The following is a 43,629-nucleotide window of genomic DNA, read 5'->3' as shown; positions in this document are numbered from 1 at the left end:
AAAACCCTGCCGGCAACCGAGGCGGTCTGCAACGCAGATCACCCCAATCCCCGCGTGGCATCCGAGATTGCCGTCGAGGAACTGCCGGCCGTCTCCCTTTCACCGGGTGAGATGGACGATCATTTCGGCTGGTTCGCCCCATTTGCCGGCCAGCAGCGCCTGAACAAGGGCGCAACTGGGCTGGGAGCCGAAAGGCCCGGACCTGATCACGGATCTGAAGAACCTGGAGACCGCGATGTAGTGGCAAGTCTGACCCGGACTTTGTTACATCTTTGCCGGAAACACGGCCGGGTCCGGAGCGCGAACCATGCGCTTTCGTTGCCCGTGAAACCCGCCTTATCCGTCCCGTCCGGGTTCGTTTGGATCGCTGGAGAACAATGCGATCTTGTTGCCTTGAGGATCGCGAAGGTAGCCGACATAAAAATGCGGTCCATACGAGGCACGAAAGCCCGGCCGGCCCTCGTCAAAGCCGCCTGCGGCAAGCGCGGCGGCGTGAAGGTCACGAACCTGCTTTTGATTGCGCGCCTCGAACGCGATCATAGTTCCGTTACCCGCCGAGGCGGGACCTCCATCGAAGGGTGGCTTGACGTAAAGATCAGGCAGAGCGACGGACTGGCCCGGTTGCTGGGGCAGTGCGCAGCTCAGGCCCTCAGGACCCTCCTCGAGTTCGTAACCAAGAGCCGGCAGGAATGCGCAGTAAGACCGTTTCGCGCGAGCGATGTCATCGGCGCCGACGGTGACGTAGGCAATCATGCTGCGTGTTCCTTTCCGGAAGTCTGGTTATTGCAACGAGATAACCGCGCCACAGCAGGCTAACACACTGTCCGCCCGACAAACGACCTTTTGTTGAACGCTCCTCTAAAGCCGATATGGGCGCGGACGCCAGGCACGAGGTACGTGGAAGCCCTGTCTGGACACAATGCAGCGCAGATGCGACGTTCGAGCCATGGCTGAAGTGGAAGAAATTTCGGGTGGGTGCCAATGTGGAGCGGTGCGTTACAGCGTTGCATCGCTCGGACGTTCTTCCGTGTGCCACTGTCGCATGTGTCAGCGGGCTTTTGGAGCCTTCTATGCACCATTGGTTATCGCACACGGATTGAAGTGGACGCGTGGCACAAGACGTTTGTTCGCGAGCTCCAATATCAGTCAAAGAGGGTTTTGCGGCGATTGCGGCACCCCTTTGACACTGGAGAATTTCGATGACGACCAGATCGAGATTGCCACCGGCACTCTTGACGATCCCGAACGCGCACCGCCGACCTTGCAGATAAACCATCGCTACGCCTGCACCTTCGCCGATGATATCGGCAGGTTGCCCGAACCGGACAGCGATACGGTCGCGGAACATGATGCCTGGAATGCGAGGGTGGTCTCCAACCAGAAGCCGTGACACGGGAACAAGCGATCGCACGCGTCAGCTGACATTCGAACTGAACGCGCAAACGTCCGTTTTGCCTGCATTGAGTGCGTTCGTGATGGGGTCTGGATAGGGCCTGGGGTGGTAGACCTGCATGAGATGGCCCCCTTGCCGATCATCATCTGGGGTGAGGGAAGCGACCACGCCCGGACGATTCGGGGGGCGCTTTTTAGCACGCCGGTATCGAAATAGCGGCGGGTCTCGCCGAAAATGCGGAGGCCGGGCTGATGAGGGTGCTTGGCCGGGAGGCCGCAATGCCGCCGCTTCGCAGCTTGAGCGTGTCGCTGGTGCGCGGACCCGAGGCGCAATCAAAGGTGGTCCGCGACGTGGAACGCCTGATCGTCGGGTTTTTTGCGGATGTTGTATAAGATTGTTGACTTTTGCATCCTTCAGACTGCTTGAATATGGTTTTCAAACAGTGTCTTTACCCCCAGAATCGAGCGAGGCACCCCGAAGGGTGCCTCTAAATGGGAAGCCGGGGATCCGTTGTCCGAAACAACTGCCGATCTAGTCCCGACTTTTCATCTGTCAATATAAGGAATAGAGGGCTGCGCGTCAATGCCGATCAATCCGTCTCATGTGCCCAAGTTGACGGTTATCCTTTCCGCCGACCGTCTCGCATCCCTCACCGCGCTGACCGGCTCGCCGGAAACCGCCATCGAGCTGCACCAAGCAACTTTGCAACTTGGCTCCTCCCTTATGAACGTGACGGCGACAATCGAGATCGCCCTACGGAATACGGTCGCGGAGAATTTAAGCCGCCATTTCAGCGTGCCGAACTGGTTGCAGCAGCCACCCGTCGCTTTTCAATGGCGGGAGCCGGAACGCAATAAGATCAAAACGGCGGTTGATAGCGCGAAGCGGGCAGAGTACGCAAAATTGAGCCAAGCCGAGAAAGCGCGGTTGGACGTGCTCGCTTATCCGCATGGCCGCCCTGCCAACACCTCGCACCTACGCCGAGCAAAGGATCGTCGGCGGCACATTGTTGTTACCGAAGGCAAGGTCATCGCCGAGCTGACATTGTATTTTTGGAAGCGACTCTACGGTCCTGAATACGACCAGACCCTTTGGCGCACCACCCTGAAGCGAACCTTTCCCGACAAGAGCTTGTCGCGCGCCGCAGTCGCTACTCAACTTGAACAGCTCTATCAGTCGCGGAACCGACTGGCGCACCACGAACCAGTGCTGCATCGGCGCTTCACCGACACCATGACAGCGATTGAGTTCGTCACACAGCGCCTTGACGCTACTGATCCGAGTGCCGATACGCCGCTTGCCACCCTTCTGGCAGGCGATATCGCTGACGTGTGCGCCAAAGAGGAGGAACTGAGTGCCCGCCTCGATGCATTTCGTATCTGATCATGTTCCTTTGCTTCCGTGTCGATGCTTTTGTTACAGCGAAACAAACCGCATAGCGAGCCGACACTGTCGAGGCGTCAATCACGCAGATCCTTTGAGAAGGTGATCATCGCCAGTCCGCCGTGAGCCGGCACACACCCTAATCGTCCAGCAACGCGACAACCCTTGCAGGCGCGGCCGATGCGCCGACGAGTTTGAGGGGGAAGACGCAGACCTTGAAGCCGTGCGGGGGCAGGGCCGCCAGATTGGTGAGCTGCTCCATGTGCCAATAGGGGCGTTTCTGGCCGACCCGGTGGCCTTCCCAGAAGATGTCGCGCCGGCCCTCCGCCTTGGATCGGGCGATCTGGTAGTGGAACGGCACGTCCCAGCCCCATTGGTCGATGCCGGTGATGGTGACGCCCTTGTCGAGCAGCCAGTCGGTTGCCTTGGCGCTCATGCCGGTTCCGCGCTTCCAGTAGTCCTTCGTTCCGAGAAACTGATCGCGGCCGGTGCGGATGAGCACGATGGTGCCGGGACCGATCGTGCCGCCGGATTTTGCCAGCGCCTCTTCCATATCGGCCGCCGTGATCGGGTCGCCGTCCTGCTTGTGTGTCATGTCGAGCACGAGGCCCGGCCCGATGCACTCGTCGAGCGGGATTTCCTCGATGGTCTGCGCCGGCGCGCCGCCGCTGGTCTCCCCGTAATGCCAGGGCGCATTGATATGGGTGGTGCTGTGAACACTCATCTTGGTGATCGTGTCGTCAGCCCAGCCGACAAAATCGGTCGGCATCAGCTTGAAGGGCAGGCCGAGAGCCCGCACCAGCCAGCGCCCGATGCGATGCGGCTTGTGCTTGATCTTCACCTTCATGAAGGACGGATCGTCCGGATTGTACCGGATCGGTTTTGTCAGATCGACAACGGTCATCGGTCGGTTCCTCGTGCAATGGTATTGGTCAGAATGCCGATCTCCGCGATCTTGAGCGACAGCCGGTCGCCGGGCTTCAGCCAGTGGCCGTTTTCCATGCCGCTGCCGACCGGCGGCGTGCCCGATCCGAAGAGTTCGCCCGGATGCAACGCCTCGCCCTTCGATGCCTGGGCGATGGCGGCGCCCAGGGAATAATGCATGCCGGCGGAGGGGCAGGTCGCATCGCCCGCTGCCCCATGCCCGCGCGTCAGTTCCTCCAGCGAATGAAGGTCGCCAAGTCGGACCCATTGGCCGTCATGAAGCGCTTCGATGCGCGGTCCGTCGTCGGTGCTGACCCGTCTCAGTTTCAAAAGTGCCTCCCTGGTCCCGGCTTTAAAAAATGACCCGCATCAGCGCTGGATGGCTTCTGGATCCGGCCATGGGTCGAAGTCGTTATTGCGGACCTTGCCGCTCATGAAGTCTTCAAAGGAATCGCCGCTGATCCGGTTGCCGGTGACCTGGGTGAGGTTGGAGAATGCGCGCGCGTGGGACGCAAATTCATCCTGCGGCATGGCAAGGTCCGTGCCTTCGCCCGCCGCCAGCCTCAATTCATCCAGCCGGGCGTCGACGGCCGCGGTGACCTGCGGCAGGAAGCGGCCTTTCACATAGCCGTCGACCTGTGTCCAGTCGGCAAGGCCCTTAATGGTCCGCGGCAGAAGGTCCTCCAGATATCCGAAGCGGAGCGCGAGCTTGCGCTGAAGATAGAGATTACGCTGGGCGGTGAGCGCTTCGGCATTGGCCGGGATGTGTTTGGCCATCAGTTCGAAATCCCGCATGGACATCACATCGCTGCCCTCGGCGCTCGGCTCGGCGCCGTTTTCGCTGACCAGGCCGAAATTCGCCGCTTCAGGCTCGTCGACGCCGCCGAAGGAGTGAAACTGCTCCTCGTCCCGCAATATCCCTTCGATCGCCTCGAGTTCGAAGGCGATCTGGCGCAGATAGAGCGCCGCGTTGCGCGTCGCCGTGATCTGGTTGGTGTAGAAGGTCTCGGCGTTGAAGGCCGGCGTCTGAAGCCATTGGTCATGCGTGCCGCCATCGGTCAGGCGGCGGAACTCGGCAAGCCGTGTCTCCATGCACTCGGCCTGCCGTTCCAGCGCGTTGGACGCGTAGGCCTGATAGGGCGCGAAGGCGGATCGCAGCCTTTGAATGTAGTCGGCGGTAATTCCTTCTGACGTTTCCGGCAGGCTCCGGTCGATATCGAGCACTTTCAGCCCGGTATCGAGCGCATCGCCGCAGGGGCCCGCGCCGGTCGGCGCAAGCCCCTCCAGCACGATCGATGTTTCAACCGGTTCGCCGCCGCTGTGAAATTCGAGGACTTGTCCCAGCGCCACGACGCGCGAGCGGATCGCTTTGCCGGCAAACTCCAGCGCCGCGGGCAGGGCGATCTGCTGCGTCCGGCGGCTGGCGCCCCCGAAGAAAAGTCCGGTTCCGACATCCACGGTGCGGCTTGCGAAGCGCGGTCCGCTGAAGACCAGCGGAGCCTCGAACGCGACACGCCGGTTGCGTTCGCGCGCACCGTTGAAGGAAAGGGCCCGTGAGAGCCCGACGGCGCGTGTGCCGGGGCGGAGGCCATGTATCTGAAGAGACCGGGAAAGCGCGATCACTGTGGGCCGCCGTTCCGTCCCCGAAAACCGCAGGCCCTGTATTGGCGCGACCGAACGGGTCTCTACGGCATCGCCCGCAAAGACCAGTGTGTCGGTCAGTACGAGCGCAAGGCTGCGCAGTGGTTTGCCGACAAATATCAGCCTGTCCTCAAAGGTGATCGTCCGGATCCGGTGCGGTTTGCCGGAAAACCACAGGGTTTCCGTCAGATCGATTGTGCGGATGACATGCGGTTTGCCGCGAAAGGCGAGCGGTTGATCCAGCACCACGGTCCGCGCTGCCGCCAGCCTGCCCGAAAAGGACAGGGCCTGCGCCACCGGCACGGTTTGCGTGGACACCGGTTTGCCGCCAAAGGAAAGGCCTGTCGCAATTGCGATCCTGCGAACATGGTCGCTCTCGCCGTAAAAGGCCAGGCTCTCGGCAAACAGGATGTGTCGGCTCATAGGCGGCTCGCCGCGGAAGCTGAGCGCGCCCGGCAAGACAAGAGACCGCTTTGCCGGGCGCGCGCCGGAAAATGCCAGTCGCTCGGAAAGTTCGGTATTACGGGCGCGGTGATCCGGCCCGTGAAATTCCAGCCGTTGCCGAAGATCGACGAGAACCGCCTCCGGCAGGGCGCTCCGGCGATAATTCAGCCCCAGCCAGCCGTGAGCCTGCTGTGGATCGTCATCGGCATTGACAACGGTGATCGTGCCCGGCGCGATCGACGCGGTGAACGCGCCGGACATGAGCCGTGCACTGCCGCTCGGTGAAAACAGCGCGCGCCAGGTTCCGGAGATCGAGGTGCAGTCCTCACCGACCTGACCGAAGAGGAAAAAATGCGGTCCTTCGCCAAGCCGTTCGGTCGCCGGAAGATAGGTATGCTCGGCGGCAAAGGGGTCGCCGGGCTTGACCGCGCCTGTGCCGGCGCCGAACGTCCACTTCGCCTCGACGCCGCCGTCCGAGGTTCGGTAAACGCCCGACATCTCTCCAAGGCCCGCGCAGGCACCGCCATCCGCGACAATGTCGTCCTCGGCGCGAAGCGGGACCGTGATGCATAAGAGCAGCGCCAGCGCCAGGGCGGCGGCCGCCTTGTGAAAGAACGTCATTCCGTTTCGTTGAACTTGTGCCGGATCAGGCCGAGCGCCTCGGTGTCCTTCTCGGTGCAGGCCGCCCGCAGCCACTCCACCTCATGCCGGCAGGCGCTGCGGTCGCGCCCGAAGGCGGTTGTCGGTCCGTAGAGCTGCGAATCGATACGCTCCACGCCGCGATCGGTTTTGACGTTGAACGACATTTCGCAGACGATTTCGGTGGTATCGTCCGGGTCCCAGTAGTCGCGCACCGAAAGCTCCATTTCCACAACACTGTCGAAATCGTCGGTTCCGAGGTCGCCGGAGGACGCGCGCGCCGGTGTCGCCTGATTGCCGCCATACTGGTAATCCGGCGAATAGGCCTCGCAATGGACATAGGTGCCGGTGATGTCCTTGTGCAGATTGTCGAAGCGCACCGGAACCTTGATCACGAAATCGGGCTGCTCGGCAGACGATCCCGCGTCCTGGGCATGCGCGCCCGCACTACTCAAACCCATGACAATCACGGGTACAACCGTCAGGAAACGAAATCGCATTACAGCACTCCTCGGTCCGCGAAACGTTGATCGGCGAGGTGACTGCGGAACATGCCGCACCGGATTTCCGCATCCGGTTTGGTGCCGTGCCGCGCGTGCCCGCCCTTTACTGATTTTCAGTCCGCAAAAACTGTAGCGGCCCGCCAAACGCACTGTCAATTAACGGCGGCGCACGCGGTCCGCCTCGATGTGATGGCAACGCCATGGCGTTGCCGGCCGGACACAGCGTTTCGCTCTGTTCCGCGGACTGCGAATACAGTAAGAAACGCCCATGCCCGAGATTGCCGTCAACCCGGCGAGATTCCTGGAAGACCTGCACCGCCTGCGTTCGTTCGGCGCATGCGGGACGGGCGTTGTCAGGCCCGCCTTCTCGCTGGCCGATATCGAGTCGCGCCGGTGGCTTGCCGGGCGCATGGCCGATGCCGGGCTCAATCCGGTGTTCGACCCGGTGGGCAACCTCTTCGGTCTTCCCGCCGACGATGACGCCTGTCTGCTTCTTGGCTCGCACACCGATTCGCAGCCGCAGGGCGGCTGGCTCGACGGGGCTTTCGGCGTGATCGCCGGCCTTGAGGCGGCGAGGGCGTCGATCGAAGCCGGCGGACCGCCGCTGGCCGTGGTCTCCTTTCAGGACGAGGAAGGCCGCTTCGGCGGGCTGACCGGCAGCCGCGTCTGGTCCGGCGCGCTGGATCTGGCCGAAGCCGACCGGCTGACCGATGTGGAGGGCAACAGTTTCGCCGGCGCAAGGGGTGCGATGGCCGATCTGTGCGCCCGCGACTTTGTCCGCGCCGATCGTTTTCTGGGCTTTATCGAAGCCCATATCGAGCAGGGGCCGGTGCTTGACCGGAGCGATGAGACGGTCGGCGTCGTCGATCACATCGTCGGCATACGCGACCTGCGGTTCTCTTTCACCGGCGAGCAGAACCATGCCGGCACGACACCGATGGCGATGCGCAGGGACGCTTTCCAGGGGCTCGTCGCCTTCGCCGGCAGGATCAACGCGGAACTGGCGAAAATCGTCACACCGGACACCGTCTGGACCATCGGACATGTCGCGCTGCAACCCGGCGCAGCATCCATCGTCCCCGGTGTGGCGGAATTCAGCGTGCAATGGCGCGACGCCGAGGAGGCAAGGCTGGACCGTATGGAGGCCGTCATTCGTCAGGCCGCGGCCAGCGTTGCGGACGATGGCGGCCTGGAGTGCACGCATGCGGGCTATCTCTCGATCCCGCCGACGCCGATCGGCGGTCCTTTGCGCGAGCAACTGGAGGCGACGGCGCAAAGGCTCGCGCCGCAACGCTGGCGCCGCATGCCGTCCGGCGCGCTGCACGATGCCAACAATGTCGCGCGACTGATGCCGGTCGCCATGCTCTTCGTTCCCTCCATCGGCGGCGTCAGCCATGATTTTTCGGAGGACACCAGAGAGGAAGATCTGGTTCTGGGAGCCCGTATTCTGGCGCAGACGGCGGCCATGGCGCGTTAGGCCGCCGGCTTATCTGTCCGCAGGCCCGGCCCGTTGGCCAGTTCTCCAAACGTCTAGTAACCGAGGCTCTCATAAAGTGTGCGGGCGACCGGGTTGGACGTGTCGAGCCAGACACCGTGGCAGCCGAGGGCAACAGCCCGTTCCTCCGCCTCGCGCATCAGCGCGCGGGCAAGTCCGGCGCCGCGAAAACCATCCGCGACCCATAATGTCCTGACGACCGCCCAGCCATAGGATGTCGACACGCTCAGGCCCGCGACAAGGTCAGCGTCCCGCGTCCTCGCGCAAAGCACAAAACCGCTATTGACCGACTGGGGCAATGCGCGCCGCAATGCGTCCAGAAGCCGGGATTCGATGATTGCGGCGTCTTCGTGCGTGCCTTCGCCGATCGTGATGCTGTCGGCCATATCGACACCATAAGCCGCGACGCGGACTACTGCGCCGCGGCCTTCACGTCCCACATACGGATATTGATCGCATCGACACGCGTCCATTCCAGCTTCAGATTGTCGGCCAGCAGGTCCGTGACGAGACCGAGCGCGCTTTTGTCGTCGGCGATGAAGTGGATGCGATAGGGCACTTGAAGCACGCCGTTCATATAGGCGGGCGCGCGCAGCCCGATCAGCGTGACGGCCTGGTTCTCAATCAGGAGTTTTTCCGTTCCGATGGTCATCGCGGCCTGGCTGTCGCCCTCGGCAATGGCCTCGATAACCGCCCCGCCGGGCGGCGGGCTTGTCAGTTGATAGGCCAGCGCGTCGACGATGCCGGTGAGGCGGAACATGTAGGCATAGGTGCCGGTGTTGCCGAACGCGTCGTCGAGGATTGCCTGCAGCACCTGCAGATCGAGGCTCGCCTCGATATCCACGCTGTTGTCGGGAATGAAGGTCGCGACAAGGCCCGACGGCGTGATCTCCTCCGTCAGCGGCCGCGGCACGGGATCCGTCTCGTCCGCGACCCAGAATTCACGATCGATGCCGATCACCATGCCCGAGCCGTTTTCCAGCGCGCCAAGGCCGGTATTGCCATAGGGCGCAAGGTCGCTCCACCGGAAGTCCAGCCGCTGCCCCTTGATGTCGAACATGAACGGCAGTTGCGGCCCGAACAAAAAGAGCGTCGTGCGCGGGCCGACCGCGGAAATGTCGTCATCCTCGGCAAGTGCGTCGGTTGCCGGATGAAGCAAGACATGAAACGATGCCAGGCAGGCAAACGCGGCGGTCAAGAGCATTCGCGGGGCAACGGTGGGCATGGGAACGGTCGGCATGGGCTGGCGGTCTCCGGTGTCGCCGCCATCATGCACGCTGGCGTTGAAACGGGCAAGCAGAAGAGCGCCGATTATCCCCCGCAAAGGCGCGGGCGTCGTGCAGACCACCATTCTGACGGGCCATGTTCAGGGCCCGGTTCTGAAGGCGTCAAACATCTCGCTCTAACTCTTTTCGCTGTCCGCCGCCGGCTCGTGATGCATGATGAGGCGGACGCCGCGCTGCCAGGTGAGGTATTGCCACAGCCAGTGCAGCATGACGAAAAGCCGGTTGCGGAAGCCGATCAGGAAATAGACATGCGCCGTGCCCCACAAAAGCCAGCCGGCGAAGCCCTTCACCTTCAGCCCGAAAATATCGGCAACGGCCCGGTTGCGGCCGATCGTGGCGAGCGCCCCGGCATCCCTGTAGCGGAAGCCGGACGGCGGCTTCTGGCCCTTCGCCAGTCGTGACAGCCGGCGGCCGACATATTGCCCCATCTGCTTGGCGACCGGCGCGATACCGGGCAGGGCGGCCCCGCCGGCTTCGTGCCTGGCGGTATCGCCGATGACATAGATATTGTCGATGCCCTTCGGTCTCAGCGTCGCGTCCACCTCGACATGGCCGCTGCGGTCCACCGGCAGGCCGAGCCAGGCGCCGGCGGGCGATGCCTGCACGCCGGCCGCCCAGATGACGGTTTCGGTGCGGATGTCGCCCTGATCGGTCGCGACATGTCCGGCGGCAATGTCCGTGACCATCGTGTCGGTCCTGACCTCGACGCCGAGATCGCCAAGATCGCGTATGGCCCGCTCCGAGAGGTCCTCGGCAAAGGAGGGCAGGACACGCGGCCCGCCTTCAAGCAGGATGATCCTGTTGTCGGCGCCGTCGATATGGCGGAAATCCCGCATGACGGAGTTGGCGAGTTCGGCAATGGCGCCGGCCAGTTCGACCCCGGTCGGCCCGGCGCCGATGACGACGAAGGTCTGGAACCGCTCGGCCGCCCCGGGATCGTCCGCAACCGCCATCTCGGCCTGCTCGAATGCCAAAAGGATGCGCTCCCTGAGGCCAAGCGCATCGTTCAGCGTCTTCAGGCCCGGCGCGTGGCGGGCCCAGTCATCCTTGCCGAAATAGCTGTGCTGCGCGCCCGTCGCGACGACGAGGGCGTCATAGGGTACGGTGCGTCCGCTATCGGTGACGACGGCACCGGCCTCGACATCGATATTCTCGACCCGATCCATCAGCACTTCGGCATTGCGCTGCCGGCGCAGCACGTTGCGGATCGGCACGGCAATCTCGGCCGGCGTCAGCGCCGCCGTCGCGACCTGGTAAAGCAGCGGCTGAAACAGATGATGGTTCTGCTGGTCGATGAGGGTGACTTTGACGGGTGCTCCGGCAAGTTCCTTCGCTGCCGACAGGCCGCCGAAACCGGCGCCGACGATCACCACGTCCTTGATCGGCATGATATCACCCCTCTGTCGCTGGCACCGTGCGCGCCGCAACGGCGCATCTCCTTTACCATTTGAATGCGGTGCAGCATGGCGTCAAGGGCAGTTGCCGTGGAATGGTTCGCCGGCCGGTGACTTGACCTGTGGCCGCCGCCGTCCTTAATGTAAAAAATGAACTTTACGCGCGGAAAGGCCTTGTAAAATTTCCTGGACGCGCCGAAACCGGGAAGGCTTTGGGCAGCCGATCTCAAGCAAGGGAAGGACAGTCGGGACATGGGCGGCAGCAAGATCAGAAACATGGAAGAGTTTGCCGGTGTCAGCGGCATCTCCCGGCCAACCGTGTCGAAATACTTCAACGATCCGAACAGCGTGCGCCAGTCGACCCGCGAGCGGATCGAGGCGGCGATCGAAAAATACGATTATCGCCCGAATATCTTTGCGATGAACCAGAACAGGCAGTTGACGAAGAATGTCGGTATCGTCGTGCCTTACCTGGCCGACCCCTTCTTCGCAGAGATAGCCCGCAACCTCGAGCGTCGCTGCATCGATGCAGGGTTTTCCCCCATCCTTTTCAGTTCGCACGGTGTCCCGGACTATGAGACCGACATACTTGACGGCCTGCGGTCGCTGAAGCCGGCGGGGGTTCTGCTGGCGCCGCTGGGCAGAAGCTCAAACCGGCTCAAGATAGAAGAGTTTTGCGCTGCTGTTCCGACGGTCCTGTTCGACAGCAACATCCAGGGCATCGGTGAAGCCTTTGTCGGATCGGACAATTTCAGCTTCGTGTCCCAGACGGTGGACTATCTGGTGCGGACCGGCGAACCTCCCTGCTTTTTCGAGATGCGTACCCCGGCAAACCCCAATGCCAACAAGCGCCGCCTGGCTTACCTTGAGATCATGAAAAAGGCCGGCGCCGAGCCTCGGATCGTCAAGGTCGAAGGCAAGGACTGGAGTTTCGAGGAAATCGGCCGCCAGGGCGCCCTCCGGGTGCTGGAGGCGGAAGGTTTCCCGGGCAACACGGTATTGTGCAGCAACGATCGTCTGGCTATCGGACTGCTGTCGGCCTGTTACGAAAAAGGTATCAGGATCGGCAGGCAAGAGGGCTGCGACCTGCGGGTCGCGTCAATGGACGATCATCCCTTTTCGCGCTTTACCTGTCCGTCGCTGACCACCGCCGCGCATGATTACGACGCGGTGGCCAATAAAACCTTCAGCACGTTGATTGAACTGATCGAAGCCGGTGGCCGGTTCAGCAAACGGACGGAAACGCTTTATTCCGCGAGGCTTGTCCTCAGGTCTTCCGCTTGAGCCACACTTTAAAACTATACGCGCGTAAAGTTTTTCCTTGACCGGAGTTGCATTTTTCCCTAGCTTGCATCGATATATCCAATTCAAGGGAGGAAACGGATGTATTCCAAGACATCTTTTGCGACTGCCGCCGCGCTGCTGATGACGGGCACTGCGCTTGCCGAAACGCTGACCATTGCCACTGTCAACAACGGCGACATGATCCGCATGCAGGGTCTGACCGATGATTTCACGCAGAAAACCGGCCACGAAGTCGAGTGGGTCACACTTGAAGAGAACGTACTGCGCCAGCGCGTCACCACAGACATCACAACGAAGGGCGGTGCCTTCGACATCATGACGATCGGCATGTACGAGACGCCGATCTGGGGCAAGAACGGCTGGCTCGTTCCGCTGGACAATTTGAGCGCCGAGTACAATGTCGATGACCTGCTTCCCGCGATGCGCGCCGGTCTCAGCCATGACGGAACGCTCTATGCCGCGCCGTTTTACGGCGAAAGCTCGATGATCATGTACCGCACCGACCTGATGGAAAAAGCCGGCCTGGAAATGCCGGACGCGCCGACCTGGCAGTTTATCCGCGAGGCCGCGAAAGCCATGACGGATCGCGACAATGACATCAACGGGATCTGCCTGCGCGGCAAGGCAGGCTGGGGTGAAGGCGGTGCTCTCATCACGGTCACCGCCAACTCTTTCGGCGCGCGCTGGTTCGACGAGGACTGGAACGCACAGTTCGATCAGCCGGAATGGGCAAACGCCCTCAATTTCTTTGTCGACATGATGAACGAGTCCGGTCCCGCCGGCTATGCGACCAACGGCTTCAACGAGAACCTGTCGCTGTTTCAGCAGGGCAGGTGCGGCATGTGGATCGACGCCACCGTCGCTGCGTCCTTCGTGACCAACCCGGACGACTCCACCGTGGCCGACAAGGTCGGCTTCGCGCTGGCGCCGAACAGCGAAGGCGTCGACAAGAAGTCGAACTGGCTCTGGGCCTGGGCGCTGGCGATCCCTGCGGGCACCCAGAAAGCCGAGGCCGCCAAGGAGTTCATCGAATGGGCAACCTCGAACGACTACATCGAACTGGTTGCCGGCAAAGAAGGCTGGGCCAACGTGCCTCCGGGCGCACGCACGTCGCTGTATGAGAATGCGAACTACAAGGACATCCCGTTTGCCAGGATGACCCTTGAATCCATTCTGGCCGCCGATCCGAACAATCCGACGGTCAAGCCGGTTCCCTACGTCGGCATCCAGTTTGTCGCCATTCCTGAGTTTGCCGGAATTGCGACGGAAGTCAGCCAGGAGTTCTCCGCAGCCTATGCGGGTCAGCAATCCGTGGAAGAAGCGCTGGAAAAGGCGCAGGCGCTGACCAATGACGCGATGGAAGCGGCAGGCTACCGCTAACGCCTCCTCCTCCTGAGGCAAGTCCGGAGGGTGGCGCCTGCGCCGCCGCCCTCCGGCACACCGGAACTGACCGCGCTTCAGCTCAATAAAGCTGCGAAACCCTTTACCGATCGTCTGAACTGGCGCCACAGTGCGTCAACACAGGAGGTTTGTCATGGCGACCCAACATTCCCGTTCAGCAGCCCGCTTCATGATGGCACCGGCAGTAATCCTGCTTCTGGGCTGGATGTTGGTGCCCCTGACGATGACGCTGTTCTTTTCATTCAAGAAGTATCTCCCGCTTCGGGGCGACTCCATGGCCAACGGGCTGGAATGGGTGGGGTTTGCAAATTACGTCCGCTTCGTCGGCTCCAGTTCCTTCTGGCCCAGCATCCAGGCGACGCTGATCATCGTCGGCGGCGTGCTGGTCGTCACTGTGGTCCTCGGCGTCCTGCTGGCCATGTTGCTGGATCAGCCGATGTGGGGCCAGGGCATCGTCCGCATTCTCGTGATCGCACCGTTCTTTGTCATGCCCACGGTGTCGGCCCTGGTGTGGAAGAACATGTTCATGGATCCCAACAACGGTCTGCTGTCATATGTCTGGACGGCATTCGGCGCCACGCCCGTGGAATGGCTGAGTCAGGCGGCTCTTCCGTCGCTGATCATGATCGTCAGCTGGCAATGGCTGCCATTTGCGACGCTGATCCTGCTGACCGCGATCCAGTCGCTCGACCGCGAGCAGCTTGAAGCGGCCGAAATGGACGGCGCGCCGCCGCTGAAGCGCTTCAGGTTCATCATTCTGCCGCACCTGAGCCGCGCGATCACCATCGTCATCCTGATCCAGACAATTTTTCTGTTGTCGATCTTCGCTGAGATCTTCGTCACGACGGGCGGCGCGTTTGGCACCAAGACGTTGACCTACCTGATCTTCCAGCGGGTGCTGGAGAGCCAGAATGTCGGCCTGGGTTCGGCCGGTGGCATTTACGCCATCATACTCGCCAACATCGTTGCGCTCTTCCTGATGCGCATCGTCGGCAAGAACCTGGACGCATAAGGAGATAGATCATGGCCCGAGCTGTCACCACCAATCGTAAGGCGTTCAACACCGCGCTGGCCTGGCTGGTCGGCCTGCTGATCTTCTTTCCCATCCTGTGGACGGTCCTGACCAGCTTCAAGACGGAAGCCCAGGCAATCAGCGATCCGCCGGTCTTCCTGTTTTTTGACTGGACGCTCGAGAACTACGCCGTCGTGCAGGAACGCTCCGACTATCTCCGCTTCCTGTGGAACTCGGTCATTATCGCCGGCGGTTCGACGCTGCTGGGCATCGTCATCGCGGTGCCGGCGGCGTGGTCGATGGCCTTTGTGCCGTCGAAGCGGACCAAGGACATTCTGCTGTGGATGCTTTCAACGAAGATGCTGCCGGCCGTGGGTGTTCTTTATCCGATTTATCTGCTGTTCATCCAGTTGGGACTGCTTGATACCCGCGTCGGCCTGACACTCGTGTTGATGCTCATCAACCTGCCGATTATCGTCTGGATGCTCTACACCTACTTTCGGGAAATCCCCGGTGAAATCCTCGAGGCGGCCCGCATGGACGGGGCGAGCCTGAAGGAGGAGATTCTCTATATCCTGACGCCGATGGCGGTGCCCGGCATCGCGTCGACGATTCTCCTCAACATCATTCTGGCCTGGAACGAGGCGTTCTGGACGCTCAACCTGACGGCCGCCAACGCCGCGCCGCTGACCGCATTCATTGCCAGCTATTCCAGCCCCGAGGGCCTGTTCTACGCCAAGCTGTCGGCAGCCTCGACCATGGCCATCGCACCGATCCTGATCCTCGGCTGGTTCAGCCAGAAACAGCTCGTGCGCGGTCTCACCTTCGGCGCGGTCAAATAAGGAGCCACATCATGGGACAGATCAAACTTGAAAAGGTCACCAAGAGGTTCGGTGATGTCGAGGTGATCCCGCCGCTGGACCTGACGATTGAGGACGGCGAGTTCACCGTCTTCGTCGGCCCGTCGGGGTGCGGCAAGTCCACGCTATTGCGTCTGATTGCCGGGCTTGAGGACGTCACCTCCGGCACCATCAGGATCGATGGCACCGACGCCACGCAAATCCCGCCCGCCAAGCGCGGTCTGGCGATGGTGTTCCAGTCCTATGCGCTTTATCCGCATATGAGCGTGCGCAAGAACATCGCCTTCCCGATGCGCATGGCCAGGATCGACCAGGCCGAGCAGGACCGCCGCATCGAACAGGCCGCCGCAGCACTCAACCTGACCGACTATCTCGACCGTCGGCCCGGCCAACTGTCGGGCGGGCAGCGCCAGCGTGTCGCCATCGGCCGCGCCATCGTGCGCGAGCCGGCGGCCTTCCTGTTCGACGAGCCTTTGTCCAATCTGGATGCCGCGCTTCGCGTCGGGATGCGTCTGGAAATCAGCGAACTGCACAATCGTCTCGAAACCACGATGATCTATGTGACCCACGACCAGGTCGAGGCCATGACCATGGCCGACAAGATCGTCGTCCTGCGCGCCGGCCATATCGAGCAGGTCGGCTCGCCGCTGGAGCTTTACCGCAAACCGGCCAATCTCTTCGTTGCCGGCTTCATCGGTTCGCCGAAGATGAACCTCATCGATGGGCCGGAGGCGGCGAAACACGATGCGCGCACCATCGGTGTGCGGCCCGAACACATCGATGTCGCGCACGGGGAGGGCACCTGGCAGGGAACGATCGGCGTTGCCGAACATCTCGGATCCGACACCTTCTTTCATATCCATGAAACCGGCCTTGCCGAAACGGTGACCGTTCGCGCCCCCGGTGAAGTCAGCTTCAAGCACGGCGATCGTATTCACCTGACGCCGCGCCCCGACCAGATCCAGAAATTCGACTCCGAGGGTTTGCGCATCGGATGAAACGGCTCGACGGTAAAACGGCGCTGATCACCGGCGCGGCCCGGGGTATCGGGCTGGCGTTCGCAAAGGCCTATGCCGGCGAGGGTGCGCGTGTCGCCATCGCCGATATCGATATCGAGAGGGCGCGCCGCGAGGCCGCCGATATCGGTGATGCGGCCATCGCCGTGCATATGGACGTCACGCGCCAGGACAGTATCGAGGATGCGGTGGAAGAGACGATCGGCGGGCTTGGCGGGATCGATATTCTCGTCAACAACGCCGCCGTCTTTGCCGCCGCGCCGATCGCCGAGATCGAACGGGACGATTATCAGCGGCTTTTCGACATCAATGTCGGCGGTACGCTGTTCACCATGCAGGCCGTGGCCAGGCACATGATCGCCCGCGGTGGGGGCAAGATCATCAATATGGCGAGCCAGGCGGGCCGCCGCGGCGAGGCGCTTGTCGCCGTCTATTGCGCCACAAAGGCGGCAATCATCAGCCTGACGCAATCTGCGGGGCTCGATCTCATCCGGCACGGGATCAATGTGAATGCCATCGCCCCGGGTGTCGTCGACGGCGAGCATTGGGACGGTGTGGACGCCTTTTTTGCCAAATACGAGAACAAGCGCCCGGGACAGAAGAAGAAGGAGGTGGGCGAGGCGGTGCCCTACGGCCGCATGGGCAGGCCGGAGGACCTGACGGGCATGGCCGTATTCCTGGCCAGCGAGGAGGCCGACTATGTTGTCGCCCAGACCTACAATGTCGATGGTGGACAATGGATGAGCTGACGCCGCTTTCGGACGCGACGCTGTCGAGCCTGCCGGAAAAGGTAAGAGTGCCGCGTTATGACCGGTCCGCGCTGAGGCCGGGTATCGTGCATATCGGGCTTGGAAACTTTCACCGCGCACATCAGGCCTGGTATCTCCATCGGCTCTTCGATCTGGGGCTGTCTCAGGACTGGTCGATCATCGGCGCCGGCGTTCGCCCGCGCGACGCGCTGCAGCGCGAGAAGCTTCTTGCCCAGGACTGCCTGACGACCTTGATCGAACTGGACCCGTCAGGCCTGTCCGCCGAGGTGATCGGCTCGGTGACCGACTACATCCCGGTTGAAGAGGGCAACCGGGCGCTCATCGAGCAAATGGCGGATCCGGCGATCCGTATCGTGACGCTGACCGTTACGGAGGGCGGGTACTATCTGGACCCGGCAAGCGGCAGCTTCGATGCAGGGCATCCCGATATGGTGCATGATGCGGCCAATCCTCAGGCCCCGCGCACCGCATTTGGTGCAATGGTCGCGGCTCTGGGTATACGCCGCCGGCGCGGTCTCGCACCGTTCACCGGGCAGAGCTGCGACAATCTTCAGGCCAATGGCGTCATCCTGCGCCAGACGGTCGTCTCGCTTGCAAGGCTGAGCGATCCGGAGCTTGCTGACTGGATCGACGCGCATGGCAGTTTTCCCAATTCCATGGTGGATTGCATCGTCCCGACGACGGGCGAGAAGGAGCTCGATCTGGTGCGCGGCCTCGGCATTGACGATCATGTTCCGGTGACCCATGAGAAATACCGTCAATGGGTCATTGAAGACGATTTCTGCGCCGGGCGCCCGGATTGGGACCGGGTAGGGGCGATTATCACGAACAATGTCCATGACTATGAGGCCATGAAGATCCGGACCCTCAATGCAGGGCACCAGATCGTGGCGAACCCCGGCGAAGTCCTTTCGCTCGATACCATCGCCGACTGTATGGCGCATCCGCTTGTCAACGGACTGTTCCGCAAGGTTCAGAGCGAAGAGATCGCGCCGCATGTCAAGCCGGTGCCCGGCATGACGCCGGGCGACTATATCGACCTCATCGACCGCCGCTTCTCCAATCCTGCAATCGTCGATACCACGCGCCGCGTTGCCTTTGACGGCTCGTCACGGCACACCGGTTTTGTGTTGCCGATCCTGCGCGACGGCCTCGCCGCCGGCACCCCTGTCGAAGGCCTTGCCCTGGTTGAGGCGCTGTGGGCGCGCATGTGCGAGGGCACCCGTGAGGACGGGTCGGTCATCGAGCCGAACGACCCGTTCTGGAGTGAATTGCAGGCCGCTGCCGCCACTGCGCGCCAGCGCCCGGCGGCTTGGCTCGAACAAAGCCAGTTTTACGGTGATCTGATCGACGCGGAGCAATTTGTCCGGTCGTTCGAGCGATGGCTCTCCATGATCTGGTATGGCGGAAGCGCCAACGCCATCCGCATATATATTGAAGGCTGACCATCCAGCCGTCCAAGGCGATTTGCAAGCTTCTGAAAACCATAAAACTGCAGGATTTGGCGGCGCGGCCGGGGCTGTCAGGCCTTCTGTGAGCAAATCGCCGCAACTGCTTGATTTTGCCTTATCCCGACCATATTTGCGGCGTCTAAGCCCAACTTTCATCGGATCGGCCTGCACGGTGCCGGACGATCCGAATCCCAGGAGCATCTTGAAATGAAGAAACTGACATTGGCCGCCCTGTTTGCGGCCGCAATAAGCGCCATGCCCGCCTCTGCGGCGGAGCGCGTCAAGATCGGACAGCTTGCCTGTTCCGTGGCCGATGCCGGCAGATATATTCTGGCATCCGACAAGACGTTGGGTTGCACCTACACGTCGATCAACGGAACAACGGAACGCTATGACGGATCGATTGAGAAAATCGGCCTCGATATCGGCAAAGCAGAGACGACGGAACTGGTCTGGCTGGTATTTGCGCCCGCTAAGCCCGTGCCCAAGGGTGCGTTGAACGGAACCTATGTCGGCGTTTCGGCCGAAGCCACTGTTGTGGTCGGTGCAGGTGCCAATGTTCTGCTTGGCGGGTTCGAGAATTCGATCTCACTGCAGCCGGCCAGCCTCCAGGTCCAGACGGGCCTGAACATCGCCGCCGGCGTATCGCGCTTCACGCTCAGAGCCGTGAACTGATGCTTTGACCGTTTCGCCCTGACGGGCGAAACGGTCTTCTTCATCCATCGCAGATAGCCTTAATTCCGTGGCTTGCCGGCCACGATGCGGTCAAGGATCAGGGCGCGGAACAGGATCGCCAGTCCGGCCAGGATGCCCTGGCCTTCCGATGCGAACTGCAGCGCTTCCGGAATATCCTCGCCAAGCCCTTTTGCGCCGATCAGCGAGGCGACGACAACCATTGCGAGGGACATCAGGATCGTCTGATTGATCCCGGCCATGATGGTTCGCGCCGTCAGCGGCAAATCGACTGATTCCATTGGACTATCCAAGTTCTGGTTCCCTGTCTTTGACGGTGCTGGCCCTCCCGGCATGCCAGAGGTTTTTATATTAGACTAAATATAAAGATGCTGGCCGACGGCACCGGAAAAGCAAGAATGTGTGATATGGAAAAGCCGTCATAAGGTTTTTCTGTCTTGAGGGAGGCGTTTCATGGGTGAAGGCGGACACGGTTTGGAACTATCGCCCCACGTCTCCGATGAAATACGCAAAACGACCTGCTACATGTGCGCCTGCCGCTGCGGCATCAACGTTCATATCCGCGAGGGCGAGGACGGACAGCCGAAAATCCGCTACATTGAGGGCAACCGTGATCACCCGATAAACAAGGGCGTCCTGTGCGCCAAGGGATCGGCCGGCATCATGCAGCACTATTCGCCGGCCCGGCTGAACAAGCCGCTCTTGCGTACAGGCGAGCGCGGGTCCGGCGAGTTCAGGGAAATCGAGTGGAGCGAAGCGCTCGGTCTTGCGAGCGAATGGCTCGGCGAGGTTCGCGAGCGCGATCCCAAACGACTGGCCTTCTTTACCGGCCGCGACCAGAGCCAGTCGCTCACCGGCTGGTGGGCGCAGCTGTTCGGAACACCCAATTTTGCCGCCCATGGCGGTTTTTGTTCCGTCAACATGGCGGCCGGCGGCATCTACACGTTCGGCGGCGCATTCTGGGAGTTCGGCGCGCCCGACTGGGAAAAGGCCGAGCTTTTCATGATATTCGGCGTTGCCGAGGATCATGATTCCAACCCGATCAAAATGGGTCTTGGCCGCCTGAAGGAGCGCGGCGTCAAGGTCATCGGCGTGAACCCGGTGCGTACCGGCTACAACGCCGTCGCTGACGAGTGGGTGGGCATAACGCCCGGCACGGACGGCCTGTTTATCCTCGCCATGGTGCACGAACTGCTGAAGGCGGGACGTGTCGATGTCGACTATCTCATTCGCTATACCAATGCGCCCTGGCTGGTCATCGACGATGAGGGAGCGGGCGATCACGGCCTCTTCGCCCGCAATGAGGCCGGCGAGCCGCTGGTGATGGATCGTGTCACCGGCGCGTGCGCATCGTCAAGGCAGACCGGCGTAAAGCCCGCATTGAAGGGACGTGCGACGCTTGCCGACGGTCGGTCGGCCCGACCGGTTTTCGAACTGCTTGCTGAAAAATATCTGAGCGAGGACTACGCGCCGGAAACGGTCGCCTATGCCACCGGCGTACCAGTGGCGCAGATCCGCCGATTGGCGGCGGAAATCGCCGAGGCCGCCTTTGAGAAGGAAGTGATTGTCGAGCAGGCGTGGACCGACATGAAGGGCGAACGCCATGAGCGCATGATCGGCAGGCCGGTCGCCTTCCACGCCATGCGCGGCATCTCGGCCCATTCCAACGGGTTTCAGACCTGCAGGGCCCTGCATCTGCTGCAGATCCTTCTCGGTTCCATCGACTGCCCGGGCGGCTTCCGCTTCAAGCCGCCCTATCCGCGACCGGTCGAAGGCCAGCCCAGGCCGCACGCCGGAAACAGGCCGGGCGAACCGCTGCCCGGCCCGCATCTCGGATTTCTGCGCGGTCCCGAGGATCTGCTGCTTGAAGAAGACGGCGTCACGCCGCAGCGCATCGACAAGGCCTTCAGCTGGGACGCACCGATGTCGTCGCACGGCCTGATGCATATGGTGATCTCGAACGCCCATGCCGGCGATCCCTATTGTATCGACGTGCTGTTCATGTACATGGCCAACATGTCGTGGAATTCCTCGATGAATTCCGATGGCGTGATGAAAATGCTCTCCGACAAGGATGCGGACGGAAATTACCGCATTCCGAAGATCATTTACGCCGATGCCTACAACTCGGAAATGGTCGCCTATGCCGATCTGGTGCTGCCCGATACCACCTATCTGGAGCGGCATGACTGTATCTCGTTGCTCGACCGGCCGATCTCCGAGCCCGAGGCGCTGGCCGATTCCATCCGCTGGCCGGTGGTCGACCCCGCAACGCAGGGCGAGGGGCGCGATGTGCGCGGCTTTCAGTCGGTACTCTTGGATCTCGGTGCGCGTCTGGGCCTGCCGGGGATGGTCAAGGGAGACGGCAGTCCGCTCTATGCCGACTATGCCGATTACATGGTCAATCATCAGCGCCGGCCCGGCGTCGGGCCGCTGGCCGGCTGGCGCGGCAAGAATGGCGGAACGCACGGGCGCGGCGAGCCCAATCCCGACCAGATCAACCGCTATATCGAAAATGGCGGTTTCTTCGAGGCGCATGTTCCCGCCGAGGCGCAATATTTCAAACACGCGAACCGGGCCTGGTCGGACTGGGCCATCGAGATGGGGCTGCAGGACGGGCCGGTGGAAAACATTTTCCAGCTCTATCTGGAGCCGTTGCGCAAATTCCAGCTGGCCGCCGAGGGTCATGGCGAGCGCCAGCCGCCGGACACCCACCGCGAACGGATAAAGGCGACGTTCGATCCGCTGCCGCTCTGGTATCCGCCTTTCGAGGGTGAAGGCGTGTCCGTTTCCGAGTTTCCGCACCATGCCATTACCCAAAGGCCCGCCGCCATGTATCACTCCTGGGGCTCACAGAATGCATGGTTGCGCCAGATTCACGGCACCAACCCGCTCTATGTTCCGGGCGCGATCTGCGATGAGGCCGGCCTTGCGGACGGCGACTGGGCCTGGGTCATCTCCCATCACGGCAAAATCAGGGTGCCGGTACGGCGCATGGAGGCGCTGAACTGCCGGACCATGTGGACCTGGAACGCCATCGGCAAGCGCTCCGGCGCCTGGGCGCTCGATGACAATGCGCCCGAGGCCAAAGAGGGCTTCCTTTTGAACCACCTCATCCACGAATTGCTGCCGCCGAAAGCCGATGGCCTGCGCTGGTCGAACTCCGATCCGATCACCGGCCAGGCGGCCTGGTTCGACCTGCGGGTGCGTATCGAGAAGGCGGACGTCGGAGACAATCCCGTATCCCTGCCGCAATACCCGCCGCAGAAGGATGCGCTGGCCGAGCCGCCGGAAGAACTTGCCTACGGTCAAGAGTGGGAGGAGGCCAGATGACCAGTCTTCCGCAATCAACGCAAAAGGCGCTTGGCCTTGTTATCGACCTCGACACCTGTGTCGGCTGCCATGCCTGTGTCGTCAGTTGCAAGGAGTGGAATACGGGTGGTTACGGCGCTCCGCTGGCGGACGTCGATCCCTATGGAGACGAACCGGTCGGATCGTTCCTCAACCGGATCCACACATTCGAGGTCAGCCCTGGGGACGCGCCGGCATCGATCGTGCATTTCCCCAAATCCTGCCTGCATTGCGCCGACGCGCCTTGCGTGACCGTCTGCCCGACCGGCGCCAGCTACAAGCGGTCCGAGGACGGCATCGTGCTGGTTGACGAATCCATGTGCATCGGCTGCGGCCTGTGCGCATGGGCTTGCCCCTATGGCGCGCGCGAGATGGATCCGGTCGAGAACGTGATGAAAAAATGCACCCTGTGTGTCGACCGCATCTACAACGATAATATCCCCGAGGAAGACCGGGTTCCGGCATGCGTGCGGACCTGCCCGGCGGGCGCGCGCCACTTCGGCGACCTGTCCGACCCGCAATCCGATGTATCGAAGCTTGTCGCCGAGCGCGGCGGGATGGATCTGATGCCCGAGATGGGCACGGCGCCGGTCAACAAATATCTGCCGCCGCGACCCAAAACCGGACCCGACAACGCCGCTGCCGCCGCTCCGGCCGCACAGGAAAGCCCGGGCGGCTTTCTCGGCTGGCTCGATCAGGCGCTTGAAAGGCTCGGCTAGAACACATGCATCCGGCAATCTCCGTCATCTTCTTCACCGTGACTTCCGGCGCCGGATTCGGCCTGGTCGCCATGATCGGCGCGGGCTACCCGCTTCCGGGCGGCCTGGCGGCGGCGTTCTTCATACCGTTGCTTGCGGCGGTGTTTTGCGTGGCCGGCCTCGTCTCGTCCACATTTCACCTCGGCCATCCCGAACGCGCCTGGCGCGCCTTTTCTCAATGGCGTTCATCATGGCTGTCGCGCGAAGGCGTCATGTCGGTGGCGACGCTCATCCTCTTCGGGCTCTATGCGCTGATCTGGATGATCACCGGCGAACGGTTGCTCATCCTCGGTGTGCCGGTCGCCCTCGGTGCGCTCGCCACGGTCTACACGACCGCCATGATCTACGCGCAGTTGAAGACCGTTCCGCGCTGGAACACACGGCTGACGCCGGCCTGTTATCTGTCGTTTTCGCTGGCAAGCGGCTTCCTGCTGGCCGCTGTGCTGAACGGTTTTTCCGCCGGCGGATCGGATGCCGCCGGTGTTGTCTTTGTCGCCATATTGGCTGCCTGGGCCTGTAAATATGCCTGGTGGAAACATGCCGAGAACGCCGGCCTCGCGCAGGTGGGATCGACCGTTGAAACGGCCACCGGCCTCGGCTCCATCGGCAAGGTTCGCCTGCTCGAGCGGCCGCATTCCGGCGAGAACTACCTCACCCGGGAAATGGTTCATGTCGTCGGCCGCAGACATGCGGCACGGCTGCGTCAGATCGCGCTCATTGTCGGCGCGGGCCTGCCGTTGATCATTGCGCTGGCCGTATGGATTTTCGCCGGTTCCACCCTCTGGCTGTTGCCGGCATTCCTGTCGATGATGGCCGGGCTCTTTGTCGAACGATGGCTGTTCTTCGCCGAAGCCGAGCATGCGGTTTCCCTTTACTATGGTGGCGGGAACACTTAGAGCGGGCCTTTAAGCCTCTATTCCTCGGACCGCCGCATAGATGTTACTTGCCCGCCTCGCGCCAGCGCTGTTCGTCCTTTTATGGTCGACGGGCTGGATCGTCGCCCGTTACACCGCCCCGCATGCCGACCCGCTGGCGTTTTTGAGCGTACGCTATATTGCCGCGGCCGCGGCGCTGTTCGCGTTGTGCCTGGCGATGCGCGTGAACTGGCCGTCCTCGCCGGCTACCTGGGGTCACGCAATCCTCTCCGGCGTGCTGCTGCACGGGGTTTATCTCGGCGGGGTCTGGTGGGCGATCGCTCACGGCGTGCCCGCATCTCTTTCCGGTCTCATCGCCGCGTTGCAGCCATTGCTCACGGCCCTGTCGGCGCCGTTTCTCGTCGGTGAACGCCTGACGCGCGGACAATGGCTCGGCATTGTCCTTGGCCTCGCCGGTCTGCTGATCGCGATCGTTCCGCGCATCGCGGTTCTGGAGACGTCTGAGGTCGTCGCGGCCCTCATCCCCCTTGCGGTCAACGTGGTCGGCATGGTCGGGGTGACGGCGGGTACGATCTATCAAAAGCGGTTCCTGCAATCGGCCGACCTGCGCCCGACGGTGACCCTGCAATATGTCGGCGCGCTGATCTTCACCCTGCCTTTGGCCCTGTTGCTGGAGGATATGCGCATCGTCTGGAACGTCGAGACCGCCGTGGCGCTGTTGTGGTCGGTCTTTGGCCTTTCCATCGGCGCCATCGCCCTGCTGCTTTATCTGATCAGGCGCGGCCAGGTCTCGCGCGCGGCCTCGCTGATCTATCTCATTCCGCCGGCCGTCGCGATCGAGGCCTTCTTTCTGTTCGGGGAAAGGCTGTCGGGACCGATGATTGCCGGCACAATCATCGTGGTCGTCGGCGTTTATCTGACCAATCGGCCGCGGCAGGCGGTGCCATGATCCGCACAGCCCGATGGCGTCTGCGGCGACATTTCGTTGCGGTTGTATATCAAGACCGAATTTTCGGCTTTCCAGCCGCAATTGTTTCGTTATGATTGCCTTTAACTTTCCGTGACTTGGCGGAAAGGAACCGTTTAAGCGGAACGAGGGCCGGAATAACCGGCCCGAAGCTATGGGAGTAATCTGAATATGTTGCCAAAACTCAAGATGGTGCTTGCCGCAAGTGTCGCCCTGGCCGGATTGTCGGGCGCAGCGATGGCCGCAGACGTCAAGTTCGGCTTCCTGGGCGGCGTGACCGGCCCGATCGAATCCTTGGTCCCGCCGATCATCGACGGCGCCAATCTGGCCGTAAAGCACGTCAACGAACAGGGCGGCCTGCTCGATGGAAAGACCATTGAACTCGTCGTCGGCGACACGACATGCGCCGATGCGACAAAAGCCGCCGACGCGGCCGACCGCATGGTCAATGTCGACAACGTCTCGGCGATCGTCGGCGCGCTGTGTTCCGGCGCCACGATTTCGTCGGCCAACAATGCCGGTATTCCCGGTGGCGTTGCGATGATTTCGCCGGCCTCCACATCTCCGGCGCTTACCACCCTGGACGATAAGGGCCTGGTCTTCCGCACGGCCACGTCCGATGCCTATCAGGGCGGTGTTCTGGCCCGCGTTGTGCAGGCTGCCGGCAAGGACAATGTCGCGGTCACCTATGTGAACAACGACTACGGCAAAGGCCTTGCCGAAGAGTTCGCGGCTGCATTCGAGGCGGCAGGCGGCACGGTTGCCGCGTCCGAGGCCCATGAAGACGGAAAAGCCGACTACCGCGCCGAAATCGGATCGCTCTCTGTAACCGGCGCGGAGGCGCTGGTAATCCTGGCCTATGCCGACGGATCCGGTCAGACGGTTCTGCGGCAGGCGCTCGAAGGCGGCGATTTTGACGTGTTCTACGGTGGTGACGGGATGGTGTCGCAAACACTTGCCGATAATGTTCCGGCCGCCGAGGGCAAGATCATCATGACCCGCCAGGCAAATCCCGCAACACCGGCATCACAGGCGTTCGCAGTCGGAGCGACCGCCACCGGACTGGATCCGAATGCGACCTACGCGGGCAACAGCTATGATGCCGCCTTCATTCTGGCCCTGGCTGCTGAAAAGGCCGGCAGCACGGACCGCGCGGCCATATCCAAAGCTGTGCGTGACGTGGCTTCAGAACCCGGTGAGACCATTCTTCCGGGTGAATGGGAAAAAGCCAAGGAACTCATCGCCGCCGGTAAGGACATCAATTATTACGGCGCCGCGGGCAGCCAGGATTTCGACGATAATGGCGACGTTCCGGGCGTTTTTGAGACCCTGGCAATCGAAGACGGCAAGATCATGAGCACGGGTGCCGCCGAGTAAGGCACCGGTTCACACATCCCGGTTCACACATCGATGAGAGGGCCCGGAGCGATCCGGGCCTTTTTATTGTCGATGATCAGTGCCGCGCCTGGCGCTCCGGCAGAACGCCCTGCGGCGCGAAGCGCAGGACCAGCGTGATCGTCAGGCCAATGACGAACACCCGCATCTGCAGGGCGCGGCTGGCGAGGTCCGACGGCGGCTCCCAGCCTGTCCAGGCCTCACCGTATGTGCCGATCATGTTGAACAGCCAGAAGGCAAGCGGCTCGGACATGACCCAGACGATATAGACGAACACCGCGCCGAAGATCGCGCCGCGATTGTTGCCCGAGCCGCCGAGGATGACCATCACCCAGACAAGAAAGGTGTGATTGAGATCGAGGAAACCCGACGGGTCGTAGATCGATGCGAAATGGATCAGCACCGCGCCGCCGAAGCCCATCAGCACACAGCCAAGCACGAAGATTTCGAGCCTGCGGCGGTTGACGTCCTTGCCCATCGAGGCGGCCGCGTTCTCATTGTCGCGGATCGCCCGCATCATTCGGCCCCAGGGCGCATTGTAGGCCCGCTGCAACAGCAGATAGATGATGACGATGGCGATGGCGACAACCGTCAGATAGGAGGCGCGCGCGAAGATGAATTCGCCGTCGGCCGGTGTCTGGACCGGCCAGGGCAGGGGCGACACGGTCAGCGTGCCGCGGGTCAGCCAGTCGGCGTTTTTCAGGAAGGTCTTGATGATCTGGGCGATGCCGAGCGTGGCGATGGCCAGATAGTCGGCGCGCAGTCCGAGACAAATCTTGCCGACAAACCATGCGATGGCGCCGGCGATGATGCCGGCGACGATCCAGCCGACGACCACCGGCAGGCCGAGCCCGCCCATCCAGCCGCTGGCGTCCTCGATCTCATCGGACATCGCCGCCATGTGATCGGACAGGACCAGATAGGCAACGGCGATGACGACGGCGGTCAGCAGTGCCCGCAGCTTCGGCCCGAGCCCCCATCTGGCCGAACGGTTGACCGCCCACAGCGCGGCACCGCACAGCACCAGCTTGACGATGAACAGGCCGACCATCGAAGGCCCGGCGGAGGCCCAGAAGTCCTCGTTGCGCGGGAACGACATGATCATCGAGGTTGCCGCGCCGGCGGCAATGAAACCCATGATGCCGACATTGAAAAGCCCGGCATAGCCCCACTGGATCGTCAGGCCGAGGGCGATGATGGCGTAGCATCCCGCCTCGACCATCACGCGCAGCGAATAGACCGCCCCCTGGCTCAGGAAAACGATAAGGACCAGCACGCCGAGCGCGGCAAAGAGCAGCACGTCACGCATTGGCGAATAGCGGGCTTCGCTGCTCATGCAAGAACCCTCCCGCGGAAGATGCCGGTGGGCCGGTAGATCAGCACGATGATCAGGATCAGGAACGGCACCATCAGCTTGTACTCCGTCGGCACCAGAGCCATGCTTCTTGGAACCTCGAACCACAGATTGTCCTCGATGGGCCGCAGAAGGATCGACCAGTTGAAGACGGCGAGGGTCTCGCAAAAGCCGACCAGAAACCCGCCGGCGATCGCGCCGTAGGGCTGGCCGATGCCGCCGACGATGGTCGCCGCGAAGATCGGCAGCAGGATGTTGAAGGAAAGATCCGGTTTCAAGGTCACATCCATCGAAAGCATCGTGCCGGCCGCGCAGGCAAGCGCGCCGCCGATGATCCATGTGGACCAGACCACGTGGTTCGTGTTGATGCCGGTGATGCGGGCAAGCTCCGGATTGTCCGAGACGGCGCGCATGGCCTTGCCGAGGCGCGAGCGTGTCAGGAACCAGTGCAGCGCAATCACCGCGACGACGACGAAACCGATCAGGAGCACCTGCGGTTCGGTGATGATCACCGGCCGCGATGCGCCGGGAAAGGGCAGGCGGAAGATTTCCTTCGGCGCTTCGACGAACATGTCGCGCCCGCGCACGCCGGCAAAAAGCCGGATAACGCCCTGCAGCATCAAGGTGACGCCGACCGATGCCATGACCAGCACGACCGGCCTCGCGCCCGCCTGCCTGAGCGGTTTGTAGAATGTCCTGTCGAGGCCGATGGCCAGGAATGCCGTGATCACCATCGCCGGGAACATGGCGACGAAGGCGAGCGGCAACGGAAACGCGATGCCAAGCGAGGCAAGGGCCGCGGTCAGGATGAGTGTAACGAAGGCGCCCAGCGTCATTGTGTCTCCGTGGGCGAAATGCGCAAATCGCAGGATGCCGAAAATCAGCGTCACGCCGATCGCGCCGAGCGCATAGATCGAGCCGATAATCAGGCCGGAGATGAGGCCCTTGTTGATGAAAAAGACGAGTTCGTTCAATTGCTCTCTCCCGCTATCCGCCCAAAAAGCTTGCGGCGACTTCGGGGTTGTTCAAAAGGTTCTGACCGGTATCGGTGAAGGAGTTCTGGCCGCCGGCGAGAACGAAGCCCTTATGCGCGATGGCGAGGGCCTGTTTTGCGTTCTGCTCGACCATCGCGACCGTCACACCGGTCCGGTTGATGGCGATCACCCGGTCGAAGATCTGCGACATGAACATCGGCGAGAGGCCGGCCGTCGGCTCGTCGAGCAGGATCAGTTTCGGCTCGATCATCAGCGCGCGGCCGAACGCCACCATCTGCCGCTGGCCGCCCGAAAGCTCTCCGGCCGCCTGGTTGCGCTTGTCCTTGAGCGGCGGAAAGATCTCGTAGACATGATCCATGACAGCCGAAAAATCGTCCCGGCGCACATAGGCGCCCATTTCCAGGTTTTCATGCACGCTCAAGGTCGGAAACACATTGTGTTCCTGCGGCACGAACGCGATCCGGTAGTCGGCAAGCCTTTCCGAACGGATGCCGGTGATGTCCGCGCCGTCGAACCGGATCGAACCGCCGGTGATGTTGAGCATGCCGAAGATCGCTTTCAGCGTGGTCGATTTCCCGGCGCCGTTGGGGCCGACAATGACGCCGATTTCACCCTTGTCGAGCGTCATGTCGACGCCCTTCAGGATGCTCATCTGGCCGTAGCCGGCGTGAAGGCCCGCAATCTCCAGAAGGCTCATTCCGTGGCCTCCTGATGCGGTTCGATCGTCGCCTCACCGGTCGGTGAGCCGCCGAAATAGGCCTCGATGACGGCTTCGTTCTTCTGGATGTCCTCGATATGACCCTGGGTCATCACCGAGCCGGCCGCCATGACGATGACCGGATCGCAAAGCCGGGCGATCATGTCCATGTCGTGCTCGATGACGAAGAAGGTGTAGCCGAGTTCGTGGTTGAGCCGTTCGATGTTCGAGACCAGATCGTTGAGCAGGGTGCGGTTGACGCCCGCCGCGATCTCGTCGAGCAGCACGACCTTGGCATCCACCATCATGGTGCGGCCAAGTTCCAGCAGCTTCTTCTGACCACCCGACAGGTTGCCCGCCAGTTCGTTCTTCACATGGGTGATCTTCAGGAAATCAAGGACTTCCTCGGCCTTTCGCTTGACGTCGGCTTCCTCGCGCGCGATCCGCGCCGGCTGAAGCCAGACGGAGGCCAGGTTCTCGCCGCTCTGGCCGGCCGGAACCATCATCAGGTTTTCCGTCACGGTCATATGCGAGAATTCGTGCGCTATCTGAAAGGTGCGCAGCAGTCCGCGGTTGAAGAGCGCGTGCGCGGGCAGGCCGGTCACGTCCTCGCCGTCGAGCAGGATCTGCCCCGAGGTCGGAACATAGGTTCCCGCCACCATGTTGAAGAGGGTCGTTTTGCCGGCTCCGTTCGGACCGATCAGTCCGGTTATGGAGCCCTTTTTGATGGACAGCGTACAGTCGTCGACGGCATAAAAACCGCCGAAGCGCTTGTTCACGCTTCGCACATCGATGATTGCGCTCATGCTTCCCTGTTTTTGTTCTTTTGGATTGTTTGCGGTCCGCGAGCGTCTTCCAGTCAGGATTGCCGCGGTTGCCCGCAAACAACCGGGCTTTTGAAGCTTCCCTTACCATTCGTCCGGTGGCTTGGGAAGGAAAACCGGCTGTTGCGGCCGATTCAGGCGTGGATATGGCCTGAGGCCCGCAAAGGCTGACTTTCATTGAGATCGGGCCTGTCCACCGGGGTTTGCCGCCCGTGCAAATTAGGTATTGATCTGAAAACAAATTTGTCCATTCTAGCGGCGGGAACAAGAAAAGCGTCGTCAAGGCGCAGATCGGGGAAGTATGCTGCCGGCAGGTGTTTGGCAAGCGGACAGGAACAGGGTCGACTGGTTCATCGTAACGATCCGGCGGCGCCGCCGTTCCGCCCCGAACAAAGGGCCCATCCTGACATCGCAATCGACAACGACACCGTCCGCCGCCCGTATGGGGCCGGGCGGCCGCACCGTCGCTGATCGCGGATACGGTCCTTAGAGCAGAGTATGTGCGCCGACGTCGATACCGGCGGCGCAAACGGGAGTATTGGGGAAGCTCGTGGAATATTTTGTACAGCAATTGATCAATGGCGTGACGCTCGGTTCCATCTACGGCCTCATCGCCATCGGCTACACCATGGTGTACGGCATCATCGGCATGATCAACTTCGCCCATGGCGATATCTTCATGGTCGGCGCATTCATATCGCTGATCGTGATCACCGCGCTCGGTCTTGCGGCCACCACGAGCGTCGGCGTGATCATCCTGGCGCTGATCCTGGTTCTTGTCTGCGCCATGATCATATCCTCGGTCTTCGGGTGGACCCTTGAGCGTATGGCCTACCGGCCCCTGCGCGGCTCTTTCCGCCTTGCGCCGCTGATCACCGCCATCGGTGTCTCGATCGTGCTGCAGAATTACATTCAGATTTCGCAGGGCGCCCGGGTCAAGCCGTTGCAGCCGATCATTTCCGGCGGTCATACGATCATGCGCCGCGTCGATGGAAACGGCGAATTCGTCGTACAGATTTCCAATATGCAGATCCTCATCGTCACCGTCACGATCGTGCTCATGGCCGTCTTCTCGCTGATGATCGCGCGCACATCGCTCGGCCGTGCGCAGCGGGCCTGCGAGCAGGACCGCAAGATGGCCGCGCTGCTCGGCATCAATGTCGACCGGACGATCTCGACGACCTTCGTCCTCGGCGCGGCGCTGGCGGCGGTCGCTGGCCTCATGTATCTGCTCTATTACGGTGTGATCGATTTCTACATCGGCTTCGTCGCAGGGGTTAAGGCCTTTACCGCGGCGGTTCTCGGAGGTATCGGCTCACTGCCCGGGGCGATGCTCGGCGGCCTCCTCATCGGGCTTATCGAAACACTCTGGTCGGCCTATTTTTCGGTCGAATACAAGGATGTGGCGGCTTTCTCGATGCTGGCCATTGTCTTGATCTTCCTGCCGCAGGGCCTCCTCGGCAAGCCCGAGGTTGAGAAGGTCTGATGGCGGACGTCGCACAAGCCGCTACCGGTGGCGGGAGCCGCCTCGATATCGCCGAAATCGGCAAGGATCTGGCGATCACAGCCTTGCTCGGCGCGGCGATCTTCGGATCCACCATCGCGTTCAAGACGGAAACCGCGACCGGTGGCCTTTCTCTTGTCCTGCGCTTTGAGGAGGCGTTCTACATCATCGCCGCCGTGGTCATCGGAAGACTGATCCTGCTGCTAACCGTATGGAGACGGCCGGCCGGGTCGGACCGGACCTTGATACCGCAGGCGCTGCAGACCGGTTACGCCTCCGTATTGTCGAGGATCGGCAAGGTGGCGGTGCCGCTGTTCCTTCTCTTCGCGGTGGTCTTTCCGTTCCTGCCGTTCACGGACCGTTACCTGCTTGATCTCGGCATCCTCATCCTGACTTACGTCATGCTGGGCTGGGGGCTGAACATCGTCGTCGGGCTCGCCGGTCTTCTCGATCTCGGCTATGTGGCCTTCTACGCCGTCGGCGCCTATTCCTACGCGCTGCTTGCGCAGTATTTCGGCCTGTCCTTCTGGATATGCCTTCCGCTCGCCGGCATCCTGGCCGCCTTCTGGGGCATCATTCTCGGCTTTCCCGTCCTCAGGCTGCGCGGCGACTATCTGGCCATCGTCACGCTGGCATTCGGCGAGATCATCCGCGTCGTCCTGTTGAACTGGTACCAGTTCACCGGCGGTCCGGACGGGATCTCAGGCATCCCGCGTCCGAGCTTTTTTGGTATCCCGTTCAAGCGCGGTGAGGGCGGGTTCGCGGATGTCTTCGGTTTCGACTATTCCTCGATGCACCGCATCGTCTTCCTTTATTTCCTGATCCTCGTTCTGGCACTGATAACGAACTTCGTCACCATCCGCCTGCGCAGGCTGCCCATCGGGCGCGCCTGGGAGGCACTGCGCGAGGACGAGATCGCCTGCCGCTCGCTGGGGCTCAACACCACGTCGGTCAAGCTGACGGCATTTGCCACCGGTGCCATGTTCGCCGGCTTCGCCGGTTCGTTCTTCGCCACCCGCCAGGGGTTCATTTCGCCGGAGAGCTTCACCTTCATCGAATCGGCTCTCATCCTCGCCATCGTGGTGCTCGGCGGCATGGGCTCGCAGATCGGCGTCGTCATCGCGTCCGTCGCCATGATCGGCGGCTTTGAGATTTTCCGCGAGGCCGAACAGTACCGCATGCTGATCTTCGGCCTCGCCATGGTGATGATCATGATCTGGCGGCCGCGCGGGCTGATCGCGACCCGCGAACCCTCGATCTTCCTCAAGCAGAAGAAGGCCGTGTCCGCGGACATGGTCGCGCAAGGGGAGGGCCACTGAGATGACGGTGACCGAAAAAACCGCGCTGCTGACGGTCGAGCATCTGAGCATGCGCTTTGGCGGCCTTCTGGCCGTCAACGATTTGTCGATGACGGCGGCGTGCGGCGAGATCACGGCGCTGATCGGACCGAACGGCGCCGGCAAGACAACGGTCTTCAACTGCCTGACCGGCTTCTACAAGCCGACCGAGGGCCGCATCACCATGCACCGCAAGGGCGGCGAGAAGTTCCTGCTTGAGCGCATGGACGATTTCCGCATCACCCGGGAAGCCCGCGTCGCGCGTACTTTTCAGAACATCAGACTGTTCGGCGGTATGACGGTTCTGGAAAACCTCATGGTGGCGCAGCACAATCCGCTGATGCGCGCCTCGAAGCAGACGATCGGCGGCATATTCGGCATTGCAAGCTTCAAGCGCGCCGAAAGGGAAGCGGTGGAGCTTGCCGAATACTGGCTCGATCATATCAACCTCATCCACCGCGCCGACGATGCCGCCGCCGATTTGCCCTACGGCGAACAGCGAAAGCTGGAGATCGCGCGCGCCATGTGCACCGATCCGCAGCTTCTGTGCCTCGACGAGCCGGCGGCCGGCCTCAACCCGGCCGAATCCGATGAACTCAACAAACTGCTTATGTTCGTAAGGGAGGAAAGGGACACCGGCATCCTGCTGATCGAGCACGACATGAACGTGGTGATGGAAATCTCCGATCATGTCGTTGTCCTCGACTACGGAGAGAAGATCTCGGACGGCACGCCGGACGAGGTGCGCAACGACCCCAAGGTGATCGCGGCCTATCTCGGTGTCGAGGACGAGGAGGTCGATGCGGTCGAACACGAGATCGAGGAAACAGCGGCGGAGGCACGCACATGAGTAAGCCTCCTCTGCTCCAGATTCGCGATGTCGAGACCTTCTATGGAAAGATCCAGGCGCTGCGCGGCATAACGCTCGATGTCCATGAAGGCGAGATCGTCACGCTGATCGGCGCCAACGGCGCCGGCAAGTCGACGCTGATGATGACCGTCTGCGGTGAGCCGCACGCCGCGCGCGGCCGGATTGTCTATGACGGCAGGGACATCACCCGCCTTCCGACCCATGAAATCATGCGCCTGCAGATTTCCCAGTCGCCCGAGGGCCGGCGCATTTTTCCGCGCATGACGGTCATGGAGAACCTGATGATGGGCGCGGCGGTCGCGGACGCGGAGCATTTTGATGAGGATGTGAAACGGGCCTTTGAGCTGTTCCCGCGCCTCAAGGACCGCAAGGACCAGCGCGGCGGCACGCTGTCGGGCGGCGAACAGCAGATGCTGGCCATTGCGCGTGCACTGATGGCCCGGCCGAAGCTGCTGCTTCTGGACGAACCGTCGCTCGGGCTCGCACCGCTTGTCGTCAAGCAGATCTTCGAGGTCATCAAGGAGCTCAACCGGAACCAGGGCCTGACGGTCTTCCTCGTCGAGCAGAACGCCTACCACGCGCTCAAGCTCGCCCATCAGGGGCATGTGATCGTCAACGGCAAGATAACGATGAGCGGGACCGGCGCGGAACTTCTCGCCCGCGAGGAAGTGCGCGCGGCCTATCTGGAAGGGGGCGCGCACTGATGGGCATTTTGTGGGACACCAGCTTCATGACCTTCCTGTTCCTCGATGTCATCATCGGCGGAGGCGCCGGCTTCATGGCCGGCCGTGCGCTCGCCATGCATTGGCGCCCGATCATCCAGCCCATCTTGTATATGCTGCTTCTGGCGGCGGTGGTGCGGTTTTTCCACTTCGCGCTCTTCGACAGCGCGCTGCTGACGCTGCACTATTATGCGGTGGACGCGGCAGTCCTCATTGCCGCCGCGCTTCTGGGTTACCGCGTCACGCGCGTGCGCCAGATGGTGACGCAGTACAGCTGGCTTTACGAACGCGCCGGCCCGCTCAATTGGCGTGAAAAGAAGACAAAGTTGATGGAGTAATGCGTCTAGATAATTGGAATTGAAATTTTATTCAGTTTGGGGTTGAGTCCCCCCAAGGATGGAACTCCATCCGAAAAGGACGATCACGGGAGAAATGAAATGAAGAAATATCTACTTGCAACAACCGCACTTGCATTCAGTGTCGGCATGGCCACGGGAACGGCCTGGGCTGACATCGAAATCGCGACCGCAGGCCCGATGACCGGTCAGTACGCCAGTTTCGGTGCGCAGATGAAAGCGGGTGCCGAGCAGGCTGTAGAGGACATCAACGCCGCCGGAGGCGTGAATGGCGAACAGTTGGTCCTCAGCGTCGGCGACGATGCCTGTGACCCGAAACAGGCCGTTGCGGTTGCCAACCAGATGGTGTCGAAGGGCGTCGTTTTCATGGCCGGGCATTTCTGCTCCGGTTCGTCGATCCCGGCCTCCAAGGTCTATGAGGAAGAAGGCATCATCCAGATATCGCCGGCCTCGACCAACCCGAAACTGACCGACGAAGGCGGCCCGAACGTTTATCGCGTGTGCGGCCGTGACGACCAGCAGGGCCTTGTTGCCGGCGGTCTTCTTGCCGAAGAATTCAAGGGCAAGAACATCGCCATCCTTCACGACAAGACCGCCTACGGCAAGGGTCTGGCGGACGCGACCAAGGCCGTTCTTGAGGATCTTGGCGGCTCCGCAAAGATGTACGAGGCCTACACGGCCGGTGAAAAGGACTACACGGCTCTCGTTTCCAAGATGAAGCAGGAAGCCATCGATGTCGCCTATGTCGGCGGCTATCACACCGAAGCCGGTCTCATCGTGCGCCAGATGCGCGATCAGGGCATGAGCACCCAGCTTGTGTCGGGCGACGCCCTGGTGACGGACGAATACTGGTCCATCACCGGTGACGCCGGGCAGGGCACGCTGATGACCTTCTCGCCCGACCCGCGCAAGAGCGATGTGGCCGCCGACGTGGTCAAGAAGTTCCGCGACAAGGGCATCGAGCCGGAAGGCTATGTGCTTTACACCTATGCCGCTATCCAGGCCTGGGCGCAGGCCGCCGAGGCTGCCGGAACGGCGGAGCCGGACAAGGTGATCCCGGCGCTCAATGACGGCTCGTTCAACACCGTTCTGGGTGAGCTCAGCTTCGACGAAAAGGGTGACGTCTCGCTGCCGGGCTATGTCTGGTACGAGTGGAGCAACGGCAACTACGACTACCGCTGATCGCGGCTGATCATTGTCAAGAGACCCGCGGGCAGGGCTGTCCGCGGTTTTTTTGATGCCTATAGGCAGCCGTTTCTAAATGACACGCCGGCCGATTGTCATGTCCCGTTTGCCGGCATATCCCGGGCGCTTCTCAACCTCGAAACCGGCTGCCTCCAGATTTCGGCGCACCCAGCCCGCGGCCGTATAGGTGGCGAATGTCCCGCCCGGCTTCGTATGGTCGAAGACGGCGGGCATGAGTTCCCGCGACCACATGTCCGGGTTCCGTGCCGGCGCGAACCCGTCGAGATACCAGGCATCGGCCGCTCCCTGCCATTTCGAAAGGCAGAAATGGGCCCCGCCAATATGCACCTCAAGCGTGACGGCGGCGGCAAAATCGATACGAACGATGTCGTCCGGCTTCGGCGGCCAGGACCGGACAAGGTCCGTGCGCTGTGCGTCGATGTCCGGCCAGGCCCCGAGCGCCCGGTCGATCTCGGATGCCGAAAGCGGATATTGCTCGAAGCTGACGAAGGTCAGGCGGCCGCTGCGCCGGTCGTCCCGCGACCATTGACGCCAGGTCTCGGCGAAATTGAGGCCGGTCCCGAAGCCGAGTTCGGCGACCGTGAAAGCGCTCTTGCCCTGCCAGCGCGCCGGCAGCCCGTTGCCGCCGACAAAGACATGTCCGCACTCTCCCCGGCCGTCGGCGCGCGAATAAAAATGATCGCCAAATTCGGGCGAATAGGGCATATCACCGTCGTGCCATTCGATTGTCGCGGCGGTGCCGCTCTCGTTTTTTTCGTCCATGGACCGCTTCCATGACCAACAGGAATTCACAGCCCTATACAACCAACCGGGACCGTTTGTCTTGCGACCTTCTTGTCGCCGGTGCCGGCGTGGTCGGCCTGTGGACCGCGCGCCTCGCCGCCGCCCGCGGGTTGAAGGTGATCGTGCTCGAGGCGCGTGCGGTCGGAGCCGGCGCCAGCGGCGGGCTGCTGGGTGCCTTGATGCCGCATATGCCCGAGCAGTGGAACCCCAAGAAACAGTTCCAGTTCGAGGCGCTCGCAAGCCTTGAGCGCGAGGTCGAAAAGCTCGAGGCGGAGACCGGTCTTGCCTGTGGCTATCGCCGCTGCGGCCGGATCATTCCGCTGATAAAGCCGCATCACCGGGAACTGGCCATCGAGCGGGCGGGCAAGGCGCAGGAGGTCTGGGACAGCAAAACATCCGGCTACACCTGGACGGTTTGCGACAACCCGCCCGAGCCGGGCTGGCCCGACGCGGCAAGCGGACCGAGCGGCTTTGTCCACGAGACGCTTTCGGCGCGTGTCAGCCCCCGCAACTATGTTATGGCGCTCACCGCGAGCCTCGACGGCAAGGTGAGGATGATCGAGGGCGACGGCCTGCGGGACCTCGATGACCGCTCCGGCAGCGTCAGGACGGCATCCGGCGCTCATATCGACGCCGGCCACATCGTCCTCGCCGCCGGTTATGAGACCTTCGGCCTTCTGGGCAGGCTGACGGACCGGCCGCCGGCAAGATACGGCAAGCCGGTCAAGGGTCAGACCGCCTTGATCGATGCCGGCATCGATGCCGATCTGCCGCTGGTCTTTGCCGACGGTATTTACGCCGTGCCCCATGCGGTGGGCACGGTGGCGGTCGGCAGCACCAGCGAGAGCGAATTTGAAGACGGCCACGCCACCGATGCAAAGCTGGACGAGGTCATCCATGCTGCGGCCCGCCTGTGTCCGGCGCTTGAAGGCGCCGCTGTCCTCGAGCGCTGGGCGGGGCTCCGCCCCAAGGCGGTGCGCCGCGATCCGATGATAGGGCCTGCTCCGGACCATGAGCGGGTAACGGTGGCAACCGGCGGCTTCAAGATCACATTCGGTATCGCCCATAAAATGGCGGCCTGCGCCCTCGATATCGCTCTTGACGGGCGCTGCCCGTCATTGCCCCACAGCTTCGGGTTAGACACGCATCTGCGCTGATCACAACGCGGCCGCAACGGCTGTATGATCGATGTCCAGTTCGATCCGATCGGCTGCGAAATAGGTATGGGAATATTCCAGGCGCTGCCCCTCGACCTCCGCATTGACGGCCTCGGTGCGCAAGGCGATGGCGCCCGGAGACAGTTTCAGGTCTTCGAGTGTTGCCGGGTCGGCATGGTGGGCCGAAATGCGCGTCGAGATACGCACATAATCCGCGATCCCGTATGAGTTCAGGACGGCGGTAATGGATTTGCTGCTTTCGTAACGGTCCGCGAAATCAGGGAACCTGGCGGCATCGACCCAACTCACACCACGCGAAATCGGCACGCCGTCGGCTGACGAAACCCGCTCGAGCCGCAGCACCTGTGCCCCCGGCTCAAGGGCAAGGCCGCGCGCGACATTGCCCGCCGCGCCCTCGCTCGTATGCGATTTGAGATAGCCGTCGAGCGACCTGATCTGGCCGGCAAGGCCGGCGGAAAAGCGCGTACGGCGGCCGATCGGATATTGCAGCTTCGTGTGCCGGGCAATGAAGGTGCCGCGACCCTGTTCGACCCGCAGCACGCCTTCGCGGGCAAGCGAGGCAATGGCGCTGCGCACCGTGTGACGGTTGACCTCGAAACGCTTTGCCAGAGCAAGCTCACCCGGCAGCGCGCCGCCCTCCTCGAACTCGCCATTGCTGATTGCGATGCGGATCTGATCGGCGATCTGCCGCCAAAGCGAAATCCCGCTGCGTCTTTGCACAAATTCCATCGATTTTCCGATTCCCTGTCACACGGCAGTCATTTTTGCGCTATAGGGATAAGTGTAAGATGTCTAATTGTCTAGATAAATAGACAAATATGGAGAAAAGAGTGACTCAACCAACAAGCCTGTCGCCGGACTCGGGATCGGCAAAGGCGCTTCAGTCGGCGCGCAAGGAAGCCATGGCCGTTCTTGCCCGCGCGACGCGGGAAGAATTGATGGATGCCTGGGGCCGGTGGCCGCAAAGGCTGGACTTCGACGCCGTGCGCGGGCCCGAAACCGGCCTTGTCATGCTGCGCGGGCGCATCGGCGGCGGCGGCGCTCCTTTCAATTTCGGCGAGGCGACCGTCACCCGTGCGACCGTCCGGCTCGCGGGTGGCCGCATCGGCCACGCCTACGCGCTCGGAACCGACAAGGAAAAGGTCAGGCACGCAGCACTGTTCGATGCGCTTTGGCAGGACGAGGCGCTGCGGCGGCAGGTAGAAAACGATGTCATCCATCCTGTCCGCAAGCGCCTCCATGCCGAGGACAAATGCAGGCAGGAGGAAACCGCCGCGACCCGGGTCGACTTCTTTACCATGGTCCGGGGAGAGGACTGATGGCGATGACGCAAGCAAGCGATTCGTCCGTGATTCAGGGCGGTCTGGCTGATCCGGTCTTTGACGCCCAGACGGTTTTCAGACGGGTGATGGAGGCGATGGCCCGCCCCGGAAAAATTGCCGACGTGGCCGGCCTGACGGAGCCGCCCGCGCCGCTTTCGCCCGTCGTTGGCGCAATTGCGGCGACGCTGTTCGATCACGACACGCGCATCTGGCTTGATCAGGCGCTCACGCGCAGCGAAGCGGTTGCGGGATGGATTGCATTCAATACATCGGCGCCCATGACCCGGGAGGCGCTTGATGCGGACTTGGCTATCGTCTCCGACGCTGCGGCATTTCCGTCGCTGGAAAGTTTCTCGCAGGGCACACAGGAATATCCCGACCGCTCGACCACGGTCATCCTGCAGATCGACTCCCTGTCCGGAGGCCCCGAATTGTTCCTGACCGGGCCGGGCATTCGCGACCGCAACGGCATTTCGCCGGCGGGCCTGCCGGACCGGTTTATGGACCAGTGGACCGCCAACCGGCTGCGGTTTCCGCGCGGCGTCGACGTGCTGCTTGCGGCGCCCGAGGGCGTGATCGCCCTGCCGCGGACGGTCAAGATCGAAAAGGGAAGGTGAGCGCACCATGTATGTAGCCGTCAAAGGCGGTGAAGCCGCCATCGAAAACGCACACCGGCTGCTGGCCGACCGCAGGCGCGGCGACCGTTCCGTCCCATCGATGCATATTCATCAGATCGTCGGGCAACTGGGGCTTGCCGTCGACAGGATCATGTCCGAGGGATCGCTCTACGACTGCGAACTGGCGGCTCTGGCCTTCAAGCAGGCGCGCGGAGACATGATCGAAGCCATCTTCCTGCTGCGCGCCTATCGCACCACATTGCCGCGTTTCGGTTACAGCCAGCCCGTCGATACCGGCACAATGCTGATCGAACGGCGCATATCGGCGACCTACAAGGACCTGCCGGGCGGCCAGCTGCTTGGTCCGACATTTGATTATACCCACCGGCTGCTCGACCCCGAACTCATGCACGAAAGCGATGTTGACGTGCCCGAGACGCGCGACCGCAAGACGGAGCACACGCCGCGCGTGTCGGAAATTCTCGCCGGTGAGGGGCTGATCGAAGAGGACGGCGAACTGCCGCACGACCACAGCACCGGCGATCTGACCCGGGAGCCGATGGAGTTTCCCATGACGCGTGATGTCCGCCTGCAGGCGCTGTCGCGCGGCGACGAAGGCTTTCTGCTTGCCCTCGGATACTCGACACAGCGCGGCTATGCCCGCAGCCATCCCTTCGCCGGAGAGATTCGCATCGGCGAAGTGGAGGTCGAGATCGACGTGCCGGAGCTCGGCTTTGCCGTCAGCCTCGGCCGGTTGCGGGTCACCGAATGCCAGATGGTCAACCAGTTCAAGGGATCGGCCAAGCAGCCGCCGCAGTTTACCCGCGGCTATGGTCTGGTTTTCGGCCAGAGCGAGCGCAAGGCCATGGCCATGGCGCTGGTCGACCGTGCCTTGCGTGCCGAGGAGCTTGGCGAGGATCTGACGGCACCGGCGCAGGATGAGGAATTTGTCATCTCCCATTCCGACAATGTGCAGGCGACCGGTTTTGTCGAGCATTTGAAGCTGCCGCACTATGTCGATTTCCAGGCGGAGCTTGACCTCGTGCGCCGCATGCGCAGCGAATATGAGGCCGGCCGAGACAAGCCGGACAACAAACTGGAGGCTGCCGAATGAACACCCACGCGCAGTTGGCCACCTATAATTTCGCCTATCTCGACGAGCAGACGAAACGCATGATCCGGCGCGCCATCCTGAAGGCGATCGCCATTCCCGGATATCAGGTTCCCTTCGCCAGCCGCGAAATGCCGATGCCTTACGGCTGGGGCACGGGCGGCGTGCAGGTCACGGCTTCGATCCTCGGCCCGGACGATACCCTGAAGGTCATCGACCAGGGCGCCGACGACACCACCAACGCCGTGTCGATCCGCGCTTTTTTCCAGAAGGTTGCGGATGTCGCCGTGACGACAAGCACGGCCAGGGCGACGATCATCCAGACAAGGCACCGGATTCCGGAGGAAACGCTCAGTGAAGGGCAGGTCCTCGTCTATCAGGTCCCGATCCCCGAGCCGCTTCGCTTCCTCGAGCCGCGCGAGACGGAAACCCGCAAGATGCACGCGCTCGAGGAATACGGGCTCATGCATGTGAAACTCTATGAAGACATTGCGAAGAACGGCCATATCGCCACCACCTACGCCTATCCGGTCAAGGTGGAAGGGCGTTATGTGATGGACCCGTCGCCGACGCCCAAATTCGACAATCCGAAAATGCATCGCTCCGAGGCGCTGCAGCTCTTCGGCGCGGGCCGGGAAAAACGCATCTATGCCATCCCGCCCTACACCGACGTGGTCAGCCTTGATTTCGAGGACCACCCCTTCGAAATCCAGCATTTCGAAGAGCCCTGCGCCCTGTGCGGGGCTGCCGGCGTCTATCTGGACGAGGTCATCCTCGACGATCGGGGCGGGCGGATGTTCGTCTGCTCCGACACGGATTATTGCGAGAAACGGCGCGAGGAAGGTCACAGAGGCCTTATGGCTGAGGATGGTCTGGAGACGGCAGATGAGTGAATTGCCCCTGTTGCGGGTCAGTGCGCTGACCAAATTCTACGGCAGCCGCGTCGGCTGTCAGGATGTATCCTTTGAACTCTGGCCGGGCGAGATCCTGGCGGTTGTCGGTGAATCGGGATCCGGCAAGACGACACTCCTCAATGCCATCTCCACGCGTTTGCCGCCGACCTCGGGCACGGTCGAATACCGGATGCGCGACGGCCAGTTGCGCGATCTTTACCGCATGGGCGAGGCCGAGCGCCGGTTCCTGATGCGCACCGATTGGGGTTTTGTCCATCAGAACCCGGCGGACGGCCTGCGCATGACCGTTTCGGCGGGCGCGAATGTCGGCGAGCGCCTGATGGCCATCGGCGAGCGCCACTATGGCAACATCCGCGAAACGGCAACTCAGTGGCTTGGCCGGGTCGAGATCGAGACCGATCGCATCGACGACCAGCCGCGCGACTTTTCCGGCGGCATGCGCCAGCGCCTGCAGATCGCGCGCAATCTCGTCACCGGACCGCGCCTCGTTTTCATGGACGAGCCGACGGGCGGTCTGGATGTGTCCGTCCAGGCGCGGCTGCTCGATCTGGTCCGCGGCCTCGTCAACGATCTGGGGCTCGCCGCCATCGTCGTCACCCACGATCTTGCCGTGGCGCGCCTGCTGTCGCACCGGATGATGGTGATGAAGGGCGGGGCCGTTGTCGAGCACGGGCTGACCGACCGGGTTCTCGACGATCCGCGCGAGCCCTACACGCAATTGCTCGTTTCATCGATCCTGCAGGTTTAGGAGCGCCTTATGCCGACGCCTCTCGTTGTTTCGGAAGTCTCCAAGAGCTTCACCATGCATCTTCGCGACGGCATTTGCCTGCCGGTTGTCGCGGACGTCAATTTTTCAGTCGCGGCCGGCGAATGCGTCGTGCT

Annotated in this window: 42 protein-coding genes and 2 pseudogenes; 29 read left to right on the top strand and 15 right to left on the bottom strand. The window is 62.2% G+C overall.

Annotated features, from left to right (window positions below):
• Nucleotides 1–336: 336 nt before the first annotated feature.
• On the bottom strand, nucleotides 337–753 hold the full coding sequence (locus tag AC5E6N_RS05860) for a VOC family protein (RefSeq protein ID WP_491746939.1): 417 nt from the start codon (nucleotides 751–753) through the stop codon (nucleotides 337–339).
• Nucleotides 754–919: 166 nt separating this feature from the next.
• On the opposite strand from AC5E6N_RS05860, the gene AC5E6N_RS05855 reads away from it, so the two are divergent.
• Both AC5E6N_RS05855 and AC5E6N_RS05850 read left to right on the top strand, forming a co-directional pair.
• Entirely contained in the window at nucleotides 920–1,390 is a 471-nt protein-coding gene (locus AC5E6N_RS05855) for a GFA family protein (RefSeq protein ID WP_491746938.1), read from the top strand.
• Between the two features lie 585 nt (nucleotides 1,391–1,975).
• The gene (locus AC5E6N_RS05850) at nucleotides 1,976–2,776 is read left to right on the top strand and encodes a hypothetical protein (protein WP_491746937.1); all 801 of its coding nucleotides are present in this window, start codon (nucleotides 1,976–1,978) and stop codon (nucleotides 2,774–2,776) included.
• Between the two features lie 139 nt (nucleotides 2,777–2,915).
• Here AC5E6N_RS05850 and AC5E6N_RS05845 read toward each other — a convergent pair whose 3' ends face one another.
• The 4 genes from AC5E6N_RS05845 to AC5E6N_RS05830 are packed head-to-tail and all read right to left on the bottom strand — an operon-like array spanning nucleotide 2,916 to nucleotide 6,924.
• The gene (locus AC5E6N_RS05845) at nucleotides 2,916–3,680 is read right to left on the bottom strand and encodes a cyclase family protein (RefSeq protein ID WP_491746936.1); all 765 of its coding nucleotides are present in this window, start codon (nucleotides 3,678–3,680) and stop codon (nucleotides 2,916–2,918) included.
• A complete protein-coding gene (locus tag AC5E6N_RS05840; protein WP_491746935.1) occupies nucleotides 3,677–4,030 on the bottom strand; it encodes a fumarylacetoacetate hydrolase family protein in 354 nt (117 codons plus the stop codon). Before AC5E6N_RS05840 ends, AC5E6N_RS05845 begins: the two co-directional genes overlap by 4 nt.
• A 39-nt stretch (nucleotides 4,031–4,069) precedes the next feature.
• On the bottom strand, nucleotides 4,070–6,406 hold the full coding sequence (locus AC5E6N_RS05835) for a hypothetical protein (RefSeq protein WP_491746934.1): 2,337 nt from the start codon (nucleotides 6,404–6,406) through the stop codon (nucleotides 4,070–4,072).
• Nucleotides 6,403–6,924, bottom strand: a complete 522-nt coding sequence (locus AC5E6N_RS05830; protein WP_491746933.1) for a hypothetical protein — start codon at nucleotides 6,922–6,924, stop codon at nucleotides 6,403–6,405. Before AC5E6N_RS05830 ends, AC5E6N_RS05835 begins: the two co-directional genes overlap by 4 nt.
• Nucleotides 6,925–7,195: 271 nt before the next feature.
• On the opposite strand from AC5E6N_RS05830, the gene AC5E6N_RS05825 reads away from it, so the two are divergent.
• Nucleotides 7,196–8,404 (top strand): hydantoinase/carbamoylase family amidase, encoded by a 1,209-nt coding sequence (locus AC5E6N_RS05825; RefSeq protein WP_491746932.1) that lies wholly within the window; start codon nucleotides 7,196–7,198, stop codon nucleotides 8,402–8,404.
• A 53-nt stretch (nucleotides 8,405–8,457) separates the two neighbouring features.
• Here AC5E6N_RS05825 and AC5E6N_RS05820 read toward each other — a convergent pair whose 3' ends face one another.
• Genes AC5E6N_RS05820 through AC5E6N_RS05810 form a run of 3 tightly spaced genes read right to left on the bottom strand, consistent with a single transcriptional unit; the run spans nucleotide 8,458 to nucleotide 11,096 of the window.
• Entirely contained in the window at nucleotides 8,458–8,808 is a 351-nt protein-coding gene (locus tag AC5E6N_RS05820) for a GNAT family N-acetyltransferase (RefSeq protein WP_491746931.1), read from the bottom strand.
• Between the two features lie 26 nt (nucleotides 8,809–8,834).
• Nucleotides 8,835–9,773 (bottom strand): acetolactate decarboxylase, encoded by a 939-nt coding sequence (locus tag AC5E6N_RS05815; protein WP_491746930.1) that lies wholly within the window; start codon nucleotides 9,771–9,773, stop codon nucleotides 8,835–8,837.
• Nucleotides 9,774–9,824: 51 nt separating this feature from the next.
• On the bottom strand, nucleotides 9,825–11,096 hold the full coding sequence (locus tag AC5E6N_RS05810; RefSeq protein WP_491746929.1) for an NAD(P)/FAD-dependent oxidoreductase: 1,272 nt from the start codon (nucleotides 11,094–11,096) through the stop codon (nucleotides 9,825–9,827).
• Nucleotides 11,097–11,354: 258 nt separating this feature from the next.
• Here AC5E6N_RS05810 and AC5E6N_RS05805 point away from each other — a divergent pair, with 258 nt between their 5' ends.
• The 8 genes from AC5E6N_RS05805 to AC5E6N_RS05770 all read left to right on the top strand — a co-directional run bounded on the left by AC5E6N_RS05805 (nucleotide 11,355) and on the right by AC5E6N_RS05770 (nucleotide 19,592).
• Complete coding sequence (locus AC5E6N_RS05805; protein WP_491746928.1) at nucleotides 11,355–12,386, top strand: LacI family DNA-binding transcriptional regulator; 1,032 nt, start codon at nucleotides 11,355–11,357, stop codon at nucleotides 12,384–12,386.
• A 99-nt stretch (nucleotides 12,387–12,485) separates the two neighbouring features.
• Entirely contained in the window at nucleotides 12,486–13,787 is a 1,302-nt protein-coding gene (locus AC5E6N_RS05800) for an ABC transporter substrate-binding protein (protein WP_491746927.1), read from the top strand.
• Nucleotides 13,788–13,941: 154 nt separating this feature from the next.
• Nucleotides 13,942–14,820 (top strand): carbohydrate ABC transporter permease, encoded by an 879-nt coding sequence (locus tag AC5E6N_RS05795; protein WP_491746926.1) that lies wholly within the window; start codon nucleotides 13,942–13,944, stop codon nucleotides 14,818–14,820.
• Nucleotides 14,821–14,831: 11 nt separating this feature from the next.
• Nucleotides 14,832–15,662 (top strand): carbohydrate ABC transporter permease, encoded by an 831-nt coding sequence (locus AC5E6N_RS05790; RefSeq protein ID WP_491687893.1) that lies wholly within the window; start codon nucleotides 14,832–14,834, stop codon nucleotides 15,660–15,662.
• Between the two features lie 11 nt (nucleotides 15,663–15,673).
• Complete coding sequence (locus tag AC5E6N_RS05785; protein WP_491746925.1) at nucleotides 15,674–16,678, top strand: ABC transporter ATP-binding protein; 1,005 nt, start codon at nucleotides 15,674–15,676, stop codon at nucleotides 16,676–16,678.
• Nucleotides 16,675–17,445: an L-iditol 2-dehydrogenase gene (locus tag AC5E6N_RS05780; RefSeq protein ID WP_491746924.1), complete on the top strand. Its 771-nt coding sequence runs from the start codon at nucleotides 16,675–16,677 to the stop codon at nucleotides 17,443–17,445. The genes AC5E6N_RS05785 and AC5E6N_RS05780 overlap by 4 nt, the downstream gene beginning before the upstream one ends.
• Entirely contained in the window at nucleotides 17,433–18,911 is a 1,479-nt protein-coding gene (locus AC5E6N_RS05775) for a mannitol dehydrogenase family protein (protein ID WP_491746923.1), read from the top strand. Before AC5E6N_RS05780 ends, AC5E6N_RS05775 begins: the two co-directional genes overlap by 13 nt.
• Before the next feature lie 213 nt (nucleotides 18,912–19,124).
• Nucleotides 19,125–19,592: a DUF992 domain-containing protein gene (locus AC5E6N_RS05770; protein ID WP_491746922.1), complete on the top strand. Its 468-nt coding sequence runs from the start codon at nucleotides 19,125–19,127 to the stop codon at nucleotides 19,590–19,592.
• A 59-nt stretch (nucleotides 19,593–19,651) separates the two neighbouring features.
• Here AC5E6N_RS05770 and AC5E6N_RS05765 read toward each other — a convergent pair whose 3' ends face one another.
• A complete protein-coding gene (locus tag AC5E6N_RS05765; RefSeq protein ID WP_491746921.1) occupies nucleotides 19,652–19,891 on the bottom strand; it encodes a hypothetical protein in 240 nt (79 codons plus the stop codon).
• Between the two features lie 172 nt (nucleotides 19,892–20,063).
• Between AC5E6N_RS05765 and AC5E6N_RS05760 the strand changes: the two genes are divergently transcribed.
• The 5 genes from AC5E6N_RS05760 (at nucleotide 20,064) to AC5E6N_RS05740 (ending at nucleotide 26,938) form a co-directional block, all read left to right on the top strand.
• On the top strand, nucleotides 20,064–22,943 hold the full coding sequence (locus AC5E6N_RS05760) for a molybdopterin oxidoreductase family protein (RefSeq protein WP_491746920.1): 2,880 nt from the start codon (nucleotides 20,064–20,066) through the stop codon (nucleotides 22,941–22,943).
• A complete protein-coding gene (locus tag AC5E6N_RS05755; RefSeq protein ID WP_491746919.1) occupies nucleotides 22,940–23,680 on the top strand; it encodes a 4Fe-4S dicluster domain-containing protein in 741 nt (246 codons plus the stop codon). Before AC5E6N_RS05760 ends, AC5E6N_RS05755 begins: the two co-directional genes overlap by 4 nt.
• Nucleotides 23,681–23,685: 5 nt before the next feature.
• Nucleotides 23,686–24,615: a dimethyl sulfoxide reductase anchor subunit family protein gene (locus tag AC5E6N_RS05750; RefSeq protein ID WP_491746918.1), complete on the top strand. Its 930-nt coding sequence runs from the start codon at nucleotides 23,686–23,688 to the stop codon at nucleotides 24,613–24,615.
• A gap of 40 nt (nucleotides 24,616–24,655) precedes the next feature.
• Nucleotides 24,656–25,543: a DMT family transporter gene (locus tag AC5E6N_RS05745; RefSeq protein WP_491746917.1), complete on the top strand. Its 888-nt coding sequence runs from the start codon at nucleotides 24,656–24,658 to the stop codon at nucleotides 25,541–25,543.
• 189 nt (nucleotides 25,544–25,732) lie between these two features.
• Nucleotides 25,733–26,938, top strand: coding sequence for an ABC transporter substrate-binding protein (locus AC5E6N_RS05740; RefSeq protein ID WP_491746916.1), 1,206 nt, complete (start codon nucleotides 25,733–25,735; stop codon nucleotides 26,936–26,938).
• 76 nt (nucleotides 26,939–27,014) lie between these two features.
• On the opposite strand, the gene AC5E6N_RS05735 is transcribed toward AC5E6N_RS05740, so the two are convergent.
• The 4 genes from AC5E6N_RS05735 to AC5E6N_RS05720 are packed head-to-tail and all read right to left on the bottom strand — an operon-like array spanning nucleotide 27,015 to nucleotide 30,808.
• On the bottom strand, nucleotides 27,015–28,292 hold the full coding sequence (locus tag AC5E6N_RS05735) for a branched-chain amino acid ABC transporter permease (protein ID WP_491746915.1): 1,278 nt from the start codon (nucleotides 28,290–28,292) through the stop codon (nucleotides 27,015–27,017).
• A complete protein-coding gene (locus AC5E6N_RS05730; RefSeq protein WP_491746914.1) occupies nucleotides 28,289–29,284 on the bottom strand; it encodes a branched-chain amino acid ABC transporter permease in 996 nt (331 codons plus the stop codon). Before AC5E6N_RS05730 ends, AC5E6N_RS05735 begins: the two co-directional genes overlap by 4 nt.
• A gap of 13 nt (nucleotides 29,285–29,297) precedes the next feature.
• Nucleotides 29,298–30,002: an ABC transporter ATP-binding protein gene (locus AC5E6N_RS05725; RefSeq protein WP_491746913.1), complete on the bottom strand. Its 705-nt coding sequence runs from the start codon at nucleotides 30,000–30,002 to the stop codon at nucleotides 29,298–29,300.
• Entirely contained in the window at nucleotides 29,999–30,808 is an 810-nt protein-coding gene (locus AC5E6N_RS05720; RefSeq protein ID WP_491746912.1) for an ABC transporter ATP-binding protein, read from the bottom strand. The genes AC5E6N_RS05725 and AC5E6N_RS05720 overlap by 4 nt, the downstream gene beginning before the upstream one ends.
• A gap of 568 nt (nucleotides 30,809–31,376) precedes the next feature.
• On the opposite strand from AC5E6N_RS05720, the gene AC5E6N_RS05715 reads away from it, so the two are divergent.
• From AC5E6N_RS05715 to AC5E6N_RS05690, 6 genes and pseudogenes are all read left to right on the top strand, one after another.
• Entirely contained in the window at nucleotides 31,377–32,312 is a 936-nt protein-coding gene (locus AC5E6N_RS05715; RefSeq protein WP_491746911.1) for an ABC transporter permease subunit, read from the top strand.
• Complete coding sequence (livM, locus tag AC5E6N_RS05710) at nucleotides 32,312–33,649, top strand: high-affinity branched-chain amino acid ABC transporter permease LivM (protein ID WP_491746910.1); 1,338 nt, start codon at nucleotides 32,312–32,314, stop codon at nucleotides 33,647–33,649. Before AC5E6N_RS05715 ends, livM begins: the two co-directional genes overlap by 1 nt.
• A gap of 1 nt (nucleotide 33,650) precedes the next feature.
• A pseudogene (locus AC5E6N_RS05705) lies at nucleotides 33,651–34,478 on the top strand (ABC transporter ATP-binding protein); the annotation flags it as partial.
• Between the two features lie 35 nt (nucleotides 34,479–34,513).
• Nucleotides 34,514–35,242 carry an ABC transporter ATP-binding protein gene (locus tag AC5E6N_RS05700; protein WP_491746909.1) on the top strand — a complete coding sequence of 243 codons (729 nt, stop codon included), beginning with the start codon at nucleotides 34,514–34,516 and terminating at the stop codon, nucleotides 35,240–35,242.
• Nucleotides 35,242–35,598, top strand: coding sequence for a DUF6867 family protein (locus tag AC5E6N_RS05695; RefSeq protein WP_491746908.1), 357 nt, complete (start codon nucleotides 35,242–35,244; stop codon nucleotides 35,596–35,598). The genes AC5E6N_RS05700 and AC5E6N_RS05695 overlap by 1 nt, the downstream gene beginning before the upstream one ends.
• Nucleotides 35,599–35,697: 99 nt before the next feature.
• Nucleotides 35,698–36,798 carry a branched-chain amino acid ABC transporter substrate-binding protein gene (locus tag AC5E6N_RS05690; RefSeq protein WP_491687875.1) on the top strand — a complete coding sequence of 367 codons (1,101 nt, stop codon included), beginning with the start codon at nucleotides 35,698–35,700 and terminating at the stop codon, nucleotides 36,796–36,798.
• A gap of 75 nt (nucleotides 36,799–36,873) precedes the next feature.
• On the opposite strand, the gene mnmC2 is transcribed toward AC5E6N_RS05690, so the two are convergent.
• Nucleotides 36,874–37,584, bottom strand: a complete 711-nt coding sequence (mnmC2, locus tag AC5E6N_RS05685; RefSeq protein WP_491746907.1) for a tRNA (5-methylaminomethyl-2-thiouridine)(34)-methyltransferase MnmC2 — start codon at nucleotides 37,582–37,584, stop codon at nucleotides 36,874–36,876.
• 11 nt (nucleotides 37,585–37,595) lie between these two features.
• On the opposite strand from mnmC2, the gene AC5E6N_RS05680 reads away from it, so the two are divergent.
• Nucleotides 37,596–38,762, top strand: coding sequence for an NAD(P)/FAD-dependent oxidoreductase (locus AC5E6N_RS05680; RefSeq protein WP_491746906.1), 1,167 nt, complete (start codon nucleotides 37,596–37,598; stop codon nucleotides 38,760–38,762).
• On the opposite strand, the gene phnF is transcribed toward AC5E6N_RS05680, so the two are convergent.
• Complete coding sequence (phnF, locus tag AC5E6N_RS05675; RefSeq protein WP_491746905.1) at nucleotides 38,763–39,512, bottom strand: phosphonate metabolism transcriptional regulator PhnF; 750 nt, start codon at nucleotides 39,510–39,512, stop codon at nucleotides 38,763–38,765.
• Nucleotides 39,513–39,613: 101 nt separating this feature from the next.
• Here phnF and phnG point away from each other — a divergent pair, with 101 nt between their 5' ends.
• The 6 genes and pseudogenes from phnG to AC5E6N_RS05645 all read left to right on the top strand — a co-directional run.
• Nucleotides 39,614–40,102: a phosphonate C-P lyase system protein PhnG gene (gene phnG, locus AC5E6N_RS05670; RefSeq protein WP_491746904.1), complete on the top strand. Its 489-nt coding sequence runs from the start codon at nucleotides 39,614–39,616 to the stop codon at nucleotides 40,100–40,102.
• Complete coding sequence (gene phnH / locus AC5E6N_RS05665) at nucleotides 40,102–40,722, top strand: phosphonate C-P lyase system protein PhnH (protein ID WP_491746903.1); 621 nt, start codon at nucleotides 40,102–40,104, stop codon at nucleotides 40,720–40,722. The genes phnG and phnH overlap by 1 nt, the downstream gene beginning before the upstream one ends.
• Nucleotides 40,723–40,729: 7 nt before the next feature.
• Nucleotides 40,730–41,836 (top strand): carbon-phosphorus lyase complex subunit, encoded by a 1,107-nt coding sequence (locus AC5E6N_RS05660; RefSeq protein WP_491746902.1) that lies wholly within the window; start codon nucleotides 40,730–40,732, stop codon nucleotides 41,834–41,836.
• Complete coding sequence (locus AC5E6N_RS05655) at nucleotides 41,833–42,726, top strand: alpha-D-ribose 1-methylphosphonate 5-phosphate C-P-lyase PhnJ (protein WP_491746901.1); 894 nt, start codon at nucleotides 41,833–41,835, stop codon at nucleotides 42,724–42,726. The genes AC5E6N_RS05660 and AC5E6N_RS05655 overlap by 4 nt, the downstream gene beginning before the upstream one ends.
• Entirely contained in the window at nucleotides 42,719–43,495 is a 777-nt protein-coding gene (phnK, locus tag AC5E6N_RS05650; protein ID WP_491746900.1) for a phosphonate C-P lyase system protein PhnK, read from the top strand. Before AC5E6N_RS05655 ends, phnK begins: the two co-directional genes overlap by 8 nt.
• A gap of 9 nt (nucleotides 43,496–43,504) precedes the next feature.
• Nucleotides 43,505–43,629: pseudogene (locus AC5E6N_RS05645) on the top strand (phosphonate C-P lyase system protein PhnL); the annotation flags it as partial.

Source organism: Hoeflea sp., from assembly GCF_984452065.1.
This window is presented reverse-complemented; position numbering and strand designations above follow the sequence as displayed.

Coding starts and splice junctions, on each gene's coding strand:
- AC5E6N_RS05830 (WP_491746933.1), bottom strand. CDS start 6,924: ATGCGATTTCGTTTCCTGACGGTTGTACCCGTGATTGTCATGGGTTTG.
- AC5E6N_RS05770 (WP_491746922.1), top strand. CDS start 19,125: ATGAAGAAACTGACATTGGCCGCCCTGTTTGCGGCCGCAATAAGCGCC.
- AC5E6N_RS05735 (WP_491746915.1), bottom strand. CDS start 28,292: ATGAGCAGCGAAGCCCGCTATTCGCCAATGCGTGACGTGCTGCTCTTT.
- livM (WP_491746910.1), top strand. CDS start 32,312: ATGGCGGACGTCGCACAAGCCGCTACCGGTGGCGGGAGCCGCCTCGAT.
- AC5E6N_RS05790 (WP_491687893.1), top strand. CDS start 14,832: ATGGCCCGAGCTGTCACCACCAATCGTAAGGCGTTCAACACCGCGCTG.
- AC5E6N_RS05785 (WP_491746925.1), top strand. CDS start 15,674: ATGGGACAGATCAAACTTGAAAAGGTCACCAAGAGGTTCGGTGATGTC.
- phnK (WP_491746900.1), top strand. CDS start 42,719: ATGAGTGAATTGCCCCTGTTGCGGGTCAGTGCGCTGACCAAATTCTAC.
- AC5E6N_RS05855 (WP_491746938.1), top strand. CDS start 920: ATGCAGCGCAGATGCGACGTTCGAGCCATGGCTGAAGTGGAAGAAATT.
- AC5E6N_RS05695 (WP_491746908.1), top strand. CDS start 35,242: ATGGGCATTTTGTGGGACACCAGCTTCATGACCTTCCTGTTCCTCGAT.
- AC5E6N_RS05655 (WP_491746901.1), top strand. CDS start 41,833: ATGAACACCCACGCGCAGTTGGCCACCTATAATTTCGCCTATCTCGAC.
- AC5E6N_RS05820 (WP_491746931.1), bottom strand. CDS start 8,808: ATGGCCGACAGCATCACGATCGGCGAAGGCACGCACGAAGACGCCGCA.
- AC5E6N_RS05780 (WP_491746924.1), top strand. CDS start 16,675: ATGAAACGGCTCGACGGTAAAACGGCGCTGATCACCGGCGCGGCCCGG.
- AC5E6N_RS05860 (WP_491746939.1), bottom strand. CDS start 753: ATGATTGCCTACGTCACCGTCGGCGCCGATGACATCGCTCGCGCGAAA.
- AC5E6N_RS05775 (WP_491746923.1), top strand. CDS start 17,433: ATGGATGAGCTGACGCCGCTTTCGGACGCGACGCTGTCGAGCCTGCCG.
- mnmC2 (WP_491746907.1), bottom strand. CDS start 37,584: ATGGACGAAAAAAACGAGAGCGGCACCGCCGCGACAATCGAATGGCAC.
- AC5E6N_RS05755 (WP_491746919.1), top strand. CDS start 22,940: ATGACCAGTCTTCCGCAATCAACGCAAAAGGCGCTTGGCCTTGTTATC.
- AC5E6N_RS05690 (WP_491687875.1), top strand. CDS start 35,698: ATGAAGAAATATCTACTTGCAACAACCGCACTTGCATTCAGTGTCGGC.
- AC5E6N_RS05740 (WP_491746916.1), top strand. CDS start 25,733: ATGTTGCCAAAACTCAAGATGGTGCTTGCCGCAAGTGTCGCCCTGGCC.
- AC5E6N_RS05835 (WP_491746934.1), bottom strand. CDS start 6,406: ATGACGTTCTTTCACAAGGCGGCCGCCGCCCTGGCGCTGGCGCTGCTC.
- AC5E6N_RS05750 (WP_491746918.1), top strand. CDS start 23,686: ATGCATCCGGCAATCTCCGTCATCTTCTTCACCGTGACTTCCGGCGCC.
- AC5E6N_RS05810 (WP_491746929.1), bottom strand. CDS start 11,096: ATGCCGATCAAGGACGTGGTGATCGTCGGCGCCGGTTTCGGCGGCCTG.
- AC5E6N_RS05725 (WP_491746913.1), bottom strand. CDS start 30,002: ATGAGCCTTCTGGAGATTGCGGGCCTTCACGCCGGCTACGGCCAGATG.
- AC5E6N_RS05720 (WP_491746912.1), bottom strand. CDS start 30,808: ATGAGCGCAATCATCGATGTGCGAAGCGTGAACAAGCGCTTCGGCGGT.
- AC5E6N_RS05760 (WP_491746920.1), top strand. CDS start 20,064: ATGGGTGAAGGCGGACACGGTTTGGAACTATCGCCCCACGTCTCCGAT.
- AC5E6N_RS05845 (WP_491746936.1), bottom strand. CDS start 3,680: ATGACCGTTGTCGATCTGACAAAACCGATCCGGTACAATCCGGACGAT.
- AC5E6N_RS05800 (WP_491746927.1), top strand. CDS start 12,486: ATGTATTCCAAGACATCTTTTGCGACTGCCGCCGCGCTGCTGATGACG.
- AC5E6N_RS05805 (WP_491746928.1), top strand. CDS start 11,355: ATGGGCGGCAGCAAGATCAGAAACATGGAAGAGTTTGCCGGTGTCAGC.
- AC5E6N_RS05815 (WP_491746930.1), bottom strand. CDS start 9,773: ATGGTGGTCTGCACGACGCCCGCGCCTTTGCGGGGGATAATCGGCGCT.
- AC5E6N_RS05825 (WP_491746932.1), top strand. CDS start 7,196: ATGCCCGAGATTGCCGTCAACCCGGCGAGATTCCTGGAAGACCTGCAC.
- AC5E6N_RS05660 (WP_491746902.1), top strand. CDS start 40,730: ATGTATGTAGCCGTCAAAGGCGGTGAAGCCGCCATCGAAAACGCACAC.
- AC5E6N_RS05680 (WP_491746906.1), top strand. CDS start 37,596: ATGACCAACAGGAATTCACAGCCCTATACAACCAACCGGGACCGTTTG.
- AC5E6N_RS05700 (WP_491746909.1), top strand. CDS start 34,514: ATGAGTAAGCCTCCTCTGCTCCAGATTCGCGATGTCGAGACCTTCTAT.
- AC5E6N_RS05745 (WP_491746917.1), top strand. CDS start 24,656: ATGTTACTTGCCCGCCTCGCGCCAGCGCTGTTCGTCCTTTTATGGTCG.
- AC5E6N_RS05765 (WP_491746921.1), bottom strand. CDS start 19,891: ATGGAATCAGTCGATTTGCCGCTGACGGCGCGAACCATCATGGCCGGG.
- AC5E6N_RS05850 (WP_491746937.1), top strand. CDS start 1,976: ATGCCGATCAATCCGTCTCATGTGCCCAAGTTGACGGTTATCCTTTCC.
- AC5E6N_RS05795 (WP_491746926.1), top strand. CDS start 13,942: ATGGCGACCCAACATTCCCGTTCAGCAGCCCGCTTCATGATGGCACCG.
- phnH (WP_491746903.1), top strand. CDS start 40,102: ATGGCGATGACGCAAGCAAGCGATTCGTCCGTGATTCAGGGCGGTCTG.
- phnF (WP_491746905.1), bottom strand. CDS start 39,512: ATGGAATTTGTGCAAAGACGCAGCGGGATTTCGCTTTGGCGGCAGATC.